Source organism: Haloferax sp. DFSO52 (assembly GCF_048158745.1).
Classification (GTDB): domain Archaea; phylum Halobacteriota; class Halobacteria; order Halobacteriales; family Haloferacaceae; genus Haloferax.
Window position 1 is genome coordinate 673,851 of sequence record NZ_JBLOPB010000002.1, and the last position, 56,589, is coordinate 730,439.

Annotated in this window: 52 protein-coding genes, 1 tRNA gene and 1 pseudogene (2 of these 54 running past the window's edge); 28 read left to right on the top strand and 26 right to left on the bottom strand. The window is 61.1% G+C overall.

Annotated features, from left to right (window positions below; all coding sequences use genetic code 11):
- Positions 1–429 carry the 5' end (the start) of a sodium:calcium antiporter gene (locus tag ACK3SC_RS12940; RefSeq protein ID WP_416840604.1) on the bottom strand. 594 nt of this gene lie to the left of the window's left edge, so the window shows 429 of its 1,023 coding nt (coding positions 1–429); the start codon lies at positions 427–429; the stop codon falls past the left edge of the window.
- A 115-nt stretch (positions 430–544) separates the two neighbouring features.
- Positions 545–1,762 (bottom strand): GNAT family N-acetyltransferase, encoded by a 1,218-nt coding sequence (locus ACK3SC_RS12945; protein ID WP_416840605.1) that lies wholly within the window; start codon positions 1,760–1,762, stop codon positions 545–547.
- Positions 1,763–1,887: 125 nt separating this feature from the next.
- Between ACK3SC_RS12945 and ACK3SC_RS12950 the strand changes: the two genes are divergently transcribed.
- The 3 genes from ACK3SC_RS12950 to ACK3SC_RS12960 all read left to right on the top strand — a co-directional run bounded on the left by ACK3SC_RS12950 (position 1,888) and on the right by ACK3SC_RS12960 (position 3,104).
- The gene (locus ACK3SC_RS12950; RefSeq protein ID WP_416840606.1) at positions 1,888–2,109 is read left to right on the top strand and encodes a hypothetical protein; all 222 of its coding nucleotides are present in this window, start codon (positions 1,888–1,890) and stop codon (positions 2,107–2,109) included.
- 116 nt (positions 2,110–2,225) lie between these two features.
- Positions 2,226–2,477: a hypothetical protein gene (locus ACK3SC_RS12955; RefSeq protein ID WP_416840607.1), complete on the top strand. Its 252-nt coding sequence runs from the start codon at positions 2,226–2,228 to the stop codon at positions 2,475–2,477.
- 96 nt (positions 2,478–2,573) lie between these two features.
- A complete protein-coding gene (locus tag ACK3SC_RS12960) occupies positions 2,574–3,104 on the top strand; it encodes a DUF5815 family protein (RefSeq protein WP_416840608.1) in 531 nt (176 codons plus the stop codon).
- A 27-nt stretch (positions 3,105–3,131) separates the two neighbouring features.
- Here the strand turns inward: ACK3SC_RS12960 and ACK3SC_RS12965 are convergent.
- Positions 3,132–3,339: pseudogene (locus ACK3SC_RS12965) on the bottom strand (LD-carboxypeptidase); the annotation flags it as partial.
- Between the two features lie 142 nt (positions 3,340–3,481).
- Between ACK3SC_RS12965 and carB the strand changes: the two are divergent.
- Together carB and ACK3SC_RS12975 are read left to right on the top strand one after the other, a co-directional pair.
- Positions 3,482–6,730, top strand: coding sequence for a carbamoyl-phosphate synthase large subunit (gene carB, locus ACK3SC_RS12970; RefSeq protein ID WP_416840609.1), 3,249 nt, complete (start codon positions 3,482–3,484; stop codon positions 6,728–6,730).
- A gap of 209 nt (positions 6,731–6,939) precedes the next feature.
- Positions 6,940–7,665: an SDR family oxidoreductase gene (locus tag ACK3SC_RS12975; protein WP_416840610.1), complete on the top strand. Its 726-nt coding sequence runs from the start codon at positions 6,940–6,942 to the stop codon at positions 7,663–7,665.
- Here ACK3SC_RS12975 and ACK3SC_RS12980 read toward each other — a convergent pair.
- Positions 7,662–8,483, bottom strand: a complete 822-nt coding sequence (locus ACK3SC_RS12980) for an NAD(+)/NADH kinase (RefSeq protein WP_416840611.1) — start codon at positions 8,481–8,483, stop codon at positions 7,662–7,664. The genes ACK3SC_RS12975 and ACK3SC_RS12980 overlap by 4 nt on opposite strands.
- Positions 8,484–8,630: 147 nt before the next feature.
- On the opposite strand from ACK3SC_RS12980, the gene ACK3SC_RS12985 reads away from it, so the two are divergent.
- Positions 8,631–9,644: a KaiC domain-containing protein gene (locus ACK3SC_RS12985; protein WP_416840612.1), complete on the top strand. Its 1,014-nt coding sequence runs from the start codon at positions 8,631–8,633 to the stop codon at positions 9,642–9,644.
- Positions 9,645–9,788: 144 nt separating this feature from the next.
- Here ACK3SC_RS12985 and ACK3SC_RS12990 read toward each other — a convergent pair whose 3' ends face one another.
- Together ACK3SC_RS12990 and ACK3SC_RS12995 are read right to left on the bottom strand one after the other, a co-directional pair.
- Positions 9,789–10,067 carry a hypothetical protein gene (locus ACK3SC_RS12990; protein WP_416840613.1) on the bottom strand — a complete coding sequence of 93 codons (279 nt, stop codon included), beginning with the start codon at positions 10,065–10,067 and terminating at the stop codon, positions 9,789–9,791.
- Between the two features lie 457 nt (positions 10,068–10,524).
- Positions 10,525–11,196 (bottom strand): nitroreductase family protein, encoded by a 672-nt coding sequence (locus tag ACK3SC_RS12995; RefSeq protein WP_416840614.1) that lies wholly within the window; start codon positions 11,194–11,196, stop codon positions 10,525–10,527.
- 272 nt (positions 11,197–11,468) lie between these two features.
- On the opposite strand from ACK3SC_RS12995, the gene ACK3SC_RS13000 reads away from it, so the two are divergent.
- The gene (locus tag ACK3SC_RS13000; RefSeq protein ID WP_416840615.1) at positions 11,469–13,001 is read left to right on the top strand and encodes a pyridoxal phosphate-dependent decarboxylase family protein; all 1,533 of its coding nucleotides are present in this window, start codon (positions 11,469–11,471) and stop codon (positions 12,999–13,001) included.
- A 48-nt stretch (positions 13,002–13,049) separates the two neighbouring features.
- Here the strand turns inward: ACK3SC_RS13000 and ACK3SC_RS13005 are convergent, their stop codons facing one another.
- Entirely contained in the window at positions 13,050–13,484 is a 435-nt protein-coding gene (locus ACK3SC_RS13005; RefSeq protein WP_416840616.1) for a universal stress protein, read from the bottom strand.
- 54 nt (positions 13,485–13,538) lie between these two features.
- On the bottom strand, positions 13,539–15,431 hold the full coding sequence (locus ACK3SC_RS13010; RefSeq protein ID WP_416840617.1) for an ATP-binding protein: 1,893 nt from the start codon (positions 15,429–15,431) through the stop codon (positions 13,539–13,541).
- A gap of 147 nt (positions 15,432–15,578) precedes the next feature.
- On the opposite strand from ACK3SC_RS13010, the gene ACK3SC_RS13015 reads away from it, so the two are divergent.
- Complete coding sequence (locus ACK3SC_RS13015; RefSeq protein ID WP_416840618.1) at positions 15,579–15,935, top strand: hypothetical protein; 357 nt, start codon at positions 15,579–15,581, stop codon at positions 15,933–15,935.
- A 1-nt stretch (position 15,936) separates the two neighbouring features.
- On the opposite strand, the gene ACK3SC_RS13020 is transcribed toward ACK3SC_RS13015, so the two are convergent.
- The gene (locus ACK3SC_RS13020) at positions 15,937–17,211 is read right to left on the bottom strand and encodes a DNA double-strand break repair nuclease NurA (RefSeq protein WP_416840619.1); all 1,275 of its coding nucleotides are present in this window, start codon (positions 17,209–17,211) and stop codon (positions 15,937–15,939) included.
- Between the two features lie 109 nt (positions 17,212–17,320).
- On the opposite strand from ACK3SC_RS13020, the gene ACK3SC_RS13025 reads away from it, so the two are divergent.
- Complete coding sequence (locus tag ACK3SC_RS13025; RefSeq protein WP_416840620.1) at positions 17,321–17,980, top strand: HAD family hydrolase; 660 nt, start codon at positions 17,321–17,323, stop codon at positions 17,978–17,980.
- Between the two features lie 55 nt (positions 17,981–18,035).
- Here ACK3SC_RS13025 and ACK3SC_RS13030 read toward each other — a convergent pair whose 3' ends face one another.
- A complete protein-coding gene (locus tag ACK3SC_RS13030) occupies positions 18,036–18,431 on the bottom strand; it encodes a hypothetical protein (protein ID WP_416840621.1) in 396 nt (131 codons plus the stop codon).
- Positions 18,432–18,500: 69 nt separating this feature from the next.
- Positions 18,501–18,947: a DUF2240 family protein gene (locus ACK3SC_RS13035; protein WP_416840622.1), complete on the bottom strand. Its 447-nt coding sequence runs from the start codon at positions 18,945–18,947 to the stop codon at positions 18,501–18,503.
- A gap of 127 nt (positions 18,948–19,074) precedes the next feature.
- On the opposite strand from ACK3SC_RS13035, the gene ACK3SC_RS13040 reads away from it, so the two are divergent.
- On the top strand, positions 19,075–19,452 hold the full coding sequence (locus ACK3SC_RS13040) for a 30S ribosomal protein S8e (protein ID WP_416840623.1): 378 nt from the start codon (positions 19,075–19,077) through the stop codon (positions 19,450–19,452).
- 138 nt (positions 19,453–19,590) lie between these two features.
- Here the strand turns inward: ACK3SC_RS13040 and ACK3SC_RS13045 are convergent, their stop codons facing one another.
- Complete coding sequence (locus ACK3SC_RS13045; RefSeq protein WP_416840624.1) at positions 19,591–20,592, bottom strand: PhoU domain-containing protein; 1,002 nt, start codon at positions 20,590–20,592, stop codon at positions 19,591–19,593.
- Positions 20,593–20,928: 336 nt separating this feature from the next.
- Here ACK3SC_RS13045 and ACK3SC_RS13050 point away from each other — a divergent pair, with 336 nt between their 5' ends.
- The 5 genes from ACK3SC_RS13050 (at position 20,929) to phoU (ending at position 26,351) form a co-directional block, all read left to right on the top strand.
- The gene (locus ACK3SC_RS13050) at positions 20,929–21,990 is read left to right on the top strand and encodes a PstS family phosphate ABC transporter substrate-binding protein (RefSeq protein ID WP_416840625.1); all 1,062 of its coding nucleotides are present in this window, start codon (positions 20,929–20,931) and stop codon (positions 21,988–21,990) included.
- 61 nt (positions 21,991–22,051) lie between these two features.
- A complete protein-coding gene (pstC, locus tag ACK3SC_RS13055) occupies positions 22,052–23,011 on the top strand; it encodes a phosphate ABC transporter permease subunit PstC (RefSeq protein WP_416840626.1) in 960 nt (319 codons plus the stop codon).
- Position 23,012: 1 nt separating this feature from the next.
- Positions 23,013–24,635 (top strand): phosphate ABC transporter permease PstA, encoded by a 1,623-nt coding sequence (gene pstA / locus ACK3SC_RS13060; protein WP_416840627.1) that lies wholly within the window; start codon positions 23,013–23,015, stop codon positions 24,633–24,635.
- 51 nt (positions 24,636–24,686) lie between these two features.
- On the top strand, positions 24,687–25,535 hold the full coding sequence (gene pstB, locus ACK3SC_RS13065) for a phosphate ABC transporter ATP-binding protein PstB (protein WP_416840628.1): 849 nt from the start codon (positions 24,687–24,689) through the stop codon (positions 25,533–25,535).
- 135 nt (positions 25,536–25,670) lie between these two features.
- Positions 25,671–26,351 (top strand): phosphate signaling complex protein PhoU, encoded by a 681-nt coding sequence (gene phoU / locus ACK3SC_RS13070; RefSeq protein ID WP_416840629.1) that lies wholly within the window; start codon positions 25,671–25,673, stop codon positions 26,349–26,351.
- Positions 26,352–26,461: 110 nt separating this feature from the next.
- Here the strand turns inward: phoU and ACK3SC_RS13075 are convergent, their stop codons facing one another.
- On the bottom strand, positions 26,462–28,690 hold the full coding sequence (locus ACK3SC_RS13075; protein ID WP_416840630.1) for a CDC48 family AAA ATPase: 2,229 nt from the start codon (positions 28,688–28,690) through the stop codon (positions 26,462–26,464).
- Between the two features lie 196 nt (positions 28,691–28,886).
- Here ACK3SC_RS13075 and larC point away from each other — a divergent pair, with 196 nt between their 5' ends.
- Positions 28,887–30,335, top strand: coding sequence for a nickel pincer cofactor biosynthesis protein LarC (gene larC / locus ACK3SC_RS13080; protein WP_416840631.1), 1,449 nt, complete (start codon positions 28,887–28,889; stop codon positions 30,333–30,335).
- Between the two features lie 65 nt (positions 30,336–30,400).
- Here larC and ACK3SC_RS13085 read toward each other — a convergent pair whose 3' ends face one another.
- The 3 genes from ACK3SC_RS13085 to ACK3SC_RS13095 all read right to left on the bottom strand — a co-directional run bounded on the left by ACK3SC_RS13085 (position 30,401) and on the right by ACK3SC_RS13095 (position 32,804).
- The gene (locus ACK3SC_RS13085; RefSeq protein ID WP_416840632.1) at positions 30,401–30,946 is read right to left on the bottom strand and encodes a hypothetical protein; all 546 of its coding nucleotides are present in this window, start codon (positions 30,944–30,946) and stop codon (positions 30,401–30,403) included.
- Between the two features lie 109 nt (positions 30,947–31,055).
- Positions 31,056–31,991: an alpha/beta fold hydrolase gene (locus ACK3SC_RS13090; RefSeq protein WP_416840633.1), complete on the bottom strand. Its 936-nt coding sequence runs from the start codon at positions 31,989–31,991 to the stop codon at positions 31,056–31,058.
- A gap of 75 nt (positions 31,992–32,066) precedes the next feature.
- Entirely contained in the window at positions 32,067–32,804 is a 738-nt protein-coding gene (locus ACK3SC_RS13095) for a hypothetical protein (protein WP_416840634.1), read from the bottom strand.
- 105 nt (positions 32,805–32,909) lie between these two features.
- Here ACK3SC_RS13095 and radB point away from each other — a divergent pair, with 105 nt between their 5' ends.
- The gene (gene radB / locus ACK3SC_RS13100) at positions 32,910–33,599 is read left to right on the top strand and encodes a DNA repair and recombination protein RadB (protein WP_416840635.1); all 690 of its coding nucleotides are present in this window, start codon (positions 32,910–32,912) and stop codon (positions 33,597–33,599) included.
- 97 nt (positions 33,600–33,696) lie between these two features.
- On the opposite strand, the gene ACK3SC_RS13105 is transcribed toward radB, so the two are convergent.
- On the bottom strand, positions 33,697–34,839 hold the full coding sequence (locus ACK3SC_RS13105; RefSeq protein WP_416840636.1) for a CBS domain-containing protein: 1,143 nt from the start codon (positions 34,837–34,839) through the stop codon (positions 33,697–33,699).
- A 379-nt stretch (positions 34,840–35,218) separates the two neighbouring features.
- On the opposite strand from ACK3SC_RS13105, the gene ACK3SC_RS13110 reads away from it, so the two are divergent.
- The 6 genes from ACK3SC_RS13110 (at position 35,219) to ACK3SC_RS13135 (ending at position 44,165) form a co-directional block, all read left to right on the top strand.
- Positions 35,219–37,384: an ATPase, T2SS/T4P/T4SS family gene (locus tag ACK3SC_RS13110; RefSeq protein WP_416840637.1), complete on the top strand. Its 2,166-nt coding sequence runs from the start codon at positions 35,219–35,221 to the stop codon at positions 37,382–37,384.
- Positions 37,374–39,509: a type II secretion system F family protein gene (locus tag ACK3SC_RS13115; protein WP_416840638.1), complete on the top strand. Its 2,136-nt coding sequence runs from the start codon at positions 37,374–37,376 to the stop codon at positions 39,507–39,509. Before ACK3SC_RS13110 ends, ACK3SC_RS13115 begins: the two co-directional genes overlap by 11 nt.
- Positions 39,510–39,513: 4 nt before the next feature.
- Entirely contained in the window at positions 39,514–41,742 is a 2,229-nt protein-coding gene (locus tag ACK3SC_RS13120) for a hypothetical protein (protein ID WP_416840639.1), read from the top strand.
- Positions 41,739–42,968: a hypothetical protein gene (locus ACK3SC_RS13125; protein ID WP_416840640.1), complete on the top strand. Its 1,230-nt coding sequence runs from the start codon at positions 41,739–41,741 to the stop codon at positions 42,966–42,968. Before ACK3SC_RS13120 ends, ACK3SC_RS13125 begins: the two co-directional genes overlap by 4 nt.
- A 73-nt stretch (positions 42,969–43,041) precedes the next feature.
- Positions 43,042–43,725: a haloacid dehalogenase type II gene (locus ACK3SC_RS13130; RefSeq protein ID WP_416840641.1), complete on the top strand. Its 684-nt coding sequence runs from the start codon at positions 43,042–43,044 to the stop codon at positions 43,723–43,725.
- Between the two features lie 68 nt (positions 43,726–43,793).
- Positions 43,794–44,165 (top strand): hypothetical protein, encoded by a 372-nt coding sequence (locus ACK3SC_RS13135; RefSeq protein ID WP_416840642.1) that lies wholly within the window; start codon positions 43,794–43,796, stop codon positions 44,163–44,165.
- A 127-nt stretch (positions 44,166–44,292) separates the two neighbouring features.
- On the opposite strand, the gene ACK3SC_RS13140 is transcribed toward ACK3SC_RS13135, so the two are convergent.
- The 5 genes from ACK3SC_RS13140 to ACK3SC_RS13160 form a co-directional block, all read right to left on the bottom strand.
- Positions 44,293–46,074 carry a hypothetical protein gene (locus ACK3SC_RS13140; RefSeq protein ID WP_416840643.1) on the bottom strand — a complete coding sequence of 594 codons (1,782 nt, stop codon included), beginning with the start codon at positions 46,072–46,074 and terminating at the stop codon, positions 44,293–44,295.
- Positions 46,075–46,720: 646 nt separating this feature from the next.
- Positions 46,721–46,795 (bottom strand) — tRNA-Val (locus ACK3SC_RS13145).
- Between the two features lie 75 nt (positions 46,796–46,870).
- Entirely contained in the window at positions 46,871–47,125 is a 255-nt protein-coding gene (locus ACK3SC_RS13150; protein WP_416840644.1) for a hypothetical protein, read from the bottom strand.
- Positions 47,126–47,381: 256 nt separating this feature from the next.
- Positions 47,382–47,915 (bottom strand): cob(I)yrinic acid a,c-diamide adenosyltransferase, encoded by a 534-nt coding sequence (locus ACK3SC_RS13155; protein ID WP_416840645.1) that lies wholly within the window; start codon positions 47,913–47,915, stop codon positions 47,382–47,384.
- On the bottom strand, positions 47,912–48,154 hold the full coding sequence (locus ACK3SC_RS13160) for a glutathione S-transferase N-terminal domain-containing protein (protein ID WP_416840646.1): 243 nt from the start codon (positions 48,152–48,154) through the stop codon (positions 47,912–47,914). Before ACK3SC_RS13160 ends, ACK3SC_RS13155 begins: the two co-directional genes overlap by 4 nt.
- Before the next feature lie 125 nt (positions 48,155–48,279).
- On the opposite strand from ACK3SC_RS13160, the gene ACK3SC_RS13165 reads away from it, so the two are divergent.
- The 5 genes from ACK3SC_RS13165 (at position 48,280) to ACK3SC_RS13185 (ending at position 52,701) form a co-directional block, all read left to right on the top strand.
- Positions 48,280–49,401: a VIT1/CCC1 transporter family protein gene (locus ACK3SC_RS13165; RefSeq protein WP_416840647.1), complete on the top strand. Its 1,122-nt coding sequence runs from the start codon at positions 48,280–48,282 to the stop codon at positions 49,399–49,401.
- Between the two features lie 90 nt (positions 49,402–49,491).
- On the top strand, positions 49,492–50,577 hold the full coding sequence (locus ACK3SC_RS13170; RefSeq protein ID WP_416840648.1) for a metal ABC transporter substrate-binding protein: 1,086 nt from the start codon (positions 49,492–49,494) through the stop codon (positions 50,575–50,577).
- Complete coding sequence (locus tag ACK3SC_RS13175) at positions 50,574–51,353, top strand: metal ABC transporter ATP-binding protein (RefSeq protein ID WP_416840649.1); 780 nt, start codon at positions 50,574–50,576, stop codon at positions 51,351–51,353. The genes ACK3SC_RS13170 and ACK3SC_RS13175 overlap by 4 nt, the downstream gene beginning before the upstream one ends.
- On the top strand, positions 51,350–52,360 hold the full coding sequence (locus ACK3SC_RS13180) for a metal ABC transporter permease (RefSeq protein ID WP_416840650.1): 1,011 nt from the start codon (positions 51,350–51,352) through the stop codon (positions 52,358–52,360). The genes ACK3SC_RS13175 and ACK3SC_RS13180 overlap by 4 nt, the downstream gene beginning before the upstream one ends.
- Positions 52,361–52,530: 170 nt before the next feature.
- Positions 52,531–52,701: a hypothetical protein gene (locus ACK3SC_RS13185; RefSeq protein WP_416840651.1), complete on the top strand. Its 171-nt coding sequence runs from the start codon at positions 52,531–52,533 to the stop codon at positions 52,699–52,701.
- A 19-nt stretch (positions 52,702–52,720) separates the two neighbouring features.
- On the opposite strand, the gene gcvPB is transcribed toward ACK3SC_RS13185, so the two are convergent.
- The 4 genes in view from gcvPB to gcvT are tightly spaced (at most 1 nt apart) and all read right to left on the bottom strand, a layout consistent with a single transcriptional unit that may run on beyond the window.
- Positions 52,721–54,142 carry an aminomethyl-transferring glycine dehydrogenase subunit GcvPB gene (gene gcvPB, locus ACK3SC_RS13190; protein ID WP_416840652.1) on the bottom strand — a complete coding sequence of 474 codons (1,422 nt, stop codon included), beginning with the start codon at positions 54,140–54,142 and terminating at the stop codon, positions 52,721–52,723.
- Positions 54,142–55,485: an aminomethyl-transferring glycine dehydrogenase subunit GcvPA gene (gene gcvPA, locus ACK3SC_RS13195; protein WP_416840653.1), complete on the bottom strand. Its 1,344-nt coding sequence runs from the start codon at positions 55,483–55,485 to the stop codon at positions 54,142–54,144. The genes gcvPB and gcvPA overlap by 1 nt, the downstream gene beginning before the upstream one ends.
- A gap of 1 nt (position 55,486) precedes the next feature.
- Positions 55,487–55,867, bottom strand: coding sequence for a glycine cleavage system protein GcvH (gcvH, locus tag ACK3SC_RS13200; protein ID WP_416840654.1), 381 nt, complete (start codon positions 55,865–55,867; stop codon positions 55,487–55,489).
- A protein-coding gene (gcvT, locus tag ACK3SC_RS13205) for a glycine cleavage system aminomethyltransferase GcvT (RefSeq protein WP_416840655.1) crosses the window boundary here: on the bottom strand, positions 55,867–56,589 show its 3' portion. The gene runs 372 nt beyond the window's last position; the window shows 723 of its 1,095 coding nt (coding positions 373–1,095); its start codon lies beyond the right edge, outside the window; it ends in the stop codon at positions 55,867–55,869. The genes gcvH and gcvT overlap by 1 nt, the downstream gene beginning before the upstream one ends.

Here is a 56,589-nt window from a genome sequence, read left to right on the forward strand (position 1 = left end):
CCCTTCGAGACTGGTCGGGCTCCCAACCGGCTCGTAGACGACCGCGAGCGAAAACGTGAGTACGAGGACGGCCAGTGCGAGCAGGTAGAACTGCGCTTCTTTGTAGACGAGGTCACGGTTCGATGCGAGTCGCTGACCCTCGCCGACGAGCGCCGACACCGCCGGAATCACGAGGATGTTGTAGACTGCGGACCCAACCACTGCGCCGATACCGATGTCGAACGCGCCGTACCGAAGCGTCGCGATGATGATGCTCGAAAGCTCGGGAAAACTCGACCCGACGGCAGCGATGATGGCTCCCTGAACGATGGCAGGGAGGCCGTAGTACGCACCGAGTCGGTCGGATGCCCGAACGAGGTAGTCACCACCTTTCCACGCGAGAACTGCGCCCGCGATGGCGAACGCCACGAGAATTGGAACCGATGCCACAGCGGACGTTCGCGTGGGGTGACAAAAAAGCGCGTGGTAGCGTCCGTGGGTTCAGACGACTGGCCATTGGTCACTGGCCGCTGGCTTCCGATGGTGTCGTCAGAGTTCGTTTTCTTCAGAACCCTTCTCGGAAGAAGATATCTCGCTCGGTGAACACAGCCTGCAATCCCTCGACAGCAACTGGGTTGTGGACGGTGAGATAGTCAGTGCGCGCCAGTTCTGCCACCGTACGGGAACCGATGAGCAGTTGCGAGAGCGCCCCGATTTCGACGCGTACGTCGGCATCGGCGTCTGTCGGTTCGACCGATGCTGACCCGTTCGCGACGGCGACACGGAACGCTCCGTCGTTCCACGGACACCGGTCGTCAGCGACGTCGATGACGATGTCGGACTCCGCATTCGTCGGGAACGACACTGCTTCGAGCGCTGCCGAAACGTCGACGATGCGGACCATCGGACCGGGCTTGATTTCGACTGTCGCTGCACGCGGGTCTGTCAGGTCGTCGATGAGCCGAGTCTCTTCGTGTTCGCGTTCGAGGACGACTGAGTCGACCTGCGAGTCGTGGTCGCGAAGGAATCGCAGGAGGTGCCGTCGCGCGTCGGTATCGACACTGGCCAGTTCCATGACGTGCATCGTTCGCGAGTCCCAGTCTCCCTTCACGCGGTAGATAACGTACCCACGCAAGTCGCCGTCGCGTTCCCACCCGTATATGTACGGGTCTGCCTGCCAGCCTCGGAAGACGCGGTGTCGCCACCAGCCTTCTGTTCGGTCCAGTGCGAGGTCCTCGGTGGCCCACTCGGTGTAGACTGCGTCGAGGCGCTCCCAGTCGTCTGCATCGAGGCGGACGAATTCACCGCTGACGTCTGGACTGACTGCGGTGAGTTCTTCGGGTGGAACCGTCGTCTTCGCGTAGTTGTTGGTGGTCGCCCACCCAAACCGGCGGTAAAACTCGTATTTGAACGGCCAGAGCGCCGAGAGATACCGTCCGGACGCTCTGAACTCTTCGAGGAGTTCGTCGAGCATCGTCGCGATGTGGCCCTGTCGCCGTGTGTCCGGTGGAGACGCGACAGCAGAGATTCCGGGGAGTGGATGCCATGCGCCGCGGACGCGCGCAGTAAAGTCGTAAAACGCGCAGACTGCCTCGAGGGTGCTCGAATCGAGGTCATCGACCGACACCCCGGCCGAGTCGTCGTAGAGGCCACGTGGGTAGTAGATCTCCGGGTCTGGGAGGCTATCGTCGTCCCAGTGGGGGCCACCTTCGGGGTTGAAGGCGTAACTGAGGAACGCACGATAGGTGTCGCGATGCTCCTCCGGGAGGGAGTGGAGATGCATACAATCTGTCCGCTGGCTGGCGATAAATGCTTTCGTAGATGACTCAGATACCGTGTCGCGACCGTGCGTTCACAATCGATTCGAGAACCGTGCGATTCACGTCGCCGCGCCACTGAGCGGTCACCATGAGCGAGACGCAGCGTTCGTTTCTGAAGCGCAAGAATCTGCTCCTCGTCGCCGTCGTGACGCTCGGAATCGTCATTCCGGGTGTCGCACGCAGACTGCTCGGTGAGGCCGGATACAACACTATCGGGATGCTCGTGTTCGTCCTCGGATACGCCGGGATGATACTCCTCGTCTGGTACGGGTGGATTCGCCCGCTCGACATCTCTGGCCCGTCACAGTAAGCCATTCACGTCGTTCGTTCGACACGTTCCCGAAATATGGTGGGCAACGGGTGGGCAGAGTCGAACGAGAATAACGGAACTTTGATAGTCGATTCGAACCGACCGAGAAAACAAGAATGCTTCCCCTTCAGCTCATAGACAGCTTTCTGCTCAATTACAACATTGGGCAAGCGCTGTTGCTCGTGTTCATCCTGACGACGGTCGGGGCACTGCCGCTGAAATCCCGACGTATCCTCGGTGTCAACGCTGTCGTGTTCGGGCTCATCTTCCTGTTGACGCCGCAGTCGCTGGCGAAGCCGCACTACATGTTCCTCGGCATCGCCCTGCTCATCGTCGGCCCCATCCTCTACGTGACGGGCAACCGCTGACCGACGCTGAGCGCCGACTCGACCACCGACGACCTTCTCTTTGCACAGACTCGGAAGAACGCGACGTTTAAACAGTGAGAACCGTAACGCTCGGGTATGTCTGAACCGCGCGTTCCCGGCGGACGTGGGGCAGTGCTGGACCTGCCCTGTGGTGAACAAAAGCGCGTCCGGGAACTCGACTTGGGCAAACGAGAGTTCGACTGTTCCTGTGGCGGCAGCCACGCTGTCGTCATGGACGTCCATCCACCGGACAGATTCCTTCCGGAGTTCCTCGTCGACATCCTCCAGAACACCATCGAGACGACGAGCGAGGATATGCCCGAGTTCGGCACGGCACACCTGATGGGAATCGTCCTCGAAGAGTTCCCCCAGTCGGTCGTCTCCAAAGACGTCTCCGACGACGGTGAACTCGGCGCGGGAATCGTCTGGGTCACTGACTTCGATTCTCGACGGCTCCACGAGATTATCGTCGAACTCGTCGTCGAACTCATGGAACACGCCGTTAGTCACGCCGACGACGACAGCGTCATCTCGGAGTTCGAGTCCCAGATGCTCCAGTTCGACGTGAGCGAGTTCGTCGAGGAGTATCGCGCGCAGCGCGACCTCGACCCCGAACCGTACATGTAGGCGACGGGGGCGCGAGTTCTTTCTGTATATCATCTGCACGCGCCCGCGGGTTGTCTCGGAGCCACTCCCACTCCTTTTTCGCAGTCTCGAAGACGACCGGATCGAGACCAATCGTCTCTTCGAGTCGGGTGCATGCGCTGTCCAGCCTCGGCTCGTCGATTGGACGTGACGGTGCGACGACTGCGATTCGACTCCCACGTTCGAGTGGGGGCGGTGTCGTCGAGACACGGGACATGTTCGGGTCTCAATTCAGAGACTGAAAAGCCTTTGTCGGCCAGTAGACGGTCGTTTGGCAACATTTACGATATTCGCAATCCAGTTTCGTACCTCGTAATTTTTCGCCGGACTTATTACGATGTGCGGACTCGATTGCATCGATGACCGACGAGGACACCGCAACCGGTACGCAGACAGGAGCCGAGGAGCGGACGATTCTGCTCATCGGCAGTGGCCCGATCCAGATTGGACAGGCGGCCGAATTCGACTACTCTGGCGCGCAGGCCTGCCGCGCGCTTCGAGAGGAAGGTGCACGAGTTGTCCTCGTCAACTCTAACCCTGCGACGATTATGACCGACCCCGAGATGGCCGACAAGGTCTACATCGAGCCCATCACGACCGAGGCCATCTCCGAAATCATCCGGAAGGAGCGTCCCGACGGCGTCATCGCCGGACTGGGCGGCCAGACGGGGCTGAACGTCACGGCGGAGTTGGCGGAAGAAGGCGTCCTCGACGAGTTCGACGTCGAAATCATGGGGACGCCGCTGGACACCATCTACGCGACGGAAGACCGCGACCTGTTCCGTCAGCGCATGGAGAAGATTGGACAACCCGTCCCGCGTTCGACGACCATCTCCCTAGAGGAGGACGAAAAGGTCTCGAACATCACCGAATCAGCTCTCGAAGGACGCGTCGAGGACGCCGTCGACGAAGTCGGCGGTCTCCCCGTCATCGCCCGGACGACCTACACGCTCGGTGGCTCCGGGTCTGGCGTCGTCCACGAGATGGACGAACTCGTCGCCCGCGTCCGCAAGGGACTCCGCCTCTCGCGCAACAGTGAAGTGCTCATCACGGAGTCCATCTCCGGATGGGTCGAACTCGAATACGAGGTGATGCGCGACGCCGACGATTCGTGTATCATCATCTGCAACATGGAGAACATCGACCCGATGGGGATTCACACCGGTGAGTCCACTGTCGTCACACCATCGCAGGTCATTCCGGACGAAGGACACCAGGAGATGCGCAATGCCGCACTCGAAGTCATCCGTGAACTCGGAATTCAGGGTGGCTGTAACATCCAGTTCGCGTGGCAAGACGACGGCACCCCCGGCGGCGAATACCGCGTCGTCGAAGTGAACCCGCGCGTCTCTCGCTCCTCTGCGCTCGCGTCGAAGGCGACCGGATATCCGATTGCCCGCGTGACGGCCAAAGTCGCCCTCGGCAAGCGCCTCCACGAGATTACGAACGAGATTACCGGCGAGACGACTGCCGCGTTCGAACCGGCGATCGACTACGTCGTCACGAAGGTCCCCCGGTGGCCCAAGGACAAGTTCACCGACGTGGACTTCGAACTCTCGACGGCGATGAAGTCCACGGGTGAGGCGATGGCCATCGGCCGGACGTTCGAAGAGTCGCTGATGAAGGCGCTTCGCTCCTCCGAGTACGACCCTGCGGCCGACTGGGACGAGATATCCGACGAGGAACTCGAAGCAGAGTATCTCGTCAAACCCACACCAGACCGCCCGTACGCTATCTTCGAAGCGTTCGAACGCGGCTACACCACGGAAGACGTGGTCGAACTCACCGACATCAAAGAGTGGTACGTCGAGCGCTTCGGCCGCATCGTCGAATCCGTGGAAGCCGCATCGGAAGGTGACTTCGCCACCGCTGCATCCGCTGGCCACACGAACGCCAGCATCGCCGACGCAACCGGAACGACAGTCGACGAAGTCGAACAGAACGTGCCCGGTCGCACGTACAAACAGGTCGACACCTGTGCCGGCGAGTTCGCCGCACAGACGCCGTACTACTACTCCGCACGCAAACCCGAGTTCTTCCGTGGCCCGTTCGAAGGCGACGCTGCAGGCAACGAACTCCGTGTCGACCGCGACATGGAGAGCGTCGTCGTCGTCGGCGGCGGCCCCATCCGCATCGGACAGGGTGTCGAGTTCGACTACTGTTCGGTCCACGCTGTGCAGGCCCTCCGCGAACTCGGTATCGACGCACACGTCGTCAACAACAACCCCGAGACGGTCTCGACCGACTACGACACCTCTGACGGCCTGTTCTTCGAACCAATCACGGCAGAGGAAGTCGCGGACGTTATCGAGGCAATCGACGCCGACGGCGTGATGCTCCAGTTCGGCGGGCAGACGTCGGTCAACATCGGCCACCCGCTGGAATCCGAACTCAAGCGCCGCGGTGTCGAGTGTGAGATTCTCGGGACGACGATCGACGCGATGGACCTCGCCGAGGACCGCGATCGGTTCAACCGCCTCATGGACGACCTCGGGATTCTCCAGCCACAGGGTGGCTCTGCAACCAGCGAGTCGGAAGCGCTCGAACTCGCCAACGACCTCGGCTACCCCGTCCTCGTCCGTCCGTCGTACGTCCTCGGCGGCCGTGCGATGGAAGTCGTCTACTCCGACGCGGAACTCAAAGAGTACATCGAGGAAGCCGTCCGCGTCTCGCCGGACAAGCCCATCCTCATCGACGAGTTCCTCGCCGACGGCGTCGAACTCGACGTAGACGCCGTCTCCGACGGCGAACGCGTCCTCATCGGCGGCGTGATGGAACACGTCGAGGCCGCAGGCGTCCACTCCGGCGACTCGGCGTGTATGATTCCGCCGCGCTCACTCGACGACGAGACGCTGGCACGCGTCCGCGAAGTTACGGAAGACATCGCCTCGGCGCTCGACACGGTCGGTCTGATGAACGTCCAACTCGCCGTGAAGGAGAACGACGACGGGTCGAACGACGTGTACGTCCTCGAAGCCAACCCGCGTTCGTCGCGCACGGTTCCGTTCGTCTCGAAGGCGACGGGCGTCCCCATTGCGAAAATCGCAGCGAAAGTCATGGCCGGCAACACGCTGGACGAACTCGAGGTACACGAACAGATTCCCGAACAGGTGTCTGTCAAAGAAGTCGTCCTGCCGTTCGACCGCCTGCCGGGGTCGGACCCACGCCTCGGCCCGGAGATGAAGTCGACCGGCGAAGTCATGGGGACGGCGACGACGTTCGCCAAAGCGTACGAGAAGGCCCAGGATGCCGCCAACAGCCACATCCCACGCGACGGGACCATCTACGTCGACCTGTCGGACTCGGAGTTCCCCGACGCCGACACGGAAGCAGGCCAGGCACTCCTCGATGGCTTTGCGGAGTACTACGAGGTGCTCACGCCCGACGACGTAGACGACCTGCTGACGAAACTCCGCGAAGGACACATCGACTTCGTCGTCTCCCGGAACCGCGAGACACTCATCGACTGCGTGGAAGAGGAAGTCGGCTACTTCTCCACGTACGCGTCCACGAAGGCAGCACTCGAAGCACGCGGCGCGAAAGACGAAGACATCGACGTGCTTCCCGTCTCCGACCGCAAGCGGACGGTTGCCAACTGGGGTCAGTAACTGCGCTTCTGCTGACTCGCTGCGCCTGCTGCTGACTCGCGCCCGAACGTCCACTCTCTTTTACCCTCTCGTCGCCGCCACTACCTCTCTGACACACCTCCCGTCGCCACCGCTACACCCCTGACACCCTCCCGTCGCACAAGCTGGCATCGCGTCCGCACTTTTGACGCCTTCACGAAGGTTATTGAGTCTCGTCCCCATGCCCGACTATGACACGGAAGCGTGGCCGCGTCCTCGTCGCCGGTGCGGCGGGTCGGACAGGCCGACTCGTTCTCGACGCGCTGGCGGATTCTCCATTCGTCGTCAGGGCCCTCACCCGCGACTCCGACGCGAAAGACGCCCTTCGAGCGAACGGTGCAGACGAAGTCGTCGTCGGTGATTTGCTCGACCCTGACGACGCGAGAGAGGCGGTGCTCGAGGTCGACGCCATCGTCTCGACTGTCGGCGCGTCTGCCAGTCTCGAAACCATCCGGGGCGACATCGTCGATGGCGCGGGTGTCGTGAACCTCGTCGACGCGGCGACTGCCAGCGGCGTCCAGCGACTCGTTCTCACGTCGTCGATCGGCGTCGGTGATTCGAAAGACGGCCTTCCACTCTCAGTCCGCGCGATTCTCACGGCCGCCGGCGTTCTCTCTGCAAAACAACGGGGCGAAGACCGACTTCGAGAGGCTCCACTCGACCACACGATAATCCGACCCGGTGCGCTGACTGACGCACCGGCGACTGACGACGTTCTCGTCGGCGAAGGCGGTGATTCAGTCCGCGGAAGCATCCCTCGCGCGGATGTCGCGAACGTGCTCGTCAAGTCGTTGTTCACGACATCGACGGAGAACCGGACGTTCGAAATCGTCTCCCGACCGGGACTTCGCGGCCGACCAGACCGACTCGTCGACGTTCACTGGCACTCCGTGCCGAGGGTCGAGCCTGCCGACTAGTCGAGTTTCCCGAGGGCTTCGAAGAAATCAGACGTTGGTCCGGCGAGTCGAACCGGCGAGTCCGACTGCTCGATTCGAATCTCTGTCGGTGACGACACGGTTCGTCTCGTCCGACCGTCGCCGACGACGACTGCCGACTCGGCCTCTGTGACCGTCACACTCACTGTTGCGTCGAGGGGGACGACGAGCGAGGGCATCCCTTCTCGTGCGGCCATCTCGGTGACGACGAGTCCATCGACGCCGGGGTGGACGAGTGGGCCACCTTCGCTGAGGTTGTAGGCAGTGCTTCCTGCAGGTGTCGTGACCAGAACCCCATCTGCGTGCCCGCCGGAGTAGAGCGACCCATCAACGCGAATCTCCACCCCAGCGCCCCCGCCGTGACCTCGCCGTGGACCGTGGACGACGACTTCGTTCATCGAGGGGTCCATCTCCCAGTCGTCACCCCGAGCGACGATGCGAGGGACCTCTCGGACCGACTGGGTCCCGTCTCTATAGGCGGCGACTTCTGCGAGTACTTCGTCGATCGCGTCGTCGGGGGAGATTGCGTTCAAGAAGCCGACTTCGCCGAGATTCACACCGAGAATCGGGACGCCGTTTGCGCCTCTCGCGGCGTACAGAAACGTCCCATCGCCACCGATACTCACGACGAGGTCACACTCGTCGAGCGATTCGACGGGAATCCCGTCCACGTCGAGTTCCTCGGCCGTCGCCGCATCGACAACGGCTTCGACATCGACGGCCGCGAGCGCCTCACTCATGTTCGCAGCGAGGTACGCGGCCCGACTGTTGCCCTTCTGCGCGACGATGCCGACCTTCATAACCCGCGATTTGACGTCACCGGGCAAAAGCCCACCGTCACGTCACCAGATAAGACTGACACGGGAAACGTTCATCACACTCCCTGCCGACGTTGAACTGATGACAGGTACGGGCATCGGCTCCCCGAACCCACAGTGGTGGTTCCCGTGAGCGACGAGGAAGACTGGTTCGAGCGGGCGCTCAACGAGGGTGACGACGCGGACGGGACTGAGAGCGACACGGACGCCGATGCTGGCAGCGACACGGACACGGACGCCGAGACCGACGAACCACGTGACGATTTCGACGACGACCCATTCGCGACGAGTTTTGCAGAGGCCCTCTCGAACGCACCGATGCCAGACGTGGACGGTGAGGCTGCAACGCGGAGCCCCCCGAGTAGCACCGATAGTGGCGAATTCTGGCAGGCCAGTGACGCAGACGGCGGGTCACTCACGTTCGACGAGGAGACGTTCGACTCGGACCTTGACCGAATCGACATCGGCATCGACGGCCTCGATGAGATGATTCTGGGTGGCGTCCCTGAGCGGTCACTCATGGTGACCATTGGAAGCGCCGGAACCGGGAAGACGACGTTCGGTCTCCAGTTCCTCTACGAAGCACTCCAGAACGGCGATTCCGGCGTCTTCATCACGCTCGAAGAGAGTCGCCAGCGCATCCTCGACACTGCCGACGAGAAAGGATGGGACTTTTCGGAGTTCGAGGCCGACGGCACGCTGGCAATCGTCGATTTGGACCCAGTCGAGATGGCGAACAGTCTCTCGAGCATTCGCAACGAACTGCCGAAACTCGTCGAAGAGTTCGGAGCAGACCGGCTCGTCCTCGACTCCGTCTCGCTCCTGGAGATGATGTACGACCACCCGTCGAAGCGCCGAAGCGAAGTGTTCGACTTCACCCGCTCGCTGAAAGACGCCGGCGTGACGACGATGCTCACCTCCGAGGCGGGCCAGTCGAACCCATACGTCTCCAGACACGGCATCGTCGAGTATCTCTGTGATGCGGTGTTCGTCCTGCAGTACATCCGCCCCGACGACTTCCGTGAGACACGACTCGCAATCGAGATTCAGAAGATACGTGACGCCAACCACTCGCGGGAGACGAAACCGTACGAACTCACGAACGACGGTATCAGCGTCTACCAGCAGGCGAATATTTTCTGACCCACCTTTTTCTTCGTCGGGGTCGCTACGCGACCCTCTCCTCGAAAAAGCTGGACCAAAAAGTGCCCTCGCTCCGTTCGGGGACAGTACTCTTGTCGGTGGTTCGTAGACAGTTCATCGCTCACGGGATGGTTATCAGACGGACTATCGGACGCTCGTATTAGTCGAATCTGAACCGAATCCTTCGATGATGAACGAGATAACGAGTGTCTGAAGCACTACAGAGAGCGGGAAACCAACGAAGACGATGAGCCCCCGAACGACCAGTGTGAGCATCTGTGTCGAGTGGATACCGCTGAGCGAGAGTACGACTGCGAAGGGGAACGTCAGCAAATAAAGCGCCCAAACAGGGAGAAACAGGAGGAAACTCGCTGGCAGAACGAGTGGCTTCCAGACCGATTCGGCCAGCGACAACGCATCCATTGCGAGAAACACCACGAATGCCGCGAACACTGAGAGAAGGATGGCAATAGCAAGCGATGGCGGAGCAAAGAGTAACTGCCGCACTCTTCCTTGAGGTTCTCTCGTTTCTACTCTGAGTGTGAGCGAAATGCCGAATGCACCAAACAGTATCACGAGAACAATTCCGACCAACTGGACCACGCCCGCGGAAGTGGGGCGGAAACACAGTGGTTCACAGTAGGCCCCTCCCTGAAAGAGCAGAAACACCAGTGGATACGCGACCACGAGAAATGGGAGGACTACGCTCCGTCGCGGCCAGCGGGACGTAGTGGGGTCACGTGAAGACATGGCAACAATTCAACTAATGTTCCTATAGCCTTATCTACCACACACCTTCCAAAACCGTCTGTGCAACCGCTCACGACCGGAACGGCGGGAAAAGAGGAGCGGTGGAACGTGCGCGAGGGAGCGGTCTGGCTCAGTCGTCAGCAGGTGGTGCAGCGACTTCTTGCTCCGGCGTAAACTCTTCGTAGTGGACGACTTCATCCACGGGGCGGCGGTACTTCGCGTCGGCCTGCAGTTCGCCGGCGTCCTCGGCGGGGATACCCATCGTCAGGAGCATCACGGGTTCGTACTGATCGCCGTCGATGTCGAACGCGTCGAGGACGGCGTCGGGGTCGAACCCGCCGATTGGGCAGGTCGCGACACCTTCGTCCCATGCGGCGTGCATGAGCGCCATCGAGACGAGTGACGTCGAGCGGACCGTCCAGACGCGGCGTTCCTGTTCTGGCAGGTCCGCCATCCCGGCGATGTTGTCGAGGATCCCGTCGCGAACCTCTTCGTTCGGAAGGTAGCCCTTTTCGAGCATGTCGTCGGCGACGGTTTCGGCGTGTGCTTCGGGGTCTTTGTTGCCGAGGATGATGACCGATGCCGCGGCACCGGTGACGTGTTCCTGGTCGTAGGCGGCCGCACGAAGTGCCTCTTTGGTCTCGTCTTCGCGGAGGACGACGAACTCCCACGGTTGCAGGTTGTAACTCGACGGGGCCTGAATGGCGTTCTCGAAGATGGTCTCGAGCGTCTCGTCGTCGAGCGGTTCGTCAGCGTACTCGTGAATCGAGCGGCGGGTCGTAACGACCTCTGTGAAGTCCATCGTTACCTTCCAAGGACGACACAATAATAGGACGTTGCAAACCGGGCGAAACCGCCGATTACGGTGTGCTCGCAGTACTCATTCCACTGAGTCCACCAGGTAACACTCGTGTAACCACCTGCGAACTCACCCACGATACCGAGATTCGTCGAACAAACTTCCGTCTGCGGGTAAGCGATGAGTCACACCTCGATGGCTCGCCGTGCGAATGCAGAGTCTGCCGCTCGCGTCGAAGCGTGCAATTCTATCGTCTATGCGAGCGTATGTCTACCATGGTTGCATCGACAGAGTTCGGGACACTTGCCCCAACGCCGGACGAATTTCGCGACTTGGGATACCGCGCAGTCGACATCATCGCGGACTATTTTGCGAGTATAGACGACCTCCCGGTGTTCCCCGGCAAAGCACAGACAGCGATCGAAGCGGTATTCGAAGAACCGTTGCCGGAGACTGGACAGGACCCGGCAACGATTCTCGAAGAGTGGCCGAATCGAGTCCTTCCGAACGCCACACACGTCGGCTCACCTCGGTACTTCGGCTACGTTATGGGTTCTGGAACGGCGATGGGCGTCCTCGCGGACGCACTCGCAGCCTCCATCAACATGAACACCGGTGGGTGGAAACCCGCACCTGCAGCGACTGAAATCGAGCGCCAGACGGTCGAGTGGATCGCCGAGATGATTGGCTATCCCACGGACTGTGGTGGCCAGTTCACGAGCGGTGGCACGATGGCGAACCTCACGGCGATTCTCACCGGCCTCCGGGCCAAGGCAGGATACGACACGAAACATCGAGGGCTTCGCGCTGCTGACCATCAGTTCACCATCTACATGTCCGACCACGAGGGACATTCGTCGATATATCGTGTCGCCGAAATCCTCGGCCTCGGAAGCGATGCGGTTCGACTCGTCCCCAGTCACGACGATTTCACGATGGACGTCGACGCGCTCGTCGAGTTGCTCGACGAGGACGTGTCCAACGGCGACACCCCACTTTGCGTCGTCGCGCAGGTCGGCTCCGTCAACGTCGGCGCCATCGACCCGTTAGACGAAATTGCGACAGTCTGTGCGGAACGTGACATCTGGTTCCACGCGGATGGCGCGTGTGGAGCGGTTGGCGCGATTCTCCCCGAGAAACGGCCACAGTACGCCGGCCTGGAACGCGCCGACTCGGTGACGTTAGACCCGCACAAGTGGCTCTACATCCCCTACGAGTGTGGCTGTGTCCTCGTGCGCGACCAGTCGTTGCTGGCCGACGCGTTCGAGATGCAGGCTTCGTACCTAGAGGGGACGATGCGAACGCCCTACGAGGGATTCGATTACTACGAAGTCGGCCCACAGATGTCTCGGGGATTCCGCGCGCTGAAAGTCTGGATGAGTTTGAAGCACTACGGTGTCGAGGGCTATCGGACACTGCTCTCACAGAACGTCCGCTGTACAGAACATCTCGACGCGCGCGTCCGCGACGCAGCCGATTTCGTCGCTCTCCACGAGCCAAACCTGTACCTGTACTCGTTCCAGTACGCACCACCGGACCTCCAGACACTGGTCACGGATACGCCACAGGCACGCGAGGCAGTCAATACCTACCTCGACGAACTCAACCAACGAATCGCCGACGAGATTCAACTCACCGGCACTGCCTTCGTCATGACCACCTCGATTCATGGGCGCACAGTCCTTCGGTTCTCCATCTGCAGCCACCGGACGACGACCGACGACATCGATTTGACCTTCGAAACGCTCCGCGACATCGGCGAACAGGTAGACAGCACCCTCCGACAGAAACTCGACCTGAACGTGTAGTCGGAGGTGCACCGGCAGCGGGCCTGATTTCGTCCCCGGAAGGTGACGTTACCGGACGATCGTAACCGGAATCGGTGCCCGTCTGACGACTTCTTCTGCGACGCTCCCGAGGAGGATGCGTGACACGCCAGTCCGCCCGTGACTCCCCATCACGACGTGGTCGTAGTCGGCGCCGTCTTCGGTCAACAGGTCGATGATGACTTTCGCTGGATTTCCGACGGCGATTTTCTCGTCGGTGACGCCTCCATCATCGACCACTCCGACTTCTGCTTTCACTTCGGCGAACGTCTCACGCGCTTCCCGTTTTTCTTCTTGGTACCACTCTTCGGACCCGCTGAGCGCTCGTTCTCGGTAATCCGCGTCTGCCGGATTGATGACTTTCACCAGCGTGAACTGGGCGTCTGGCCACTCTGCTGTCGCAAACCGAAGTGCAGCGACCGACTGCGGTGAGCCATCGACCGGGACGAGAACGTGTTCAGCCATACTGTCAGGTAGTCGTCGGTGGGACAAAAACCCGCACGGCGATTCGGTGTCGACTCAGTCTCCGTGCCGGGTCACACAGGTTCCGAGACCCTTCAGTTCGACCGGTTCGGAGTTGTCGGGCGAGTAGACGACCATCTGCCCTTTCTCCATGTACGGGACCTTGTCTTCGAGATTCGGTGGGATGTTGACGCTCTTGATAGCGTCTTCGTCCCCCAGATTGAGGACGACTTTCGTGTTGATCTGTTTGAACACCGGGTCGGCGATATCCTGTGGGTCCTGCGTGATGAGGAACAACCCGAGTCGCTCTTTGCGGCCCTGTTTGGCCGCCTCGGTGAACTTCTCGATGACCTTCTGGGCCTGCACGGTGTCGGCGTTGGTCAGGAAGTTGTGGGCTTCGTCCATTCCGAGGACCAGCGGTGTCTCTTTGATGCGCTCGCTCGACGGGTCGTTCGAGAGTTTGTCGTCGATGAGCATCGCCGAGACGGCGAGGACGAACAGTTCTTTCGCCCGACTCGACGAGAGGTGATAGGTCGGAACGACGGTCAGGCCGCCGGGGCGGACGAGTTCGTGGTCGAGGTCCGTGATGGGTCGCGCGTCCTGGTCGAAGACGCCGTTCGGCACGCCTCGAACCCGTCGTTTCACCGCGTCGAACGTCGCTTCGTGAACGCGACCCGACTCGTCGAGTTCCTCTTTGAGCGCCGGGTCGTCGAGGAACGTCAGGAACTCTCGGTAGGTTCCGCTGTCGCCGTAGTTGCGGAAGAACCGATTCAGGAGGACGAGGAGTGCGGGATACTGGTTGTCGTTGAGGCTACTGCCGGCGACCAACCACGGGAGGTCACGGACCATTGAGAAGGGGATGGTGAACTCCAACTGCTCGGCACGGTGGTTCGACCCCGGATACGACGACCCGGCCATCGTGGGAACGAGCGCGAGCGTGTCGTCGTGACCGCCGTGGGCGATACCCTCGCGTTCGTACCGGCGTGCCGTGTCGGCGTCCATATCCGGGTTGTCGTCGTGCATCTGTGCGTACTCGTCCTGTGGGTCGAACTGCACGACTGCGGTCTGTACCTCGCGCCCGTCGTCCATCTCGTAACTCCGCGCCGGCGAGAGATACTGTCGAAGGATGTTCTTCGACCCGTGGGTCTTTCCTGACCCGGTGCCACCGGCGACGAGTGTGTGTCGGAACACGAGTGGGTCGCCGTCCGTGTAGTCGTCTTTGAGTCGGTAGTCGATGGTCGGGGGTCGTGCCGCAGTGCGAACTTTCTCGCCACCGACCGAGAGGTGCCCGAGGAAGACACCGTCTTCCGGAATCTTCAGGCCAGTCTTGATCTGTGTCGCGTCGGTTGCCTCACCGACCGTCGCGCCGGGTTTGGGCACTCTGTCCACCATCCGGCGTTTGAGTTCGTCGCCGTCGGAAAACAGCACGGCGATGGGTTCGAGTTCGGCCATGAACTTGTAGTCGCGTTCTTCGAACTCGTCGAACGGCCGGCGCATGGCACGCCGAGCGTGAATCTCCGTCGCGTCGTCGGCCTGGAACTCCTGAGCGTACTCGAGGCCGACGATACGGCAAAACAGCATCTCGTCGTCGGGGTAGGGAACGATGAGATACTTTCCGAGACGGACGTGTTCTCGGTTTCCGGCCGTGACGAACGCTCGAAGCGTCGTCCGTTCGTGGTCTTCGGAGACGCGGAGTCCCTGTGAGACGGCTATCGCACCAACGCCTCGTTCGGTTCCGACGGGGTTCGCGTCGTACTCGTCGAACTGGAGTTCGTCTGTGTCGTCCGTCGTCGCGCCCGCGGCGGACGCGTTCGGTGTGTCGTCGCCATCCCGTTTGTGGTCCTCGTTCGCGTCTGTGCCCTCCGAGGGACGGTGACCCTCGCGTTCGCCTCGGTCTGTCTCGTCGGCGTCGTCTCCGACGAAGTCACTGAAGTCCCCCAGGTCGGTCATGTTCAAACGCTTGCGTGCGGCGTGTAAAAATCCTCACGTCGTGTCGGTGTGGTGTCGATGTGGTGTCGGCATCACGTGGTGTGCTCACGTCTGACGCTCGTCGTCTCGCTCGCACGACTTTTCCGTGTCGCATACCAAGGGAGTGGTATGCTTTTGGTCCGCGGTCATGCCGGTGGGACGGCACTCACGGGAACGATATTCGAGCGGGGTGAAGAACCACCGACATATCGTGGTGCGCCCAACGAAGCGGCACCGTACGTCTGGGTGTGCGACGAGTTCTATCAGGTCGAAAGCGGTGGGTCAGCGACCGAAATCGATGGCGAGACGATTCGTGTCGCGTTCGACACGCCGATGCCACGCGGATTCGACACGCGAGACCAGGCGCTCGAGGCCGCAACCGAGCACATCCAAACGCAGTTCGCACGCGTCGGTGTCGCTACTGACGAGGTTCGTATCGAGGTCATCAAACCGGACGAAGAAGGCGAACCCGAAGAGGCAGCGTAGATTACTCGTCGGCGTCGACCCAGCGGATGTTGTCGTAGCTTTTTATCTGGTCCGACGAGAGTCGGTCCGAGAGTTTTCGTCTGAGTGCGGCCTTCTCGCCGACACTCACGCGTGCTAACTCGTCGGCTTTCTCGACAGCGAGTGGTGGACCACGAGTGGCGGCCACGTCGCGGACGACGTGGTGCATCAGGTTCTCGCGAGTCTCTTCGTCTTTCGTGAAGGCGTACGGTGATTCGACGCGGTAACAGACGTCGGTTCGCGGGTCGTAGAGCACGAAGAACGTCACCGTGTACGACGCTGGGTCGAGCGACCGGTCGACACCGAACGCGTCGCCGTCGGCGCTCATCTGCCGGTCCGACCCGCCGCGTGAAATGAACCAGTTGGTGAACGTCAGCGCCTCAGTACGCCGTTTTTCGCCTTCTGTGCCGGTCCGACGTTCGAGCAACTTGACGAAGAACGAGGCGTCGTCGACCCACGGGATATCACCCGAGTTGTCCTCACGGAAGTGCTTCTGGAGCGTTCGGACGATGTGTTTCGCGCCGGGGTTCTTCACGAAGCCAGCCAGTGGGACGTCGCGTTCGACGAACCGCTCGACGAGACGGACGTAGTTCTCGACGATTGCTTTCGGTTTCGCCTCTCGGGCGAGGTCCTTGAGTTCGGCGTCACGGTCTCGCCAGTTGAGGAGTTCTTTCGGGTAGACTGGGCCGTCGAGGATGAGGAGGTCGGAGACAGCGTCGGCGTGGTACAGCGCGTGTTCGCTCTCGGCGAGATACAGCGACAGCGCGTGGACGACCCCTTCGGCGTAGCGATTGACTCGGGGCGCGCGAAGGAGGCGCTTGCGGACGTATCCTCTGTCGGATTTCGTCCACTCGTCGGTGTCGAACACCGAAAGCGAGTCTCTGGTGTGGGCGGTCATGACGATCGAGCGGGCTCGGTGCAGTTCCAGGTCTGACGGTTCGGCCGCCATCGCGGCGTGTGCAACGTCGAGGACGAGCCCGTTTTTGAACGTCGTCGGGTTGATGGTCCCCGAATCGAGCCCGTGGACGGTCGGAAACGGCGTGTCGGTGAGCGCGATGTCGTCGACGACTGCGGCATTGAGCCGTTGCTCACCGAGTGGTTCGATAATCGGACGACCACCACCGGGCGGTGAGAGTGGGTCGAGCCACGATTCCCAGACCGTCCGCGCGAGGTCATCGTAGTCGGTGTCGTCGACCGAGTCGGCGATGGAACTCGCCATGGAGGCGATGTCGTCCACGTGGACGGGGTCGAGAGTCATATCTCGGCGTCGTCCCCGACGGTGAAAAATCCGCCCGTCTCTCGACGTGTTGGTCCACCGCCCGTTCCCGGCATGCTCATGTCGGTTCGTTACCAACCATCTGCCGACGATGTCTGTCAGCGCGGTTGGGTTCGACCTCGATTACACACTTGCCGTTCCGACGCGGGACCGCGAGACAATACTCTCGGAAGCGGCGGCGGCGGCAGGTGCACCCCCGCTGTCTCGGGAGGCGTATCTCCGGGCACACCAGAATAACCTCACACGAGAGACTCGTGCACCAATCTTCGAATCCCTCCTCGCCGAACACGATTCAACGGTGGATGCCGAAGCCGTTGCGACTGCGTACCGCGAGCGAATCACGGACGCCGTCGTTCCGGTCGACGGTGTTGAGGCGATGCTCGTCGGCCTTCGAACCACCTATCGAGTGGGCTTGCTCACCAACGGACCGGTCGTTGCACAGGAGGACAAACTGACCAAACTCGGCTGGCACGACTACTTCGATACGGCGCTCGTCACCGGGTCGCTCCCCGCGGGGAAACCCGACGTGCGTTCGTTCGAAGCGCTTCTCGACGGGCTCGATACGCCACCAGAAGAGACAGTCTACATCGGGGATAGCGTCCACCACGATATCGCCGGCGCACACGACGCCGGACTGATTCCAGTACAGGTCGTCGGCCCGGACTGCGACGACCCAGACCCTCGTGCAATCGCCCACATTCCACGCGAGTCGTTACCGACGAAACTCCCCGAACTGCTCGCAGACCTGTAGCGGCGCACTCTCGGAGCGGTGGGCTCCCGGTCTGTTTTCGTGCTGTCTTCGCTGTTCAGTCGTCGCGCTCGTCTGTGTCGAACGCTGCAACCAGCGCGCGGAAGGCAGGGAGCACCCACTTCACCTGTGCGCCGTCTTCGATGAAGACCAGTGTTCGTGGGGGATGGACCGCTTTCGGTCGGACTCGAAGGTTCTGTTCACTCGCTGCGTCGGCGGTCACGTCGGGATGTGTGAGGAACTCGACGCGGGCTCGGTCCGGTTGGACGTACACCTCTGCGACACGTTCGTCGCCGGCGGCGACGGCGTAGGCGAGCGCGCCGTCGTCTGTCGGTTCGACGTCGGTGTCTGCATCGACGACCGAGAGCATCGCGAACGTCTCTTCGTGGCCTGTCAGTTCGGAGGCGAGGAGTTGCGCGATTCGTTTTCCGTCGGTGAGTCTGTCGACGACCATACTCGTCGTTACACCGGGAGTGGTTTTGGGGTGTCGTTTCGTCGGGCGTCTCCCAGCCGTCGGGGTCGCTTATTTCGACAGGCCGTGTTTCGCTTTCTGGGCGGCGTCGTCGACGTCGACACCGTTCTCGCGGGCGAAGAGAACCGCTGCGGCCTCTGCGGTCACGCCGAGCTTCGACTGTCGTTCGTTGATGCCGGCGACGGCGTCTTGCTTTTTCAGCCCAGCGGCGACACACGCGTCGAGAATCTGTTCGAACGCGGACTGCTCGCGAAGGACGGACGCGTCGGGTTCGAACTCTTCGGGTATCTGCACGTCGGCGGGGTCGAACGTCGCGACGACGTCACCGCCGTCGCGCTCGACGAGGCCGCGGCCTGCGGCCAAGTCGATGAGACGCTTCGCCTGGTCGGGTGAAAACCAGTCGCGGTCGAGGGACAGGGCGACGACGAACTCGCCTTCTCCGAGACGAGTTCCTCCGTGCTGGCGGAACGGAACGGCGACGGTAACGTCGAGACTCATCGGTTCGACGGCAGGTGCGGGTGACCTAAACGGTTTGTGTTGCGCAGGCACGCTCGCGTGCCGTCCGACTCCAACTGACGAGAGCCGATTCGAGCGATTCAAGTAGTCACCGAGGTTTTTACCCCGTATGAAGGACCAAGGACGCTCCAAGCGAAAGCGGACCGGTGGACGGCTCAAGCCGTCGTCGAACAAGAAGCGCTACCAGCTGGGTCGCGAACCCGCCGCAACGACGGTTGGCGAACCACGCTTCCAGGTCATCGACTCCCGCGGTAACAACAAGAAGTTCCGCACGCTCTCGACCAACGTCGCACAGGTCGCTGACGGTGCAGCGGTCACACAGGCCGACATCGAAGGCGTCATCGACAACCCGTCGAACGTCAACTACGCTCGCCGAAACATCATCACGAAAGGCTCCATCATCGACACGAGCGCCGGTCAGGCCCGCGTCACGTCCCGACCCGGACAGGACGGACAGGTCAACGCAGTCCTCATCGACGAGGAATAACTCTCTTTCACCGCGTCGGATTTCGGCGCGGACACCCCGTTTCCCGCACACACAGCACCAGCAGTCGGTGCGTCCCAGCAGCCGGTGTGCGAGTCGCGGACGCGAGCGCAACACGCAAAAAGAGAATCGACGCGTGGCTCAGGGCGTCGGCGCAGCCTTCTGAAGCGCTGTTTCGGCGATGTTTCCACCGTAGTCGGCGCTCCGAGAGACGGAGTCGACGATGAGGCCGAGGAGTTGCGCACGGGCAGGGTCGAGGTCACGGAGCAGTTCGTCGATACTGCGGGCGCGTTCGTCGATCGCCTGCACGGCCTCACGGGCTTCGTTCGCGAGTCTGGTCGCCTCGGCGCTGTCTTCAGAAAAGAGCGCGTCCATGCCGCCGTTGACGACCTTTTCGGACTCCTTGAACAGTTCCTCCATGGCCTCGATGATGTCTTCGTTGACCGGTTGTTCGAAGTTCAACGAGAGATGCGCAATCTTCGTCGCGTGGTCTGCGATGCGTTCGAGCTGGCGGGCAGCAGACTGGTAGTCGAAGCACACCTCGCGGGGTAAGCCGAGTTCTTCCGCGGCTTTCGGGGTGCGGAGCGTGGCGCGGAAGATACGAGAGACGACCATCCAGAGGCGGTCCACGTCGTCGTCGCGCTGGATGACGTCCTGTGCGAGGTCCTCGTCCTGCTCTGCGATGGCGGCGATGGCGTCTTCGAGCATCGACATCGCGATGAGTCGCATGCGCGTGACCGCGTTGTGAATCGAGAGTTCCGAGGAGTCGAGCAAGTCGCGGATGACGACTCGGTCACGCGTCTCTTCGAGGACTTCGAGGCCGACGAGGCTCTGTGTCGCCTCGCGAATCGTCCGTCGCTGGTCGGTCGTGATGCGAGAACTCTCGAGGGCGATGATGTCGAATCCGCTGACGTACATCGTCATGACTGCCCGTGTGAGTTCGTCTCCGTCGAGGTCCGAGATATCGAGGGTGCCCTCAGTGCGTTCTTCTTCCGAGCGCGGAGTCAAGAACAACGAATCTCCTTCGGGATAGAATTCGACTTCGCTCCCTGCGGAGACGCCGTTTTCGGTCGCCCAGTCTTTGGGGATAGAGACGGTGTAGGTAGATCCTCCCGTCACCTGCACCTTTCGAGTTTCGACCATATTCGTGTCTGTGCGCTTCAAACAATAAATCTGTCTATTAATATATAGTGCGAGTGCCAATTACTAGGCTCTCGGTTGATAGTAGAGAAACAAACACATCTCCGAGCGATTATCTACAGGAGAGAAGTAACTCCCTACTTCCACCGTGGTGTTCGTCCGTTCTACACGAACTGTCCCATCGGGTAGTGTGATTCAAACTCGCGCTCCCGAAGGGAGAAATCCTCGAAGTTGTACGAGTTTTGAACGATGGCTATTCGCATGCTACACATTACAGAACGTATCACTATATAGTTGTCATAGCAGGGTATTTACCCGTAACTAGAATCGAAAATGGTGATGACGCGTAACTCGGACGTCCTGTCCCGGCGTTCATTCTTGGTCGCTTCGGGTGCGGCCGGGCTCGCTGGTCTGGCTGGTTGTACCGAACGCAACCCGGCGGTAACCGGGAATGGAAACTCGGGCACCGATGGGGGCAACTCGGGTACCGATGGCGGTTCCGAGGGTTCAGGTTCCGTTGGCGGTGGAGATCTCTCTGGTTCCATCGACATCGCAGGGTCCTCTACTGTCTTTCCGCTCGCGACGGCTATGTCTGAACGGTTCCAGAAAACGAACGCCGGAGTCAACATCAACATTCAGTCCACTGGCTCCGGTGGTGGGTTTGCTAACTACTTCTGTGCAGGCGAGACGGACTTCAACAACGCATCTCGCCCAATCAAACCCGAAGAACAAGACCAGTGTTCTACTGAAGGTGTCAATCCTGTCGAACTGAAGGTGGCGACTGACGCGCTGACCGTCATCGTCAACAACGACAACGACTTCATCGGCGAGGGACTCACCGTCGAACAACTCGAGACCATCTTCTCCGCCGAGTCGAAGCCGGCGACGTGGGCCGACGTGAACGCCGACTGGCCCGACGAAGAAATCGAAATCTTCGGTCCCACTGACGCATCTGGCACGTACGACTACTTCATCGAGGCAATCCTCGGCGAAGAAGGCCCGGACCATCGCCAGGACTACTCTGCAACAGAACAAGACCGCACCATCATTCAGGGTGTCGAAGGCTCGGAGTTCGCCATCGGCTACATGGGCTTCGCGTACTACAGTGAGAACAAAGACAGAGTGCAAGCAGTCGCCATCGACGACGGGAATGGCTACGTCGAACCGTCGCTCGACACCGCACTCGCCGGAGAGTACACACCCCTATCGCGCCCGCTGTTTACGTATCTCGCCAAGGAATCGCTGGCAGAGAAACACGTTGCCGGATTCGCACGCTACTGGCTTCACATGTCGACGAGCAAGGAAATCGTCGCCGACGAAGTCGGCTACGTCCCCCTCAGCTACAAAGAACAGGCGGGGATGCTCGCGAGACTCAATTCGGCCATCGAAGAGGCCAACTAACCCTCGAGTGACAGCATAGGCTCCCAAAGTACGCGTTCAACATTCACAAACACACAAACCAATGAGTACAGATGACCTCGAATCCGACCTCACGCGGAAGACGGAGAACGCTCCGCGTGAGTTGCTGACGCGGTCGTTCTTCTTCCTGTGCGCGGCGTTATCCGTCGTGACGACCATCAGCATCGTCGCACTCCTCGTCACCGAGGCGGCGAAATTCTTCAGCATAACCGCCCCGTTGATGGGTGTCACGGGTGAAACAGCGTCTCTCGTCGATTTCCTCACCGGAACGACGTGGCAGATTCACAACCGGGAGTTCGGTGTGCTGGCGCTCGTCTCGGCCACGATGATGATTACCATCGGGTCGGCAATCATCGCGCTTCCACTGGGTGTCGCAACGGCGATTTACTTGAGTGAGTACGCGAGTGCGCAGGCCCGGTCGGTGCTCAAGCCTGCACTCGAAATCCTCGCTGGCGTTCCGACGGTCGTCTACGGGTTCTTCGCGCTCATCTACATTACGCCCGCACTCGGGGTCGTCTTACCTGGCATCGGGACGTTCAACATCCTCTCTGCCAGCATCGTCGTCGGCATCATGATCATCCCCATGGTCGCCTCCATCTCCGAAGACGCGATGTCCGCCGTTCCGGACGACCTCCGACAGGCGGGTTACGGGATGGGTGCCACGAAGTTCGACGTCTCGACTGGCATCGTCGTTCCGGCGGCGCTCTCGGGTATCTTCTCGTCGTTCATCCTCGCACTCTCGCGCGCGATTGGTGAAACGATGGCCGTCACCGTCGCAGCAGGGGCGCAAGCGAAGTTCCTCAACCCACTCGACCCGACCTCGTATCTCGAAGGTGCACTGCCGATGACGGCGGCGATGGTCCAACTGCTCACCGGTGACATCACCGGTGGTGGACTGGCCTACCGCAGTCTGTTCGCAATCGGTCTCGTCCTCTTCGTCATCACGCTCATCATGAACATCATCAGCGACTACGTCGCACAGAAATACCGGGAGGCGTACTGAGATGGCAACCCAGAGTGACACCATCGAGGGATTCGGCGAAGTCAGTCGACGGGCCGGTATCATCTTCCGGTATCTCCTGATGGGTGCGACGATGTTCGGCATCGTCACACTGGCCATCCTCCTCGTCTACGTCGCAAACGACGCACTCCAACCGCTCACCGCGGACCTCGGGTGGTATCTCGTCTTCTTCGTCACCCTCGTCGCGCCGGCGACGCTCGTCGGTGTGTACCTCTTGCGGACTAACGTGCCTGCACTCAAACTCGGTGCGCTCGTCGTCGGGATATTGGCAGTGACGGTGATGTTCAGCGGAGGGGCGGCCATCCTCTTCGTCGACATCATCCCGCCGCTCGTCAGTCTCTCGTACGCGGTTGGACTCGTCGTCCCGTTCGTCGCAGTCGTCGTCATGACGAAGTACGAAGACCAGATTCCGTTCGTCGTGCGTGTCGCGGCAACCGGTGTCATCTTCTTCCTCTCGTTGTTCGGGATTCCGGGGTACTACTACAGCATCCCCGAGCTGGTGCAGCGACTACCAATCATCCCGAGAGAGTGGGTTATCATCACGTATCTCCTCGGCGGGGCCGTCGGCGTGGCTGTCGGCCTCTACTTCGCTCGAATCCGTGAGAGTCGACGTGCAGGCGTTGTCGCGTTCGTGGCCACGCTCACCGCAACCGGCCTGTTCGCTGCCTCTGGATTCTTCACCGGCGTCAACCCGACAGCGCTCGCCGTCGTCACGGCAGGCGCGTTCGTCCCGACTGCGGCGTACGCCGGTGGGGCAGCACTGACCCGTGAACACGAGCGAGTCGGACTGCTCTTCGCGGCAGTCATCGTCTTCGGTTCGCTCGTCGGTGCCGGCCTCGTCGACGTGCTCGGCTTCGCCGGCCCGCAGTCGTGGGTCGACTGGCAGTTCCTCACGAGTTCACACAGCGGGTCCGCAGTAAACGCCGGTCTCTACCCCGCTATCGGTGGCTCGATTCTACTCATGATCACCGTCGCGGCGCTCTCGTTCCCAATCGGTGTCGGCTCGGCAGTGTACCTCGAAGAGTACGCAGCGGACAACGTCTTCACTCGATTTATCGACGTGAACATCTCCAACCTCGCTGGTGTTCCGTCCGTCGTCTACGGGTTGCTCGGACTGGGGGTGTTCGTCACCTATCTCGGCCAACCGACGGGGACGGTTCTCATCGGCGGGGCGACGCTCGCACTGCTCATCTTGCCGATCGTCATCATCTCCTCTCGCGAGGCGATTCGCTCCGTTCCGAGCGAGATGCGACAGGCGTCCTACGGGATGGGTGCGACCCGGTGGCAGACCGTCAAGAACGTCGTCCTTCCGGAGGCGTTCCCCGGTATCCTCACCGGGACGATTCTCGCACTGGGCCGGGCAATCGGGGAAACCGCACCGCTCATCATGATCGGTGCCCCCAACGTCCTGTTCAGTCTGCCGACCGAACTCAGCTCGAAAGTGAGCGCGATGCCCCTGCAGGTGTACGCGTGGTCGAGTCTGTTCGCCAGCGAGGACTTCTACACCAAGGCGGTGCCGGCAGGTGTCGTCGTGTTGCTCGCGGTTCTCCTCGCGATGAACTCGGTTGCAATCGTCCTCAGGAACAAGTTCGAAAGTGAAAGCTAATTCAGACACATGAGCCAAAAAGACATATCAGCAGCGGATGAAACGTCAGCTATGACCGGGACAGAGGACCCGACGAACGACGAGATGCTCGTCCAGACGGACGTCAGCGATGGACTGTCGACGTCCAAGTCGGGTGCGAAGATGAAGGCGAATACAATCATCCGGGCGGAGGACGTCAACGTCTGGTACGGTGACGAACAGGCCCTTCAGGACATCTCGATGGAGATTCCCGAAAACAGCGTCACCGCGATGATTGGCCCGTCGGGGTGTGGCAAGTCCACGTTCCTCCGGTGTATCAACCGGATGAACGACCTCATCGACGTCGCACGTGTCGAAGGGAAACTGACGCTTCGTGGGAAGAACGTCTACGACGACGACGTCGACCCAGTTGCACTCCGTCGTCGCGTCGGGATGGTCTTCCAGAAGCCGAACCCATTCCCGAAGAGCATCTACGACAACGTCGCCTACGGCCTGAACATCCAGGGGATCGAGGGTGACTACGACGAAATCGTCGAAGAGTCGCTCAAGCGCGCCGCCCTCTGGGACGAGGTCAAAGACCGACTCCACGAGTCCGGTCTCGACCTCTCTGGTGGCCAACAACAGCGCCTCTGTATCGCCCGCGCGATCGCGACGGACCCGGAGGTCCTGTTGATGGACGAACCCGCATCTGCGCTCGACCCGGTCGCGACCTCGCAGATCGAAGACCTCGTCGAAGAACTCGCCGAAGACTACACTGTCGTCATCGTCACCCACAACATGCAGCAAGCGGCGCGTATCTCGGACAAGACTGCTGTGTTCCTCACCGGCGGTGAACTCGTCGAGTTCGACGACACGCAGAAGATCTTCGAGAACCCCGAGAGTCAACGCGTCGAAGATTACATCACCGGAAAGTTCGGATAGCGCCACATCACGCCGACTACTGGACGCCCGACGAGGGATTCAGATTCGTCTTTCGGCGGCCGTTCGTGTTTCCTGCGAACGCCCAAAACTGAAACCAACACAAGGAATTTCACACAGTCTCACGGAACATCACACATGGCCCGCAACTCATACCAATCTCGACTCATCGAACTCGAAGAGGACGTCCTCTACCTCTCAGAGCTCGTCGCAGAGCGCGTCCGATTCGCGCTCGAAGCGCTCGAAGAGAAGGACGACGCCAAAGCACAGGAAGTCATCGAAGGCGACCACGAAATCAACAGTATCTACCTCGAACTCGAAAAGGACTGTATCGACCTGCTCGCGCTTCAGCAACCCGTCGCAGGCGACCTTCGATTTATCACTGCCTCGTTCAAGATCATCACCGACCTCGAACGTATCGGTGACCTCGCGACGAACCTCGCTGGCTACGCCATCGACGCCGAGAAAGACGTCTACCCTGAGGTCGACATCCGCCGCATTGGTGACGCCGCACTCGACATGGTCGATCAGGCCATGGACGCCTACGAGAGCGAAGATTCAGAGCTCTGTCGCTCGGTCGCAGAGCGCGACGACGACATCGATACGATGTGTTCGAACGCCTCCCAGACCGTCGTTCGCGACCTGATGACGGGTGGCGACTTCGAAGGTGACGGTGACCTCGAACCGGAAGAGTTCCTCATCGACGTTCGTCGTCTCCTCTTGACGATTCGCGACCTCGAACGTATCGGCGACCACGCCGTCAACGTTGCGGCGCGGACGCTCTACATGATCGACAACGACGACTCGCTGCTCTTCTAGCGCGACTCCGTCTTTTCTGTCTGGCAGGTCGTCGACCGGTGCACGACGCTGGTCGGCGGAAGATGCCCGAAACAAAACGTAGTGGCGAGGCAATCGCGACGGTTCGTGGCTTACTGGAAGCCGAGACGGCCGTCGCGGGTGTCGGGTGAGAGCCCCTCGCGGGCTCCGCCCTTGAACTGGTCTTGTATCTGTTCGTAGTACGTCATCAGGTCCTCGGTGATGGTCGGGCGGACCGATTCCATCGCCTTGCGGAAGTGACGCATCTCGATTTCTTTGGCGTCGCCATCCTCACGAAGTGCCTCGATGGCCGCTTCACGGCAGATAGATTCGAGGTCAGACCCGACGTAGCCGTCGGTAATCTCCGCAATCTCGCGGAGGCTCACGTCTGGGGCGAGCGGACTCGCTTGCGTGTGGATGTCGAGAATCTGCTCGCGACCTTTCTCTTCGGGCTGGCCGATGAGCACGAGGCGGTCGAAGCGACCAGAGCGGATGAGCGCGGGGTCGATCATGTCCGGGCGGTTCGTCGCCGCGATGACCATGACGTTCCCGGCGTCTTCGAGGCCGTCTAACTCCGTCAGGAGTTGGTTGACGACACGCTCGGAGACGTTGTTGCCCATGTCCTGTCCGCGAGCGGGCGCGAGTGCGTCCAACTCGTCGAAGAAGATAATCGTCGGCGAGACCTGCCGCGCCTTGCGGAACGTCTGCCGAATCGCCTTCTCCGACTCACCGACCCACTTCGACAGCAGTTGCGGGCCGCGAACCGAGATGAAGTTCGCGTTGGTCTCGTTGGCGACGGCTTTCGCGATGAGGGTCTTCCCCGTCCCCGGTGGGCCGTAGAGAAGGACGCCTTTCGGCGGTTCGATACCCATGCGCTCGAACTTCTCGGGCGTCGTCAGCGGCCACTCGACGCTCTCTTTGACCTTCTGTTTGGGCTCTTCGAGGCCACCCACGTCGTCCCACGTGACCTTGGGAATCTCGACGAGCACCTCGCGCATCGCCGACGGTTCAACCTCACCGAGTGCGCCGCTGAAGTCGTCGTTCTTGACGACCATGCGGTCGATGAGACTCGGCGGGATGTCCTCTCTGTCGAGGTCGATTTCGGGCAGGTAGCGCCGGAGTGCCTTCATCGCGGCCTCTTTGGTGAGCGCCTCGATGTCGGCACCGACGAACCCGTGGGTGTCGTCCGCCAGGTCGTCGAGGTTCACGTCGTCCGACAGCGGCATGCCGCGGGTGTGAATCTGGAGAACCTCCTTGCGGCCTTCCTCGTCCGGGACGCCAATCTCGATTTCGCGGTCGAACCGGCCGGGGCGACGGAGTGCGGGGTCGACAGAGTCGACGCGGTTCGTCGCCGCGATGACGATGACCTGCCCGCGTGCTTCGAGGCCGTCCATCATCGTCAGCAACTGGGCGACGACGCGGCGTTCGACTTCGCCAGTCACGTCCTCGCGCTTCGGCGCGATGGAGTCGAGTTCGTCGATGAAGATGATACTCGGTGACTCTTCTTTCGCGTCTTCGAATATCTCGCGGAGTTGCTGTTCGGACTCACCGTAGTACTTCGAGATAATCTCGGGGCCAGCGATAGAGAAGAAACTGGCAGATGTCTCGTTTGCGACCGCACGGGCGAGCAGCGTCTTCCCGGTACCCGGCGGACCGTGCAGAAGCACCCCTTGCGGCGGTTCGATGCCGAGTTTCTTGAATATCTGCGGGTGCTTCATCGGCAGCTCGACCATCTCGCGGACGCGCTGAATCTCGTTGGTCAGGCCACCGATATCTTCGTAGGTGATGCCGCCACCGGTCTTTTCGAATCCGGAGATTGGCTCTTCGCGGAGTTCGACGTCGGTGTCCTCGGTGACGAGTGCGACACCGTCCGGTTTCGTCTCCACGGCGATGAGCGGAATCGCCTGTCCGGGCGACCGCATGAACGGGTGGTTCGTACTCGACATCACCGGGACGATGTCGCGTTCGACCACTGGCCGCTTCAGAATCTGCCGTTTGACCATTCCGGCCGCGTCGGACCCGAACTGGACACTCGCCTCTTCCGGCGGTGCCAACACGAGTTTCTCGGCCTTCTTGGCGTCTGCTTTGCGAATTGTCACGCGTTCGCCGATGCTCACGTCGGCGTTTTGCCGAGTGAATCCGTCGATGCGGACCGTATCCGTGTTCCAGTCTTGCCGGTCTGCCCGCCACACTTTCGCGGCGGTCATCTTTCCTCCCTCGATCTCGATGATGTCTCCCGGCGAGAGCTTGAGATGGAGCAAGGTGTCCGGGTCAAGACGGGCGATACCGCGCCCCGAGTCGTTCGGGTACGCTTTCGCCACTTCAAGTTGGACTTCGTTCATTGATTACCTCGCGGGGATGCTGATACCTGTGGGAGGCCATCGGATAAGTCCTTCCCCGGTCTGGCCGGGGTGGTGTCTCCCGCTGGTGACAGCTTAGCACACAGTAGGACGGGTGAATACTAATCCCTACCGACTAAACTGATTTCGCCGCGCCGATGGAGGGCGTTTTTACCGCTACACACCCACGAGTACTATCATGAGACTCCTCGCGTTCGACGGTCGGATGGGTGCGAGCGGTGACATGCTCCTCGGAGCGCTCGTCGCCGCTGGGGCGGACCCGTCTGTTCTCGACCCTGTCGAAGACGCACTCGACATCGAATACCGGGTCCACGAGGTGGACAAAAACGGCATCCTCGCGACCAAGGTGGACGTCCTCGTCGCCGAGACAGACGGCGGTGACCCGCGTGGGGAGGGTCACGACGACGACCACGGGCGGACCCCCGACGACGAGCAACACGCCACCGCCGACAGTTCCGACGATTCCGACGGGACGAGGCGCCATCGCGTGCGCGGAACGCTCTCTCCAGACCACGGTCATTCGCACAGCCATGACCACACGCACGATCACGGTCATTCGCACGATCACGGTCATTCGCACGACCACGGTCATTCGCATAGTCACGACCACACGCACGCCGAGGGCCACGGACCCCACCGAACTTACCCCGAAGTGGTCGAACTCGTCGAGTCGATGGCCCTCCCGGCAGATATCGTCGCAGACGCGACGGCTATCTTCCGTCTCCTCGGCGAAGCAGAGGCCGACGTTCACGGGACTGACCTCGAAGCCACCCACTTCCACGAAGTCGGCGCAGACGACGCAATCGCCGACGTAGTCGGGACGTGTCTCCTCCTCGACGACCTGGACGTGGACCGAATCGTCACCGGACCCGTCTCGGTCGGCGGCGGCGAAGCGACGATGAGTCACGGAACCTACCCAGTCCCCGCCCCGGCGGTTCTCAACGTCGTCGAACAGGCCGACTGGTCCATCCGCGGCGGCCCCGTCGATGCCGAACTCCTCACGCCGACCGGTGCGGCCATCCTCGCACACGTCGCCGAGGGTGTCGAGACGCTCCCCTCGCTGTCTGTCGAATCGTCTGGCTACGGGGCCGGCGGATGGGAGTTCCCCGACCATCCAAACGTCCTTCGGGCTATCGTCGGCGACGGCGGGTCGCGACTCGTCCGCGACGACATCTCAGTACTCGAAACGAACCTCGACGACGTCTCTCCCGAGATTCTCGGAAGCCTCCAGGAGACGCTGAAAGACGCCGGCGCGCGCGACGTGTCTATCATCCCGACGACGATGAAGAAGTCACGCCCCGGTCACCTCGTCAAAGTCGTCGTCAAACCGGAAGACGCCGAACGCGTCGCCTACCGCCTCGCCGTCGAGTCGGGGACGCTCGGAATCAGAGAACACGGTGCGGGGCACCGCTGGACCGCTCACAGGGAGTTCGAGACGGCCACGCTCGACATCGACGGCGACTCGTACGACGTGACGGTGAAAGTCGCCAGCGACGCAGACGGCGTCGTCTACGACAGAAGCGCCGAGTACGACGACGCCCTCGCCGTGGCGAAAGAGACTGGCTTGACGGTTCGTGAGATCATGCGCCGGGCAGTCGAAGCGGTTGCACCGTCGGAATCTGCGTGACGTGCGAGTTGCTTCTGCGACCTCTGGCACCGTCGAACAAAACTAGTGTACTCTCCGCGCGAAACTCAGACTTCGTCTTTCATATTGAACTGTGGCCGTGAGTTGAACGGGAAGAACGTACCCGCAGGGTTGTTCACGTGCACCCACGCGTGGAGTCCCCAGTGGCCGCCGGCGAATCCCCACATGCCGTCGTCACCGTCGCCGTGGAAGAGGTCCGGGAACTGGCCATCGTACTCTGGCCCTTTTTCGAACAGATATTCGACTGCGCCGAGGATGAGTTCTTCCTTCCCGTTACCCTCGTTTTTTCCGTAGACGAGTGCACTGGGTTTGGTGATATCCACGTCGTCGTCGTAGTTCTCGATGAAGTAGTCGTGGTTCACGTAGTGATACCCCATCCCCGGGATGAACGGGCTTCCGAGCACGTAGCCGTCTTCGATTGCCTTCCGAACGTCGGCGTACTTCGACGTGGCTGCCCGGACAGACGCCAACTCGCGCTGGAGTGCCCCTCTGTGTGCCGCCGCTGGCGTACTGAACCCACCCACAGCGAGTGCGCCGACTCCAAGTGCTTTCAGATACGTTCTGCGCCCGATTGAATGCGTTCGTGCGTTCATCAGTGTGGAAAAGGGGACGCCAGAGGACCGGATAGCTATGAACCCGTAACTGTGTCTCTCTCAGTTTGGGGACCTGGTTAGTGGCGCGTTATTCGTTCCGGTGAAACCACTATTCAGATTCGGATTCGTCAACCAGAAAGTCCCGAACCAGCGGCACGAGGTCTGCCCCGAATTCCTCTGGGACATCGTGACCCACACCGTAGAGTCGGACCGTCTTCGAGTCTTCGAACAGCCCCTCGAACGTCCGCAGTTCGGCCGGTCGGAACGCGCTGTCCGCCATGCCCCAGATGAGTCGCGCGGGGATGTCAGCGAGCTTCTCGCGGCGTTGCCACAGCGACGAGAGCCACGCCTGTGACCCGATAATCTCGCGTGGGAAGACGGCCGTTCCGGTTCGGTCGTTCTGGTTAGCCAACCGATACTGAAGACGTGCTGCGTCAGTGAACTTCGACCGGTCTGCGAAGCCTAGTGGCATAATCACTCGCGTGAGCAGGTCGAAGCGCTCGCAGAGTTCGCGGCCGATTCGCCCACCGACGAGTCGTGAGTAGCGCGCGAAGTGCGGGTCGTCGGTGACGGGCCACAGCCACGTGTTCATCACGACGAGACCGGCGACGTTCTCAGGATGTTCGATGGCGTACGAGAGACCGATTGGCCCGCCCCAGTCCTGGACGACGAGGACGACATCCTCGAGTCCGAGTTCGTCGATGAACTCCTCGACGACGCTGGCGTGGTCTTCGGGCCGGTAAGAGAAGGCAGGTGGTCGCTCCGACAGACCGAACCCGAGGTAATCGAGTGCGACACACCGATACTCGTCGCGGAGGCCGCGAATCAGGTGTCGGTAGAGAAACGACCACGTCGGATTTCCGTGGAGCAGCAAGAGCGTCGCCGCTCCACCGTCGTCGGGGCCTTCGTCGACGTAGTGAACCGCGCCGGCCGAGAGACCGAGACACTTCGACTCGAACGGGTACATCGACCGGTCGACCCACCCGGTCTCGGTGTGGGCCATCGAGATGGAGTCGTCTATCGCAGTCGAACTGATGGAAGTCATACCAACTGTACGCTCGCAAGCACGATAAAATACGAACCGGTCGAGAACACGAACCGGTCGAGAACGTGGCCGTCGCTACGTCTGTCGCGTCCGGTGTTCGGTGAGTGCCTCGTCGATACTGAGTTCACCGCCGGCGACCCGGCGGGCGAGTTCGTCGTCGATAGTCCGGCTATCGTCTGAGACTTCCCGAGAACGGGCCTTGATGCGCTTGAGTTCGCCCTCGGTCGGTTCTATCTCGCGTGACTCGATGGGTTCGCCGCTCATTCGAGCGATGTTGACTGCGGCGAGCACGTCGCCCATCCCGCGCGCACCCGTCCCCAGATACGGCGTCGTCCCCGTCTCGTCGACGAGTTCGACCGAGATGTCGTCGAGTTCGTTTATGAGTTTCGCGCCCTGAAGACGCGCCCCGTCGCCGATTCGGACCACCGGGTCGACAGCGTCTTTGATTTCGCGCCGGATAACGTCGACTGCGTTCGCCAGTGGCACGTGAAACGCAGCGACGACCGTCGAACCGGTGAGAATCGCGATTCCGGGTCTCGTTCCGGGGTCGACACCGACGACCACTCGCCCACCGCCGCCACGGAGTGTGGCGAGTGCTTCGTCGACGGCGCGACGCGCGTCGTCGCCGGTTGCGGTCACTCGTGAGACGTTCGTCTCAGTCTCGATGTCGTCATCTGGTCCGGTGATGAGGACACGTGTCTGTTCTGGGAGTTGGTCACCCGGTTCGATGGTGGTGAAGCTGACACCCCGACTCCGTAATTCTGCCACGGCTTCGTGGTAGAGTTCGAAATCCGTGGTCGCGACGACTATCACGGGTGGGGGTTGGCGACGGGAGTGAATAAATCGTGTTGCGTCTGCCGCCACGAGCGTGCCGGGTGGACCGAGGACTTTTTCGGGTGGTGGTGCGCACTTCACTCCGTGACAGAGCCAGTCTCCACCGGATGCGCCTCGCTCGACGACCTGCTCGACGGTGGGTTCGAACGCGGTACCGTCACGCAAGTGTACGGTCCGCCAGCCGCCGGCAAGACGAACGTCGCACTCTCTGCGGCCGTCAACGTCGCTGCCAACGGCGGTACCGTCGTCTACATCGACACCGAAGGACTGTCAGTCGACCGTTTCCAGCAACTCGCAGAAGCCGTTGCGCCCGCCGACGTGGAGGACGTGACCTCGCGACTGATGATCAGCGAGGCGTACGATTTCGAAGACCAGGAGGAGGCTGTCCGCGACGCCGCCGAGTTCGTCGACCAGGCCGACTTGATCGTCGTCGACTCCGCGACGGGGTTCTACCGACTCGAACGAACTGCGGAAGGCGACGGCGGCGAGTCACTCCGTCGCGTCGCCCGGCAGGTGACGCACCTCCTCTCGCTGGCGCGAAAACACGACCTCGCAGTCGTCCTCACGAATCAGGTGTACTCCGACCCCGAGAGCGACCGGACACGCGCACTCGGCGGGCACACGCTCGAACACTGGACCGGAACTGTCGTCCGTCTCGACCGATTCCGCGGTGGGAACCGACGTGCGACGCTCGAAAAACACCGTGCGAAACCCGCAGGCGAGACGGCGACGTTCAAGATAACCGACCGCGGGCTCTCCAGTACGGATATTTAAAAAGAGGTCGACGGGGCCGAACTCGGTCGGCCCGGCGTGGTTCGTCAGCCCAGTATGATTCGCCAGTCGGTTCAGACGCGTGTAATCCGGACCCGGATTACAGGTCGTTCAGTTTTCGCAGCAGTTGCCCGCGGTAGCGTTCGTCAGCCTCGAAGCCCTTCATCTCGAGTACGTTGCGTTCGAGTTTGTCGAGCGCGACGTGGAATGCGTGTTCCGACCCGTAGCCTTCGCCACTGCCTGCCAGTTGGCCGTGACTCGTGCGGAGTCGAATCTGGCACTGGATGAGCGGCGTGCCACGGAGTTTCTCCTTGTGTTCGTGGAAGCGAACGTGCGCGTGGAGAACGCTCATCCGCTGGTACTTGTCGGCCACCTCGGTGATGGCTGAGATGATGTTCTGGCGGCTCAGCGTCTCCAGCAGGCCGATGTTCGTGACCTGTACGTCCATTCGCTCTTCTTCCGTGTAGGTGAGCGCACGGAGCACGTCAGTCTTCGTCAGCACGCCGAGCACTTCGCCATCGTCGTCTGCAGGCGTGACGACGAGGCCGGCGATGTCGTTTTCGAGCATTCGGGCGACTGCGTCGCGGACGCTCTCGCCGGGCGTCGTCGTGAGCGCCGGACTGGTCATCAGGTCGTAGACCGGCAGGTCTAACATCCGGTCGGTGTCGCCACGGCGGTCCTGTTTGCCCTGTCGGCCCTCGTCGCGAACCATGAACTCGACGAGGTCGTACGTGGTCAGGACCCCGGTGAGACGGCCATCGGGAGTGAGGACCGGGAGGCGCGAGATGCCGTGTTCGCGGAGTCGGTTGATCGCCTGTCCGAGGTGGTCACGTTCGCCGATGGTGACTACGTCGTCGGTGTAAATCTGTTCGACGGTCAGTGCGTCGAGATTCTCGAGAACGGCTTCGAGGATGCCGTTCTGCGTGATGACGCCGTACCGCTTTTCGCCCTCGTAGACGGGGGCGACTTTGGTGTCTCCCTCGACGAGCATCCGCGCGACTTCGCGCACGTTCTCGTGTCGGTCGATTTTCGGAACCGCCTTCGCCAGCGCGGCGGCTTTGGTGTTGTCTTCGACGTGCGAGTTGATGAGTTGCTTCTCACCGATGACACCCGCGTAGTCGCCGTCCTCGACGACGATGATTCCTTTAGGGTTTTCCCGCTCGAAGATTGAGCGGACTTTGCCTAATCGCTCGTTAACGTCGACCTCGATGAAATCATGAGTGGCGATATCAGCAATATCCATAATACATCGTGATATACAACGTGTCCTCTCTTGAAACTTCGTCCCGTTTCCACCGGTCAGGAACCACCGGAATCGCAAGGCCACGGCGAGACTCAACCGGCGAATTCTGACGAGAGACGGGCTGTGTGGGTGTTTGACACACTCAGTTCAATTGATAACATGCCACTCGAAGAACATCACGCCGACGGTACACCGAATCGTCGCGCGCGATTCTCTCTAATTGTCGGCGGATTTCGCCGCTAGTGTGCGACCGACACACGGAAATCCAGTTTCTGAATGTTCTCCTAATTCTGGGAGTAGGGCTGCCCTAACCCCGAGAATTCAAACATCTAGCCTCTCCATACTTACACGCTTTCCAGTCGTTCACCTTTTCGAGAGTATGGTGACTCCTGACAAGAACTCTGAAACAGATCGCCACGATGGCGAAGAATCGCTCCGAGCTGACGGCTCGGGGTCCGCTGAACTGGTCCCAACGACCGGTTTCAACGCAATGGCTGCGCGAGCGATGGAACTTCCAGTCGCAGCCACTGACCGCATCGAATATGGGCCGTCCGAGGTCCAGACAGAAGACGACGAATCCGTCGACGAATCGGCCGACGAAGCACCCCCAGAGACGCTCCGAGACGCAGTGCTCCGAGAAGTCAAGGCGTTCTTCGCCGACCTCGACGAGGAGACGGCGTTCGCACCCGCTCCGAGTGACGAGTTCATCGAAGCGAACTTCTTCGACTTCTCGTTCCTCGAAGGCGTCCAGGATATCGAGCACTACTGGGTGAACAAGCCCTTCGCGTTCGTCTCGGTTCTGTACGACCACACACAGCGCGAGTACCGCTACCACGTGAGCGAACCCGTGCTCGACCACTTCGAAACGTTCGTCCGCGACGACCTGACGAAGATTCTCCGCAACAGCCTGTTGTACCGCGACTTGGACCACGAAGGCGACCGAGAGGACATCTTCGACGACGAAGCACGAGATATCATCTCGGAACACGCTGCGACGGTCGAAGACGGCTCCCTCTGGAAGCTGTTCTACTTCCTGCTTCGCGACTTCATCCACTTCGGTCGTGTCGACCCGATTATGCGCGACCCGGCAATCGAAGACATCTCCTGTGACGGTGACGGTGTGCCGGTCTACATCTTCCACGGTGTCTACCGCGACATGCCGACGAACGTCGTCTTCGACGACGGTGACCTCTCGTCGTACACGATTCGCCTCGCACAGCGTGCGGGCAAGCAGGTAACCGTCTCTGACCCGCTCGTCGATGCGAGTCTCCCAGACGGCTCTCGCGTCCAACTGACGCTCGGGTCCGACATCGCGACTCGCGGGTCGAACTTCACGATTCGGAAGTTCGCAGACGAGCCGTTATCGCCAGTCGACCTCGTTCGCTGGAACACCTTCAGCGTCGAGCAGATGGCGTACTTCTGGCTCGCCATCGAGAACAACCGCTCGCTCATCTTCGCTGGCGGGACGGGGTCTGGAAAGACCACGTCGATGAACGCCGTGTCGTTCTTCGTCCCCGGATACGCGAAGGTCGTCTCCATCGAGGACACGCGCGAAATCACCCTGCCGCACGACAACTGGATTCAGTCTGTCACCCGTGACACCTTCACGGCCGACGGCCGTGGCGAGGTTTCGATGTACGCGCTGTTGCAGGCCGCCCTCCGGCAGCGCCCCGAGTACCTCCTCGTCGGTGAAATCCGGACGGAAGAACGCGTCGCACTGACCTTCTTCCACTCGATTGCGACCGGCCACACCGCGTACACGACGTTCCACGCCGACTCCTCGGAGGGCGTGGTTCACCGGATGCGGAACGAACCGCTGGGCGTCCCCGCACAGATGCTGTCGGACCTCGACATCATCTCCGTCCAGAAACAGATCCACCTCGACGGCGACCGGACGCGCCGCAACATCGCGGTCACCGAAATCGTCGGTGTGGACGAAGACGGAGAAGTTCAGCTCCGAGACGTGTTCAAGCGGAACCCGACCAACGACGTCCACGAGCGAGTGGGCGACTCGAAGATTCTCGACGAAATCGCGGCCGAACGCGGGTGGACCAAGGCAGAACTCCAGTACGAACTGGACGTTCGCGCCGACGTCCTCCGCTACATCGCCGCACAGGGAATCGAAGACTACCGTGCCGTCTCTGCGATGATTCGACGCTTCGAACGTGACCGTGAAGGTCTCCTCGCTCGCGTCTACGCGGAAACCGACCTCGTCACTGTGGAAACAGACGACGAAACGTCGGACGACGTGACCGGCGACGATGTCGACGAAGGCGAGCTCGCAGCAGAGGCCGAAGAGATTCTCTCTGACCTCTTCGACATCGAAGTTGGCGACGAAAGCGAATCGGCCGATGGCGAAGACGCCGACAGCGTCGACGCCGAAACCGACAGCAACGATGATGAAGATGGTGAAGACGCCGACAGCGTCGACGCCGAAGATGCCGACAGCGACTCTCCCGCCCACACGTCCGAGGACGACGCCGATGCGTCTGCTGATGAAGACGTGAGCGACGAGCAGGATTCGGAGGAATCCGATGCCCGCTGATTCACCCTCCTCGGTCCCACTGCCCGACTACGAAGTCGAGCAGTACTTCCCACGAGAACACTTCGACGAATCGCCAGAAGACGTTCGTCGGCTTCGTGCCCGATACGGGTACGTCCGAACGTACTTCAAGCGCCACCCGGCAGGTCACCGTGACCTCCAGCGCTGGCTGAACCAGTCCCGCGTCGGGATGACCTACGACGAGTACCTCACCCAGTCTATCCGACTGGCGTTCGTCGCCGGCGTCATCGGGTCCCTCATCGGTCTCGGTGCGACCCTCGTCCTCACTCGCATGGGCGTGCTGGCCAACGCCAGTAGCCCTGTGAGCTTCGGCGTCGGCTACAACCTCATCGCACCGCTCCTCCCGTACAAGGTTCCAATCCTCGGCGCGCTGCTCGTCCTCGTACTGGGCAGTCTGTTCGGTGCAGCGACGTACTACACGCGGTACTACCTCCCGAAACAACGCGCCGAGATGCGTGGCCGGAGCGTCGACATCCTGCTCCCCCACGCTATCGTCTACATGTACGCGCTCAGCCACGGCGGGATGAGCTTCCTCGAAGTCATCCGCTCTGTGGCCGATGCACCCGACTACGGCGAGGTGTCTCGCGAGTTCGAGATGATCGACCGCGACATGGACCTGTTCGGCAACGACCTGTTCACGGCCCTCCGCAACGCGCGGAACCTGACGCCGTCGCTCAACTTCGAGCAGTTCCTCGACGACTTGCTCTCGATTCTCGACTCCGGTGGGGACGTCAGTGCCTTCTTGGACCGTGAGTCGTCGACCTACCTCGAAGAGGCACGTGACGAACAAGAAGACTTCATCGAGACGCTGTCGATGCTCTCGGAAGTGTTCGTTGCGGCGTTCGTCGCCGCACCGCTGCTGCTCATCGTCACCCTGATGGTCATCAGTTTCCTCGGCGGCGACACGATCGGCCAACTGTACGCGCTGAACTACCTCATCTTCCCGCTGGGGATGGCGTTGTTCTTGCTCCTCATCGACGTGCTGTCGGCACCGTACACACAGGACACGGTTCGAACGAAACACGACGTGACTATCGTCGAAGAGATTCGCACGGCCATCCGTAACTTCGGTGGCGTCGTCCGCCGCGAGATAGAACGCGCCCGCGAATCTCGGTGGGGAACCGACACGGCGGTCGCATCCGATGGTGGCGTCGTCGACTACCGACACGACCACTACCGCCGAGCGAACGTCGTCTACGACCTTCGCAAACTCATCGGGAACCCCCTCGATATCATGCAGCGACAGCCGTATCTCTCGATGATTATCACGGCCCCCATCGCGATTGCGGCACCGTTCGTCGCTGTCTCCCTCGGCCTTGCGACGCCCAGTATCGAGGCGATGCTGGCCGACCCGTACAACACGACGGTGTGGCTCGTCGTCTTCCCGTTCGCTATCGTCGCGATCCCGCTCACCGTGTTCCACGAAATGCGGACGCACCGGGAACGAACCCTCGAGCGGCGCTTCCCCGACACGCTCAACCTGCTGTCGAGTGCGAACCAGATGGGTATCCCCCTCGTGGAAGCCCTCGCGCTCGTCTCGCGGTGGTCGACCGGTGTGCTCGCGGACGAACTCCGCTCACTCCGAAACGACATCCGATGGAACTACGACGCCCACTCGGCGCTCATGTCCTTCGCTGGTCGCCTCGGCGTCCCGCAACTCTCGCGGGTCATCCGCCTCATCGCGAGCGGTGGCCGAACGAGTGGTGACCTCTCGCGGGTCCTCAGCGTCGCCGCCGAAGACACGCGGAACCGCTACAAACTCGAGAAATCCCGCCGTCGCGCGATGGGGTCGTACATCGCCATCGTCGTGATGGGATACCTCGTCTACCTGTTCGTCATCCTCATGCTGGGTGCGAGTTACCTCGCTCCCCTCGCCGAGATGTCCGCATCCGGCCAGACTGGTGGCGTGAGTGGACAGGGACTCCCGATGGGACTCTCTGCGGTCCCGCTGGCTAACTTCCACGTGGTGTTCTTCCACTCCGCGCTCATCCAGGCGGTCGGCAGTGGCCTCCTCGCTGGAAAACTCGCAGACAACAGTGCACTCAGTGGCCTGAAATACGCCCTTGGCCTCTCCGCGCTGGCACTCGTTGCCTTCGCCTTGGTGTAAACACATGACTCACAAAACCCCCTCCAAACACACACAATCGCCACTCAGGCACGTATCGCGCGAGCTCGTCGCCCGCTTTGGAAGCGGCGGCTCGCACCTCCGAACTGACGACCGAGCTGCATCCGCAATCCTCGGGACGATGTTCGCGTTCGCCCTCGTCGTCTCCGTCATCGCGATGGTTCAGGTCTCGGCGGTTCCCGCGTGGAACCAGCAGACCGAGTTCGAACACCTCCAGACCGTCGAGGGAGAGTTCGCGACGTTCGACGAACGTATCGCGAAGGCCTCCACTGGCACGCCCAGCAGAGCCTCCCTCGAAGCCGGCGTCGACTACCCAACTCGCGCGTTGTTCCTCTCGCCCGCTGCAGGGTCCGGAACGATTCACACGACAGCACCCGCGACGGCGACGATAACCAACGCACAGTCGGTTGGCTCGTCCGCAGGGTACTGGAACGGTGATGCTCGCGAGTTCGACTCGCAGATGCTCGTCTACCAACCCGACTACAACTACCTCCAGAGCGACCCTGCTCTCACCCACGAGGGCGTCGCTCGGTACACGAAGTACGATTCGGGTGAGGTGGGCATGACCCAGTCGCTCGTCGACGGAAACCGCATCTCGCTGGTCCTCCTCGAAGGCGACATCAACGTTGGCGCACAGGACGCGACGACGTTCAGTGTCGTCCCCGTGAGCGCCGGCACCGACTACATTAGCGTGACCGACAACGGCACGCCGATTCAGATATCGCTCGCGACGCGTCTCTCGGAAGCGTCGTGGAACGACCTCCTCGCGAGTGAACCCAACGCGCACGTCGCGTCGTACTCCACTGGAGCGAACCACAACACCGTCGTCGTCGAACTGGCCGGTGGGAAAGTGTACGACCTCCACATCGCTCGCGTGGGTATCGACACGCCCGGCGAACCACAAGAGCCCACGTACATCGTCGATATCGCCGGCAACGGCGCGACGCTCCCGCCGGGTGCCTCGCACCTCGCGGTGGTCGAAGTTCGTGACGCACAGAACAACCCGGTCGTCGATGCGAAAGTCGCGACCGACCACAGCCGCGTCGAAGCCCGCGACACAGGGTCGTGGTCGACATTCACTGACGAAAACGGTCGTGCGACCTTCGTCTACACTGCCCCGGGTTCGCCCGATGGAATCGTCCCCGACAGCTTCGACGTGTACGTTCAAGATGCCGATGGGACCGAAATCGACCGCGTGACGTTCGACGTGGAGACCCGAGAAGGTGGCCCATCGTCGCCTGACCGCGGCCTCATCGCCGCAGTCGACGACCCCGGCCAACCCTTCGAAGATGCAAACGGAGACCGCATCTACAACGCTGCTGACGGCGACGTGCTCGTCAACGCGAGCGACGTACAGGACGGAACCTACGCCGCCGCCAGCGACAAGATGCTCGTCATCCCGCCGAGTGTCGGCACCATCGTCGCATCGGAGATAGACCTCAGCGGTGGCGAGGGAATCTCGCTCCACGTGGACCTCATCGCGACCAAGAACGACATCACGCTCGACGGTGGCGACGGTCCCATCTACGCGATTGGGACCCGCCTCACGTCGGCGTCGAACAACGTGTACATCGAGACGACGGACGTCGTTGACCTCACCGGTGCCTCCATCATCTCGCTCGGCGACGTCGAAATAACCGCAGATACCGGTATCGACATCACGAGAACCGGAATCACCTCCGAAAAAGACACTGGCGTCCTCACGATTACGTCCAGTGGCGACATCGAGGCCAGTGACGCAGACATCTCCGGTAAAGGTGATGTCTCGGTCACCGGTGCGACAGTCGACCTCTCTGGTGCCGGTATCTCCTCGACGAAGGACACCAAGACGCTGGAAGTGACATCGACAGCAGGCGGAATCAACCTCGTCGGCGTCGTCATGGACGGTGACGGTGGTATCTCCATCGAATCCGCACGAAGCGTCTACCTCCTCGGTGGCAGTCTCTCGTCGTCGAAGACAGGGTCTGACATCGGTATCAACGCAGGGACTGGCATCAGCGCGGTCGAAGTCTCGATCGTCGCTCCCGGAACCATCGACATCGATGCAGGGACGTACGTGAACGTCGAGCGGGCCACGATAACCGCCAACAGTGACGACTCGGGTAACGACAACCTGTACATCGTTGCAGGAGTCGAAACCGACAAGCAGGACGTCGACTGCACTGGCGCGTCTATCACCCCGTACGACCCAGACGACGTGGAGTGTTCAATATGAGCCTCCGACCGGTTGCTGGGAGTTCGCGTGCGACTTCCGAAATCCTCGGTCTCGTGTTCGCGTTCGCGCTCGTCGTCTCGGTCATCGCGACGGCGCAGTTGGCCATGACTCCGGCGTTGACCGCCGGTGACGAGGCCGACCACCAGCACCGCGTCACTGCTGACCTCGCCGAACTCGACTCGGCTGTCTTCGCTGCTGCCGGCACTGGCGACGCAGGGCGCGTCGCAGTCGATACCGACGTCTCGTACCCAGAGCGGTATCTCCTCGTCTCGCCCCCGCACGCGACCGGAACGTTCGCGACTGACTCGGTCGGTTCGGTCACACTCTCGAACGCGACGGCAGTCGGTGCAGCGAGCGTCTACTGGGACGGGACAGACCGAGTCTTCCAGACAGAATCGCTCGTCTACTACCCGAACTACGCCGAGCGCACGACAGAGACCCTTCACGTCGAATCGGGTGTCGCATACCTCTCGGCAGGAGACGGAACCGAAGTCGTCCACCGACAATCGCTGGTCCGCGGGACTGACATCACGCTCGTGCTCCTCGAAGACGAACTCGACGGACAGACCGTCGCCGGTCAGACTGTCAGATTCGCCGCAGTCACTTCGAGCGACCGGACCCTGACGGTTCGGTCTGGGAGCGACCCGCTGACCATCACGGTCCCGACGACGCTCTCAGAAGAGACGTGGCAGGACCTCCTCGCTGACGAACCGTACGTCACCGACGTCACGTACGCACCAGCAGGACCTGGCACGGACCACGCAGAGCTGACAGTCAAACTCGCACCCGGCCTCTACGACCTCCACCTCGCTCGCGTGAGTGTCGGCTCGTCCGAAACCGGCGGATACGGAATCGCAGAAGGAGCCGATGACGATGCAACCGACTCAGTTGCGTACCTCGTCCTCGAATCGCCCAACGGAACGTGGGTTCCGAACGGTGGTCGAGAGACGGTCGTCGTGCGGGCGTTCGACCGCTCTGGCGCTCCCGTCGCGGGAGCCGAACTCACCTGGACTGACGGGACCTACGGAACCGTCTCTGCACCAGACGGCGTCATCACCGACGAAGACGGCCGTGTCGAGTTACGCTATCAAGCAACTGACACCGTCACCGACGCCATCAGTGACGATTCGATGACCGTCTCTCTCGCGGGCGACCCGACGAAATCGGTCACCGTCGTGTTCGAAATTCGTCGATTCGACGAGGAGGTCGACCTCTACGAGGACTGACCCCGGTTCGGTTTTCCAGAGTCACCACACATCGGGGTGAGTATTAACACACCCCACACCGAACCTCATCGCTATGGCTTTTGATACGACCCGAATTTCGACTGTCACCTTCGACTCCTACAGCACGCTCGTCGATGTCGATGCTGCCGAGAACGCGCTCGCTGACCGCGTGAACGACCCAGAACCCGTCTCGAAGCTCTGGCGTTCCCGGTCGCTCGAGTACACCTTCGTCGGAAATCACATCGACGAGTACCGCCCCTTCTACGAAGTGAACCGCGCCGCGCTCCAGTACGCGCTCGACGCGCACGACGTGCCGGTTTCAGAGACAGAGCGTGACGAGATTCTCGCGGTCTACCACGAACTCGACGTGTTCGACGACGTGCGAGACTCCATCGAACGACTGCGTGATGCGGGCTACGCGTGTTACGTCGTCTCGAACGGCAACCCCGAGATGCTGGATTCGATGGTCGACCATGCGGACATCCGCGACCTCCTCGACGGCATCGTCAGCGCGGACGAAATTGGCGTGTTCAAACCCGACGCCGAACTCTACCGACACGCCGCCGCGAGAACCGGCACGCCCATCGACGAGATTGCACACGTGACCGCCGGATGGTTCGACGTAATGGGAGCACAACACGCAGGAATGCAAGGCGTCTGGGCCAACCGAAAGAACTCTCCGTGGGAACCATTCGGTCCGGAACCGGACCTCACAGTCCCCGGAATCGCGGAGTTCGCAGACGAACTCGATGTCTAGGTGAGTCCCACCTTTGGGTTGTGTTAACTGATGGCAATGTTATTCGTGTTGAAGACCCAATGTGTCGCATGGAGACACGGCGAGTCAAAGGTGGATTCTTGGCAGTCGTCGGGTTCATTCTGTCGCCGTTGTCGTGGTGGAACGACCTCGTGGTCAACCTCCCGTTGGCGTACGCGTTCGGTGTCGGTGTCGCTCTCATCTCTCGCGACTGGTTTCTCCCGGGCGTCATCGCAGGCTACTGGTTGACGAACGTCGTCGGATTCATCTTACTTCACAAAGGTGCAATCGACGTGATTTCCGGTGAAGCAAAGCCGTACACCACTCACAGTCTCGCCAAAGACTTCGTCATCTCGATCGGCTACACCGGGCTCGTCGTCGTTCTCGTGGTGTTCGGTATCTTGACCGTCCCCGACAGCATCCTGTCGGCACTCGGCGGGTAGCATCGTTCTCGTCAGGTCGGAGCCAAAAAATATCGGCTGAACAGCAGCGGGGCGATTCTGCAGTTCGCAGTTGGGAGCTGAAACGCGCCTGAACCGTGGTTGGTCGGCGACGTTCCAGCAGGGTTGGTTATCCGTTCGTCTCGACGGTCACGTTCGCGTCGTCGGTGACTGCTTCACCGTCTTCGGTGTACGGACCATCTTCAGTGTCCTCCGAGCCATCGAAGTCGTACTGTTGATTGCCATTCGTGTCGAGGTGCGGCATCGCGGTCAGCGTCGCGTTCTCGGCTAGCGGTTCGTCGAGCGTCACTGCGACGCTCTGCTGGTCGCCTGGCGGGAGATAGGCGGACGCGCCGAGGACGGCACCGCTCTCGTCGTGGATGACGAGGAACCCGCCTTCAGAGAGGGTCGCATTTGCGACCAACACTGCGATTCCTGGGACCGACTGGTCGTCGAACTGAACAGACGCCGAGGGTTCTTCGGTTGGCGTCTCAGTCGGTGTTGGTGTCTCGGTTGGCGTCTCAGTCGGTTCTCCTGCCCCGACAGTGACGTTCGCATCGTCGGTGACTGCGACACCGTCTACTGTGTACGGGCCGTCATCAGTTTGCTCCGAGTCGATGAAGTCGAACTCCTGATTGCCGTTCGTGTCGAGGTGTGCCATCGCGGTGAGCGTTGCGTCCTCTGCTAACGGCGTCGGCAGGCTAATCTCTAAGTTCGTGTATTCACCGGGCGCGAGGTAACCGGTCCTCGCATTTCCAATTATCGAGCCGTCCTCCCTGTGGAGGACGATAAATCCTCCCGCAGAGAGAGTCGCGCTCGCAACTGTCACTGTCGTGCCGTCGCTCGTCTGGTCGTTGAATTCGACAGTTGCAGTCTGGTCTCCGGTTGGTGTTTCAGTTGGCGTTTCGGTTGGTGTTTCAGTTGGCGTTTCGGTTGGCGTTTCGGTTGGTGTTTCGGTTGGTGTTTCAGTCGGTTCCATCTCGACAGCCACGTCAGCGTCGTCGGTGACGGGCGTTCCATTCTCTGTGTACGGGCCGTCTTCTGCACCATCAGAGGTGATGAAGTCGAGTTGCTGGTTGCCGTTCGTGTCGAGGTGGGGCATCGCGGTCAGTGTCGCGTTTGCCGTCAACGGGACTGAGAGCGTGACGACGATACGCTCGCTGTCACCGGGTTCGAGGTACTCGGACGCTCCGATAACGGCACCACTCTCGTTGTGGATTGCGATGAACCCGCCTTCAGAGAGGGACGCATTCGAGACGATCACTGCCGAGCCGTTGCTCGTCTGGTCGTTGAATTCGACGGATGCAGTCGGCTCTTCAGTTGGCGTCGGTGTCGCTGTCGGCGTTTCATTTGGCGTCGCTGTCGGCGTCGGTGTCGCTGTCGGCGTTTCATTTGGCGTCGGGGTTGGTGTCTCAGTTGGCGTCTCGGTTGGCTCACTGGACACTGTCAGCGTCGCCAGTTCACCCATATCTCGCGTCTCGACACCGTGGATGTACGTCCCCTCGTCGAGTCCACTCGTATCGACTTCGAACGTAATCGTCTCTGTCTCGCCGGGGTTCAGCGCCCACCCTCGCCGTTCGACGACGTCACCTTCGAGTCGGAACTCGACACACTGAATCAGCGGGGCGTCGTTCGGGTTGGAGATGTCGGCAGTGACCGTCACTGCCGCACCGGGTTGCACCGTCGAAGGTGCACTGAGGTTACTCACGTCGAACGATTCGTACGTCCCGTTCGCCGGATATGTGCACTGCTGGTCTCCTGTCTGTACTTGTGCTTGTTGTTGGAATGTCTCACTCGACCCTGTGAGCGCCTGTGTATCGCTGTTCGGCGCTGCAAAGCCGATTCCCGACGCCGCAACTGTGATCAGTGCGGCGACGAGGATGACTCCCATAATCTGTGGTCTGACTTTCATGTATTCGCAGTGACAAAGTACTTCGAGGGGTGACAAAAGGTGACGAGATTGTTTCAGTACGCCCTCGATATGTGTGTCATATTATGCGAATGTATTGTGAGGTTAGGTTGTGTTTGATGTACGTACGTGCCTATATTGACAGGTATATCGGGACATTCCAGAACCGACGATAGTTTCTGCAAGACTGTTTCGTTTAACTGTCAAAGTCTTGGGTTATTGTTTGATTCTGATACACTCAGTATCTGATTGTGAGACTGTCTTGACAGTTGGACAGACCGGTCTGTGAGACTGGATTTGTCTGAGCGGTCGTTCTGTTTCGGTAGCCCGATGGAGAGCTTGGGCATCATGGGAACGCCATCTCGCGAACTGCCGCGAACGAAGTGAGTGTGAGTGTGACCCTCACTCGAAAATCAGAGATCTGCTCGCTGACTCCCACCTCGCTACGCTCGGTGGGAACGCCGACGTGCTCCTTCAGTATCGTCACGAGGAGTGATGGGTTGGGGCAGATTCGAACGTTGGTCGCTCCGCGTTCGCTTCGCTCCCGAGTTCGAATCTCCCGTGACAACTTTTCAGAACACGACTCCTCGTGAGACTCCGTTCGCTATGCTCACGGAGTCACAACTCGTCGTGGTAGTGTTCTGAAAAATGGGTTGGGGCAGATTCGAACTGCCGACCTGCTCCGTGTGAAGGAGCCGTCATAACCTGGCTAGACCACCAACCCGGCTACGAACGTTGGTTCCCTGCCGCGCCAATTAAGGCTTACGTTGTGCCCCGATTATGGGACACGCGAACCGGTTTACGAGCTCGTTCGGCCCACGCGACGTCGGACTTTTCCGGCCGCCATTCTGCTTCGGGTGGCTGCCTCCCGGGCACCGTACTCGACGCGTTCACGACGCGTCTGGGGGACGGCTTCTTCTTCGGGCTCCATCTCGCGGTTCAGCCGCTCCATGAGGCGCTCTCGGTACGGTTCCGTCTCCTCGTCGATTCCTGCGTAGAGGTGTTCGAATCCTTTCCGGAAGTAGTATCTCGCGTCGGTGAAGTGACGGTTCATACGCTCAATACTCTCGCAGACGAGAAAACGATTACGTCAGTTGTCACCGAGTGTCATGGCGCCCTGAATAAGCGATACGCTTTTGTAATTCTTAGGCGTGCCTAAAACACGGGTCGTCTGATCGGTTCCCGGTCGGTCACCCGACAGCGTCTGTCTCCCCAGGACGGCGATACCGTGGGCACGATTCGACCGTCCTGAACGATTTTCTCCGACTGATACGAAGCGGTGCCGTCAGTGGGTGTTTACCAGTCCTTCGTCAGTACGTTGGCGACTCTTCACGGACACCGTCGCGTTTGTTGACCAGACGAGCGAAGACGAACAACGCGTCGGACAATCGATTGAGATAGGCGACGACTTCGGTGTTGACGGGCTCTTCGGCCGCCAACGAGACTACACGCCGTTCACCACGCCGAGAGACAGTCCGAGCGTGATGGAGTTTTGCCCCCGTCTCACCGCCTCCCGGGAGGATGAACGAGGTCAGCGGGTCGAGTTCGGATTCGGCCTCGTCTATCCACGTTTCGAGGTGTTCGATGTGCTCAGACCGAATCTGCGGGTCGCCGTCGTCCGGATCGGGGTTCGCGAGGTCTGCCTGAATGATAAAGAGATGATTCTGCACCGCCTCGAGTATCTCGTCGACGTCGTCGTACCCCGTCGGTCGAACAGTTCCGATGAGCGCGTTCACCTCGTCGACGGTGCCGTACGCTTCGATTCGACTGCTCGTCTTCGACACACGGGTCATATCCCGCAGGTCTGTCATTCCCTCGTCGCCACGACCGGTGTATATCTTCATTGTGCGAGTGTGTAGTCGATGTACTCGATGATGTTCTCACTCTCGCTCATCGTCACGCCACGGTTCTCGTCGACGAGGACCGGAACAGCGCGCTGACCGCTCACGCGCTTTACCTCGTTACGCTTGGAGTGAAGTCCTTCGACCCAGTGTGTCTCGTAGTCTACATCCGCCTCCGAGAGCGCGTCGTGGACGTTCTCACAGTACGGGCAGCCATCGAGCGCATACAGAACGATTCCCATGACTCGTGGTTAGGAGCGACTGGCCAAAGAGATTTGGACACTGTGCACGGTGCCGACTCTCGAGTGGTTTCGGACCGGTCTCTGTGTGGTCGATGCTATCTCGGTTGGAGTCGTATCAGCTCAGTATGATGACCGACGCACAGACACTCGACCAAACTCGTATCAGAACCGCGTACCACGACGAAATCGATGGTGCGTATCTCTACGACGTTCTGGCTGACCTCGCAGAGACACCAGAACTCGAAGCAGTGTACGAGCGACTCGCTGACTCGGAACGGAGCCACGCCGACAGACTGCGAGAACTTCTCGACGACGACGAACCACTCAGTGCGACACCATCGTGGCGCGCTCGGACGCTCGCTCTCCTCGCTCGACGATTTGGACCTGCCATCGTCCTCTCCACGCTGACCGAGCGCGAGGTCGATGGGGCTGCAGACTATCTCGCTGCCGGTGTGACTGATATCGCGACCGACGAACACGGCCACGCGAGAACACTTCGTGCACTCTCAGAGTCGACCAGTGGCGTTCAGGGGACGACACTCGCGATGTTGGAAGGTCGGCACCGTGCGACCAGCGGAAACACACTCCGTGCCGCAGTTCTCGGAGCGAACGACGGGTTGGTGTCGAACCTCAGTCTGGTGATGGGCGTCGCAGGCGCGTCACTCTCACCTGACGCCGTGCTTATCGCTGGCCTCGCAGGCCTCGTCGCTGGGTCCGGTTCGATGGCGATGGGAGAGTGGCTCTCGGTGCAGAGTTCCCGCGAACTGTACGAGAGACAACTCTCGGTCGAAGCCGCAGAACTCGAAGCGAGTCCGGAAGAAGAGGCCGAAGAACTTGCGCTCATCTATCGGGCGAAGGGTGTCCCCGAGGAGCGAGCCAGAGAGCTCGCACACCGGCTCGTCTCTGACCGTGAGACTGCACTCGACACACTCGCGAGAGAGGAACTCGCGATCGACCCGGAAGACCTCGGCGGGTCGGCGTGGGGTGCGGCAGCGAGTTCGTTCGTCCTCTTTGCACTCGGTGCTGTCATTCCGGTGCTTCCGTTCTTCTTCGTCTCCGGTCTCTCGGGCGTCGTCGCGAGTCTCGTTCTGAGTGCGGTCGGTCTCTTCGCTATCGGTGCAGGAATCACCGTGCTGACCGGACGGAATCTTCTCTACTCCGGTGGCCGTCAGGTTGGAATCGGCCTTGTTGCTGCTGCGTTGACCTACGGTATTGGGTCGCTCGTCGGTGTCGGCATAGTTGGATAACTCCCCGTCGAGCCACGATTTTTAGACACGTCTAAATTCAAACTTAGACCAACACATCTTTATTCTAGGTGCTATCTACTTCAGATAGTTATGACAGTCGAATCTCGTTCGGAACGCGAACGACCGGTGTCGCGTCGGAATGTGCTCGCCGCGGGTGCCGGACTCGCAAGTATCGGACTCGCTGGCTGCCTCGGCGGTACTGAAGGGACAGTGAGCAGTGGCGGCGGTTCTTCCGGTGGAGAGTCAGCAGACGGTCCCGTCGTCGTCGCGTCGTTCTTCAGTTTCTACGATTTCGCACGGAAAGTGGCGGCGGACACACCGGTGACGCTGAAGAATCTAATTCCAACCGGGCTCCACGGCCACGGCTGGGAACCGGACGCGAGTGTTACGAGGGACATCGTCGATGCGGACGCGTTCATCCACGTCGGAGAGGACTTCCAACCGTGGGCTGACCGCGCCATTCAGACACTCGAAGACGACGGCGTGGATACCCAACTCATCAACGTACGCGAGGGCGTCGAACTCGTCGAACTCGCCGCCAGCCTCGACAGAGAGGAAGAAGGTGTGGGCGCAGGACGTGGAAGAGACCCGCACTTCTGGCTCGACCCCCAGCGCGCGAAGACGTCAGTCGACAACATCACCGAAGGGTTGGTCGAACTCGCTCCTGAACACGAAGCGACGTTCCGAGAGAACGCATCGGTGTACAAAACCGACGTTCTCGACAAAATCGACCGCGACTACCAGGACATCTTCGACAGAGCAGAGCGGAAAGTCGTCCAACTGGCCGCTCACAACGCCTTCCAGTACATCGGCGTCCGCTACGGCGTCGAGATGCGCCCGCTCGTCATCAATCTCGCTGCGAGTGGCGACGTAAAGCCGTCCGACATCACGGAGGCGAAACGCGTCATCGACGAGAACGACATCGAGTACGTCGGGGCTGGTGTCTTCGAGACGCGAAAACCGGCGAAGCAGTTAATTGCCGAGACGCCGGTCGAAGCATATTACCCAGTGACTCCGTACGCGGGCGTCCGTGAATACTGGGTGGAGAACGACTGGGGATACGAAGAGATTGCGTACAACATCAACATGCCGACGTTCGAAGTCGTCCTCGGCAACAAGTCGCCGGAGGAAGTCGGATACGACGGGTGGCACGACGAGTGGAGGAACTTCGAATGAGCGAGGCACGCACCACGGGTGTCCGTTCAGCCACAGCAGAAGACGCTGTCGTCGAACTCTCGAACGTCGAATTCGGGTACACCGCGACGCCTGTCGTCGAAGATATTTCGCTCCGAATCGACACCGGAGAGTACGTTGCAGTCGTCGGACCGAACGGGTCCGGAAAATCGACGCTGATGAAACTCATGCTCGGCCTCCTTCGGCCAGACGACGGCGAGGCCCGACTGTTCGACGAACCGTCGCACGCCTTCGACGACGGCGCTCGAATCGGATACGTCGCTCAGCACGCGAGCGCGTCCAAAGAGATGCCGATTACGGTCCGCGAAGTCGTGAAGATGGGACGGTTCCCACACGTCGGATTCGGTCGCCTCTCTGATGCTGACCTTCGAATCGTCGACGACGCGCTCGAAACCGTGGGGATGACTTCGTTCGCGAACCGGCGCGTGACGAAACTCTCGGGTGGACAACGACAACGAGCATTTATCGCCCGTGCACTCGCCGGCGAGGCAGACCTGTTAGTGCTGGACGAACCGACCGTCGGCGTCGACGCCGAATCCGTCGATGCGTTCTACGACCTGCTCGAATCACTCAACGAAGACGGAATCACGATTCTCCTCATCGAACACGACCTGGGTGCCGTGACGGAGCACGCTCGCCGAATCGTCTGTCTCAACAGAGAAGTCTACTTCGACGGCCCAACTGACGAGTTCGTCGAGAGTGACGCCCTCGCCCGGGCGTTCGGGACTGCTGCGACGTTCATGGGGGGGTCGCCATGACTGTCGAACTACTCACTGTGCTTCAGGCGGGGCCACTAGACGTGGCGCTCGCACCCCTGTACTGGTTCCTCGCGCTCTGGTCGGATCTCATGTTCGTCGCTGGCGACGTCCTGGGACTCGAATTCCTCGAGTACCGGTTCATGCACCGTGCCATTCTCGTCGGGCTCTGTATCGGGGTGATGGCACCACTCATCGGGACGTTCCTCGTCCACAGGCAACTCGCACTCATCGGTGACGCACTCGCACATACGGCGTTCGCCGGTGTCGCGATCGGGTTGTTCCTCAACGGGGTGTTGAACCTCGGGGTTTCGCCGTATCTGAGTGCCGTCGTCGTCGCCGTCATCGCCGCACTGCTCATCGAACTCATCTCGGAGGCGACGGACGCCTACAACGACGTGTCGATGGCAATCGTCCTCTCGACCGGGTTCGCGCTGGGGACGGTTCTCATCAGTCTCAACGCCGGTGGCCTCGCGGTCGGAATCAATCAGTATCTCTTCGGAAACCTCTCGACTGTCTCCGCAGAGAACGCGGCCATTCTCCTCGTTCTCTTCGCCACCATCGTCGGCACCATCGCCCTCACGCGCAACCAACTGCTTTACGTCACCTTCGACGAGACGGCCGCCGAAGTGTCCGGCATCTCGGTCACGTGGTACAACCGCGTGATGGTCATGCTGACCGCGCTCGTCGTCGTCGGTGCGATGCAGATCATGGGCGTGATTCTCGTCGCCGCCATGCTCGTCGTCCCCGTCGCGGGGGCGGCCCAAATGGCACGGAGCTTTTCCGAATCACTCCTTCTGTCGGTCATCCTCGCCGAACTTGCCGTCCTTCTCGGCATCGGTGCGTCCTACTACGGTGAGGCAACTGCGGGGGGCGTCATCGTGTTGTTCGCAGTGGGTATCTACGTCGTCTCTATCCTCATCGGGAAACTGCAAGCGCGCGTTCGCGAAGACACGTCGCCAGAACTCGGGAGTATCGACGCTGGCGACGCCCACCCGAGTTCTGACTGACGAGATTCTCGACAGCCGTACTCCACACGGCCATTTCACGCCCTGCACGTCACAGAGGTAGGGTGGAGCGCAATCTACTCGATTCTATATCGCACTATTCGGTTTATAATAGTCACAGCTTCCGACTTCGAACCAATATCTTCAACACCAACCCCGACGGATTCGCTCGTATGAGCGACCTCGAGATCGAACGCGACTGCCCGGTCTGTGACAACGACACGTTCTACCTCTCGGCTAGCATGATGATCCACCTCGGCAAGAAGACCAAGTGGCGCTGCACCGAGTGTGGCTACGGCTACATCCACATCACAGACGACGTCGAAACGTACGCGAAAGCGTAAAATCGAAGCTGTTCTGCTGTTATTCGTCGTCGCCGAGCGATTGCCACGAGAGCCGCGGATTCCGGGCCGCAGACACCTGGTCGATACGCCGGGCACTGGTCTTCGAGGGCGCTGTTTCGAGCGCCTCGTCGGAGTCAGCGTACGCGGCGTTGAATGCGTGTGCTAAGTCGTCCAGCGACGCCTTGTCTTCGACTTCCGTCGGTTCGGTGAGCATCGCCTCGGGGACGAGTTCGGGCCACTTCGTCGTCGGCGGGTGGACGCCGTAGTCGAGCATGCGCTTGGCAACGTCTGCTGCGTCGCGGTCACCGGACGTGGCCGCGAATTCGTGGTGGAACGGTCTATACGGGACATCGAGGTCGAGTTGCGACGCGAGGTAGTTCGCGTTCAACACGGCCTTGGCGCTGGCATCTGCCAGTCCTTCGTCACCGAGTCGGGCGATGTAGGCGTACGCCTTCACCAACACGAGCCAGTTCCCGGCGAAGCCGTGAACCTTGCCAATCGAGGACTCTGGTTCGAACTGCTCGTATCCGGAGGCCGTCTCGCGGACCATCGGACTGGGCAGATACTCGGCGAGTTCTTCGACGACCCCGACTGGGCCCGCACCGGGTCCACCGCCGCCGTGAGGGGTTGCGAACGTCTTGTGGACGTTGTAGTGCATGATGTCGAAGCCCATGTCGCCGGGTCGCGCCCGGCCAAGGAGTGCGTTGAAGTTCGCACCGTCGTAGTAGAGCAGCCCACCTGCGTCGTGGACCATCTCGGCGATTTCGACGATATCTCGCTCGAACAGCCCGAGGGTGTTCGGGTTCGTGAGCATGAGTGCGGCCGTCTCCTCGGAGATCGCAGCCTCGAGCGCCTCGATATCGACTCTGCCCTCGTCGTCAGAGGGGAGTTCGACCACGTCGTACCCGGCCATCGCGGCGGATGCGAAGTTCGTCCCGTGGGCAGACGCCGGGATGATAATCTCAGACCGGTCGTCGTCGTGGGCCTCGTGGTAGGCTTTCGCGATGAGAATGCCGGCGAACTCACCTGCTGCACCTGCCGGCGGTTGGAGCGTCACCGCGTCCATCCCACCGATCGCTGCGAGATACTCCTGGAGACCGTGGAGCAGGCCGAGCGTCCCCTGAATCGTCCGGTCCGAGCGGCCGGGATGGACCGCTGCGTTGGGGTCGGCCGCCACGTCTTCGGTGAACGACGGGTTGTACTTCATCGTACACGACCCCAGCGGGTACGGTCCCAGTTCGACGCTGTAGTTCATCTGCGAGAGGCGCGTGTAGTGACGCGCCAGTTGGGGCTCCGAGAGCCCCGGCAGCGTGAGTTCGTCGCGCGTCAACTCGTCGGGAAGGACGCCGTCTGCGTCGACTTCGACGGTGGTGCTGTCCTTTTCGGACAGGAGCGGTTCGTACACGTCGTCACGGCTAAATCGGGCTTGGTCGAAGTTCATCAGGCTACCTCCTCGAAGGCCGCGACCAGTCCGTCCGCGGCGTCGGCGTTTACCTCGGTGATACAGACCTGAATGTGGTGGTCGTCGAGGGCGTGGACCGCGTACCCACGACCGGCGAGGTCGTTCGTGATGGCCGGTGCAGGTTGGTCGGTGTAGACGACGAACTCACGGAAGTGGTGCCGGTCGTACACCGGTGCCTTGATTCCCGAGATGTCGTTGAGACGGCCTGCAAGGTCACGAGCGTCGGTGACGGCGTCCTGTGCCATTCCGACGAGTCGGTCCGGGCCAAGCCACGCGATGTGCATGGCGGTTCGAAGCGCCACCCACGCCTGATTCGTACAGATGTTCGAGGTTGCACGCTCCTTGCGGATGTGCTGTTCGCGGGTCTGAAGCGTCAACGTGAACGCTCGCATGTCTTCGGCGTCTTCGGAGACGCCAACGAGGCGACCCGGCACCTGCCGAAGATAGTCTTCACGGGTTGCGAAGATGCCGAGGCCCATGCCGTAGGCCGTTCCGATACCGAGCGCGTCTGCTTCTCCGACGACGACGTCGGCACCGACGCTCGCCGGTTCTTGCAGCAGCGAGAGGGCGACGACGTCGCTTCCGAGGCAGAACAGCGCGTCGTTGTCGTGGGCGACGACACCGATTTCGGAGAGTCGTTCTTCGATGACACCCCGGACGGTCGGACTCTCGGCGTAGACCATCACCGTCTCGTCGTCGACGAGGTCGGAGAGGGCGTCTACGTCCACAGCACCGTCGTCCATCGGGTATTCTGCAATCTCCATGTCGGCACCGTCGAGGTAGTTTTCGAGGACGCCCAGACGGCCCTCGTGGATGTGCTCGGGGACGAGGACTCGATGGCCGCTGGCACCGCGCCGGAGGCGATTCGCGAGGAGTGCGGCCTCTGCGAGCGCCGTCGCGGCGTCGTACATCGAACAGTTCGCAACCGGGAGGCCGGTCAGTTCGACCAGCATCGACTGATACTCGAAGAGTGCCTGCAGGAACCCCTGCGCAATCTCCGGTTGGTACTGCGTGTAGGAGGTGAGGAACTCCGAGCGTCGCGAGAGGTCGTCGACCAGCGCCGGGACGTAATGGGCGTGGTGGCCACGGCCGAGGAACTCAGTCAACTCCTCGTTACGGGCAAAGAGGTTCGCGAGCGACTGTCTGAGTTCTCGTTCGTCTGTAGAGGCGATACCGAACTCGTCGTCGAAGCGAACGTCGTCGGGGATGTCGAAGAGGGCTTCGACGGAGTCTGTCCCGATGGCATCCAGCATTGCCGCTTCGTCGGCGTCAGTGTGAGGCGCGTAGGGACTTCCGTCCCGGCGTCCGTTTCCAGCCGTCATCTCACTCCGTTTGCTCGCTGTACTCCTCGGGAGAGAGGAGCGCGTCGAACTCGGTCGTGTCGGACGGTTCGAGTTCGAGCATCCACCCGTCTCCGTACGGGTCGTCGTTGACGAGTTCGGGCGCGTCGAACAGTGCTTCGTTGACCGCTACGACAGTGCCCGAAATCGGGGCGTAGAGGTCTGAGACCGCCTTGATGCTCTCGACGACGCCGAACTCGTCGCCGGCAGTGACTTCGTCGCCCTCCGCAGGGAGTTCGACGAAGACGACGTCGCCCAGTTCGTCCTGTGCGAAGTCGGAGATGCCGACGCGGACGGTGTCGCCGTCGGTGGTGGTCCATTCGTGCGATTCGAGGTATTTTCGGTCGTCTGGAATTTCGAACATTATCGGTCGATAAAGGGTGGTGTGACTATCTCTGCGCGCTTCTCACGGCCACGGACGAGGATGTTGATATCGGTCCCCGAATCCGCGTACTCGACGGGGACGTAGCCCAGGCCGATGGGTTCTGACAGCGTCGGACTCATCGTTCCACTCGTCACGACGCCGATGACGTCGCCGTCTTCGGTGGCGATATCGTACCCGTGTCTGGGGACTCCTCGGTCGAGGAGTGTGAAGCCGACGAACGTCTCGTCGACGCCGGCTTCTTTCTGGCGTTCGAGGGCATCGCGGCCCACGAATTCGGTGTCTAACTTGACGACGAAGCTGATTCCGGCCTCGTACGGCGTTCGTGGTTCCGCTTCAGGGTCGAAATCTTGCCCAGAGAGCAAGTAGCCCATCTCGAGTCGGAGGGTGTCACGAGCACCGAGACCACAGGGTGTGGCGTCGAGCGACGACCACACAGTCTCGGCGTCGTCCCACGGACAGAGGACTTCGAAGCCGTCTTCGCCGGTGTAGCCCGTTCGGGCGACCCAGCATTCGACGCCTGCGACGTCCGCGAACGTCGCTTGGAACTTCGAGAGGTCACCGAGCTTCGCGTCGGGTGCTGCAGCACCGACCGTGTCGAGCGCATCTGGGCCCTGTACTGCGAACATTGCCCATTCTTCGGTGACGTCCTCGACAGTCGCATCGAGGCCCCACTCGTCGCAGAACGAGGTCCATCGGTCGTA

What these genes read in the sequence shown, in the direction of transcription:
- ACK3SC_RS12945 (WP_416840605.1), bottom strand. Translation starts at nt 1,762, where the DNA reads ATGCATCTCCACTCCCTCCCGGAGGAGCATCGCGACACCTATCGTGCG.
- ACK3SC_RS12950 (WP_416840606.1), top strand. Translation starts at nt 1,888, where the DNA reads ATGAGCGAGACGCAGCGTTCGTTTCTGAAGCGCAAGAATCTGCTCCTC.
- ACK3SC_RS12955 (WP_416840607.1), top strand. Translation starts at nt 2,226, where the DNA reads ATGCTTCCCCTTCAGCTCATAGACAGCTTTCTGCTCAATTACAACATT.
- ACK3SC_RS12960 (WP_416840608.1), top strand. Translation starts at nt 2,574, where the DNA reads ATGTCTGAACCGCGCGTTCCCGGCGGACGTGGGGCAGTGCTGGACCTG.
- carB (WP_416840609.1), top strand. Translation starts at nt 3,482, where the DNA reads ATGACCGACGAGGACACCGCAACCGGTACGCAGACAGGAGCCGAGGAG.
- ACK3SC_RS12975 (WP_416840610.1), top strand. Translation starts at nt 6,940, where the DNA reads ATGACACGGAAGCGTGGCCGCGTCCTCGTCGCCGGTGCGGCGGGTCGG.
- ACK3SC_RS12980 (WP_416840611.1), bottom strand. Translation starts at nt 8,483, where the DNA reads ATGAAGGTCGGCATCGTCGCGCAGAAGGGCAACAGTCGGGCCGCGTAC.
- ACK3SC_RS12990 (WP_416840613.1), bottom strand. Translation starts at nt 10,067, where the DNA reads ATGGATGCGTTGTCGCTGGCCGAATCGGTCTGGAAGCCACTCGTTCTG.
- ACK3SC_RS12995 (WP_416840614.1), bottom strand. Translation starts at nt 11,196, where the DNA reads ATGGACTTCACAGAGGTCGTTACGACCCGCCGCTCGATTCACGAGTAC.
- ACK3SC_RS13000 (WP_416840615.1), top strand. Translation starts at nt 11,469, where the DNA reads ATGGTTGCATCGACAGAGTTCGGGACACTTGCCCCAACGCCGGACGAA.
- ACK3SC_RS13005 (WP_416840616.1), bottom strand. Translation starts at nt 13,484, where the DNA reads ATGGCTGAACACGTTCTCGTCCCGGTCGATGGCTCACCGCAGTCGGTC.
- ACK3SC_RS13010 (WP_416840617.1), bottom strand. Translation starts at nt 15,431, where the DNA reads ATGACCGACCTGGGGGACTTCAGTGACTTCGTCGGAGACGACGCCGAC.
- ACK3SC_RS13015 (WP_416840618.1), top strand. Translation starts at nt 15,579, where the DNA reads ATGCTTTTGGTCCGCGGTCATGCCGGTGGGACGGCACTCACGGGAACG.
- ACK3SC_RS13020 (WP_416840619.1), bottom strand. Translation starts at nt 17,211, where the DNA reads ATGACTCTCGACCCCGTCCACGTGGACGACATCGCCTCCATGGCGAGT.
- ACK3SC_RS13025 (WP_416840620.1), top strand. Translation starts at nt 17,321, where the DNA reads ATGTCTGTCAGCGCGGTTGGGTTCGACCTCGATTACACACTTGCCGTT.
- ACK3SC_RS13030 (WP_416840621.1), bottom strand. Translation starts at nt 18,431, where the DNA reads ATGGTCGTCGACAGACTCACCGACGGAAAACGAATCGCGCAACTCCTC.
- ACK3SC_RS13035 (WP_416840622.1), bottom strand. Translation starts at nt 18,947, where the DNA reads ATGAGTCTCGACGTTACCGTCGCCGTTCCGTTCCGCCAGCACGGAGGA.
- ACK3SC_RS13040 (WP_416840623.1), top strand. Translation starts at nt 19,075, where the DNA reads ATGAAGGACCAAGGACGCTCCAAGCGAAAGCGGACCGGTGGACGGCTC.
- ACK3SC_RS13045 (WP_416840624.1), bottom strand. Translation starts at nt 20,592, where the DNA reads ATGGTCGAAACTCGAAAGGTGCAGGTGACGGGAGGATCTACCTACACC.
- ACK3SC_RS13050 (WP_416840625.1), top strand. Translation starts at nt 20,929, where the DNA reads ATGACGCGTAACTCGGACGTCCTGTCCCGGCGTTCATTCTTGGTCGCT.
- pstC (WP_416840626.1), top strand. Translation starts at nt 22,052, where the DNA reads ATGAGTACAGATGACCTCGAATCCGACCTCACGCGGAAGACGGAGAAC.
- pstA (WP_416840627.1), top strand. Translation starts at nt 23,013, where the DNA reads ATGGCAACCCAGAGTGACACCATCGAGGGATTCGGCGAAGTCAGTCGA.
- pstB (WP_416840628.1), top strand. Translation starts at nt 24,687, where the DNA reads ATGACCGGGACAGAGGACCCGACGAACGACGAGATGCTCGTCCAGACG.
- phoU (WP_416840629.1), top strand. Translation starts at nt 25,671, where the DNA reads ATGGCCCGCAACTCATACCAATCTCGACTCATCGAACTCGAAGAGGAC.
- ACK3SC_RS13075 (WP_416840630.1), bottom strand. Translation starts at nt 28,690, where the DNA reads ATGAACGAAGTCCAACTTGAAGTGGCGAAAGCGTACCCGAACGACTCG.
- larC (WP_416840631.1), top strand. Translation starts at nt 28,887, where the DNA reads ATGAGACTCCTCGCGTTCGACGGTCGGATGGGTGCGAGCGGTGACATG.
- ACK3SC_RS13085 (WP_416840632.1), bottom strand. Translation starts at nt 30,946, where the DNA reads ATGAACGCACGAACGCATTCAATCGGGCGCAGAACGTATCTGAAAGCA.
- ACK3SC_RS13090 (WP_416840633.1), bottom strand. Translation starts at nt 31,991, where the DNA reads ATGACTTCCATCAGTTCGACTGCGATAGACGACTCCATCTCGATGGCC.
- ACK3SC_RS13105 (WP_416840636.1), bottom strand. Translation starts at nt 34,839, where the DNA reads ATGGATATTGCTGATATCGCCACTCATGATTTCATCGAGGTCGACGTT.
- ACK3SC_RS13110 (WP_416840637.1), top strand. Translation starts at nt 35,219, where the DNA reads ATGGTGACTCCTGACAAGAACTCTGAAACAGATCGCCACGATGGCGAA.
- ACK3SC_RS13115 (WP_416840638.1), top strand. Translation starts at nt 37,374, where the DNA reads ATGCCCGCTGATTCACCCTCCTCGGTCCCACTGCCCGACTACGAAGTC.
- ACK3SC_RS13120 (WP_416840639.1), top strand. Translation starts at nt 39,514, where the DNA reads ATGACTCACAAAACCCCCTCCAAACACACACAATCGCCACTCAGGCAC.
- ACK3SC_RS13125 (WP_416840640.1), top strand. Translation starts at nt 41,739, where the DNA reads ATGAGCCTCCGACCGGTTGCTGGGAGTTCGCGTGCGACTTCCGAAATC.
- ACK3SC_RS13130 (WP_416840641.1), top strand. Translation starts at nt 43,042, where the DNA reads ATGGCTTTTGATACGACCCGAATTTCGACTGTCACCTTCGACTCCTAC.
- ACK3SC_RS13135 (WP_416840642.1), top strand. Translation starts at nt 43,794, where the DNA reads ATGGAGACACGGCGAGTCAAAGGTGGATTCTTGGCAGTCGTCGGGTTC.
- ACK3SC_RS13140 (WP_416840643.1), bottom strand. Translation starts at nt 46,074, where the DNA reads ATGAAAGTCAGACCACAGATTATGGGAGTCATCCTCGTCGCCGCACTG.
- ACK3SC_RS13150 (WP_416840644.1), bottom strand. Translation starts at nt 47,125, where the DNA reads ATGAACCGTCACTTCACCGACGCGAGATACTACTTCCGGAAAGGATTC.
- ACK3SC_RS13155 (WP_416840645.1), bottom strand. Translation starts at nt 47,915, where the DNA reads ATGAAGATATACACCGGTCGTGGCGACGAGGGAATGACAGACCTGCGG.
- ACK3SC_RS13160 (WP_416840646.1), bottom strand. Translation starts at nt 48,154, where the DNA reads ATGGGAATCGTTCTGTATGCGCTCGATGGCTGCCCGTACTGTGAGAAC.
- ACK3SC_RS13165 (WP_416840647.1), top strand. Translation starts at nt 48,280, where the DNA reads ATGATGACCGACGCACAGACACTCGACCAAACTCGTATCAGAACCGCG.
- ACK3SC_RS13170 (WP_416840648.1), top strand. Translation starts at nt 49,492, where the DNA reads ATGACAGTCGAATCTCGTTCGGAACGCGAACGACCGGTGTCGCGTCGG.
- ACK3SC_RS13175 (WP_416840649.1), top strand. Translation starts at nt 50,574, where the DNA reads ATGAGCGAGGCACGCACCACGGGTGTCCGTTCAGCCACAGCAGAAGAC.
- ACK3SC_RS13180 (WP_416840650.1), top strand. Translation starts at nt 51,350, where the DNA reads ATGACTGTCGAACTACTCACTGTGCTTCAGGCGGGGCCACTAGACGTG.
- ACK3SC_RS13185 (WP_416840651.1), top strand. Translation starts at nt 52,531, where the DNA reads ATGAGCGACCTCGAGATCGAACGCGACTGCCCGGTCTGTGACAACGAC.
- gcvPB (WP_416840652.1), bottom strand. Translation starts at nt 54,142, where the DNA reads ATGAACTTCGACCAAGCCCGATTTAGCCGTGACGACGTGTACGAACCG.
- gcvPA (WP_416840653.1), bottom strand. Translation starts at nt 55,485, where the DNA reads ATGACGGCTGGAAACGGACGCCGGGACGGAAGTCCCTACGCGCCTCAC.
- gcvH (WP_416840654.1), bottom strand. Translation starts at nt 55,867, where the DNA reads ATGTTCGAAATTCCAGACGACCGAAAATACCTCGAATCGCACGAATGG.